Genomic DNA, 52,534 nt, shown 5'->3' with positions numbered 1-52,534 from the left:
ACAGTATTCGTTCCATCAACATCGGTTACGCCTCTTTCCGTGAACAATGATTCTTCTTATGCCAGTTCTGCTCCACCATCTTGAAGTCCCACATGGAATTCACCACTTCCTCCTTCAAGCATGCCTTATTGGTTATCTGTGTTCTTCGCAGTTTACTGAATGCCAAGATGTTGTTCTCTCTAAATTGTTCAGCCCTCCCATTCTTCTCGAGTTCAAATGGTACTATGGCTTCTGCTGACTTCTGATTGTTCAGCTATCCATCACTGGATAGGTTACCAAGTGTACTTGGCATACCAATCAGACCTCCCCAGGTAAGAACGTAGTCTTTCCCTCCACCTATCTGCTTCATTTACTACGTGCAACCTTCGGCAGAAAGGGCTTTGTTTTGCTTTGCAAACTCACCCAATCGTACATAGCCTTATATGAAGTTCGTGTTCCTCAGACCGGAGGTTTGCCGCTCGCTTCCTTCAGATTCCACGTCGCCATGGACACCCTTGCGTTAAGCTAACTGCTACTTCTGCCTTCACAGTTCGGGACTTGCACCCTATAGACTACGCCCATGCTGGGCGCACAAAAGAGACGATTTCATCTATTGGATAGATGAAATCGTCTCTTTAGGTATCTGCATGCGGCACAAACTTGGTAATTCACTGCTATTGTATAATATCACAATGAAAGTCAGAAGAATTGGAAGATCATTGTTTTTCGTATGTTTAGTTAGATCTGTGAATTTCTTGTCTTTGTTTGATGCACAGGTCCAACCTATTTAGTAGTTGTAAAATAGAATTCGCCTAGAATTTCCTGCGTTAGATAACGATCTGATGTAAGCTCTTTATCAATAAAAGAGTTAATCTCTGATTGTTCAAGATCGTACATGACTTCAATTTCTTTGGAAAATAGAAGTTTTTCTTTTTCAAGCAAGCTAGAAAGGGATGGTTGTTGTTTTGGTTGAAGCTCTTCCGTGTTTAGCACTTGTTTTAATCCGTCAACATAGTATTCAAACGGACGTCCACCAACAATTTTCACACCTTTATTGTCCTCATTCATCATGATAATTGTAGGGAATCCTCTGGCACCTAGGCTTCTAACTAGTTCAAAATCTTTGTTTAATAATTGTTGTCCAATTGGTTGTTCGGCTTCATTTACAACGGCTTCTCCATCAAGACCAAGTTTATTTACGATGTCAATCATAACCGATGGATCTGAAATATTTTGATTAAATGCGAAAAGTGCTTCTCTGGCACGGCGTAAATACTCAAATGCTGTAGCATCATTATGATTTTTTTGGATTATTTTAAACACACGAGAAGCCGGGTAAGAAGATTGAACTGGATTATCAATCATTAAAGTACCGTCAATTGGCATTCTTGAATGTTCTCCAACTTCTCTCCAATGACCAGCAACGTCAGCTGGTTTATATATTCCGTTAGCAGGATCGATGGGTCCATCATGCCATTTTTCCAGCAAACCGCCCATAACCGTATGAAAATTAAAATAATCACCATATTGCTCTACAAAACGACGAAGTGTCGGTTCAATTGCCCAACAATGTGAACAAATGGGATCTGTCACATAATAAAGATTAATCTTTTTTTCTGGCTGATTAAAATCGATCATTTCAATTTCCTCTTCTCCAGCTACTCCGCATACACCAGTTTCTAAATCACAAATCATATTATTATTGTTCTTCAATTGATCATCCCTCATTTCTATAATATTACGATTACATACATACAAAACAACATTCCACTCAACATTTAGATATTTTAACTCGGACGTAACGGCTATGTTATATTCCGGGTGACGAAAATAAACCGTTCACGGTTTTTTCATACTAACTCCATTCCGCAATTTTCAAATTCACTCTTGCATCTCTTGTGCTTCCAGTAACAATACCGATTTTAACCAAACAACTCCCTCCTATTATGGATTACAATGCATGGTTATTAAACATCGCTTTGAAAGTTGATTATTTGCTTACAATTGAATCTTATAACATAATGAAAATTATCAACACCAATAGTTCGTTGGAAATGTCGTTTATGCAACACATTGAAGAATTTGTTTAAAAAGTAGGAGGGAGATCAATATTACTCAACCAAAAACGGATCCTCGAATTCAACGTACCCGAAAATTAATCATGGATTCCTTTATGGAACTATCAAGTAAAAATGAATTTAAGGATATTACCGTTAAGGATATTACTGCTGAAGCTATGATCAATCGTGCCACATTCTATTATCATTTTGAAGATATATATGATTTGTTGGAAAAGGTATTATCGGAAGTATTATTAGTTAATTTGGATTTTGACTACTATCAAAAAAACGAACTAAATGAAGAGACGCTGGTTAACATTTTCATAGCAATTACAAATTTTCAAAAGTCATTATCCAGTCGTTGTCATAGAGGATACGAAGATACAATTGCCCGTATCATTAGGGAGCAGCTTGAAATCATTTTTTATAAAATGCTGTTAAATCAAAATAAAACTGAAGAGGATAAAGCTCTAAAAATTACTGCTGTCATATTAAGCTGGGGAATTTATGGAGCTTCTGTAGAGTGGAAAAGATATAGTAAGGAGATACCGCCAGAGGAATTTTTCAAATCAGCCATTCCTTATATAATTTCTGGGATTGACTTAGGAGTTACGAACAAACAGATTTAAATGTTGTTTGTTTCTGTTTATTAGTATCGGAAGTGTTTTTGTCTCGTGGAATAACAGAACTCAATATGCATAGGAGTTCTACTCTGTTTATATATATATATATATATAATAAAGAGCGTAACCGTGGCGGGAGTACGCTCCATTGTTGAAGTCGGCAATGATTCAATTATTTATCTAACGCATCCTTGTTGCTACCAATAACTAGGATTTTTTTATTGCGATATAAAAACACTGGATGAAAAGTTTCTTGTTACTCAATAGAACCCATGATTTTTTCTATATTTCCACTTTCCAGATGTTGCATGTCTGTTTAAATCGATATAATGTTCATTAATATGTTGGTTCGGTTTTTTTTCTAATAATACTTCATCTATTCCATATAGAATAAAACCATTAAACTCTAAACCATTTGAGAGTGTAAAATATCTTGTGTAAATGAATAAATACAAAAAGGAAGACCTTTTCTTGGTAGAATTAAGTCACCACAACCAATCCTAGAAAAGAGGTCTTCCCTTTGACTCAGTTTACAATTGTTCAAGCACTAGTACAAAAACAAGATATTACCGAGGTTTTTCGTTCGCATTTAGAAACAGCGGTCAATACTTTACTGACTACTGAACTGACAGCCTTGCAAATCTTCCTTAAGGATTGACACCTACTGAAAACGGACGAGCTCCGACTGGAATCGTAGCAATCACTGTATTGGTTACTCCGTTAATGACGGAAACAGTATTATCATCCTGATTTGTTACATAAATTAAATTGGTTATGGGATTGACTCCTACTCCATTTGGATTAGTCCCGACTGGAATAGTAGCGATCACAGTGTTCGTTAATCCGCTAATCACTGAAACATTATTACTGTCTCGATTTGGTACGTAAATAGTATTCGTAGAAGTATTAACCCCCACTTCACCTGGAGTAATCCCAACAGGAACAGTAGCAATCACCAAATTGGTTACTCCATCAATCACGGAAACTGTATTACTGGTGAAATTTGATACATAAATACGATTAGTGTCTGGATTGATCCCTAATCTGAATGGATTAACTTGAACTGGAATATTAGTAATCAATGTATTGGTTGCTCCATCTATTACAGAAACGGTATCAAAATTGAAATTGGCAACATATATACGGTTAGTTAATGGATTGGCACCTATCCCAGTTGCTAAATTGAGACCTGGGATTATAATGGTATCAATCACCGTGTTGGTCAATCCGCTAATCACGGTAACATCTTCAGTTAAGTCTAATGAATTGAAATTTGCCGTATAAATGACATTAGTAGCTATATTGACCCCAGCGTCCCCAGATTCATCCCCAACAGGAACGGTAGCAATTACCGTATTGGTTACTCCATCAATTACGGAAACATTATCACTAAGCCTATTTGCTACATAAATTCGGTCGGTTAACGGATTGACATCTACCCCTGCTGGATTGATTCCAACTGGAATGGTAGCAATTACTGCATTGGTTACACCATCAATTACAGAAACAGTATTATCATTAAAATTTGCTACATAAATACGATTTACTGATAATGGAACCGTGGGTACCGTAGCTCTGAATGGTCCTATGTGTACTCTAGGTAGTCTGCAAACTTTACTGCAAGAGCATGATTTAATACATATACAATTAGAACAGTAGTTACAAAAATCCATTTTCTCACCTCCCTATGTATTATTCTATTCGAATAATTGTTGGTGGGACGGGCTATCACCTATTTGACTTATATAATAATTAAGCATGGATTATATAATTAAGCGAGACGCAAAAAAAATTAGACATGGCATGATACACTCAATTTATTACTCAACTTTCGCACCCAATAAAACAGCGTGGATGGGCTACACTAAGTTAGACAATATAAATGAGGTCTTGTAGACTACTACTACTACTACTACTACTACTACTACTACTACTACTACTACCGTTTTTGTCTCGTGGAATAACAGAACTCAATATGCATAGGAGTTCTACTCTTTATTATATATATATAATAAAGAGCGTAACCGTGGCGGGAGTACGCTCCATTGTTGAATTACCGTCGCGATGATTAAATTATTTATCTAACGCATCCTTGTTGCTACCAACAACTAGGAATTTTTTTATTGCGTTTATATCATGCAAATTACCGCTTACCGTAACCTTACCCGCAACGTCACCAATGCTATCACTTTTCTTCTCTACAACATCATCAGCTTTTGTAATATTGGTGCCAGAGCACTCTTCTATAAAAAAACCTAGATTAGCATTAGCTAATCTAGGTAATAATTTTCTTTTTTAATGCTCTAATCATCATTGTGTTAGTTGTTTTCTCACTTTATGTGTTTCTAAATCTGCTAATCTAACAGGAATAGGTAAACGACTCTCTTTATTGATACAGTTCATAACCATTTCGGTGCAGTTTCCACAAGAAACAAAGATGGGTTTAACACTTTTTGTCGTCCTTAAGTGTTCTAAGCTGTATAACCTATAACCCTTGCTCTTCCTCTTCTTCCTCAAGTTGTGCATTAAAATAATCAGCATAGGTCTCCCATTCATCTGGTTTTGAGGTAAAAGATTTTTTTTCTAATTCAGAAATTTCCACTGCATCAAACCAAATAACTGAAGGAGTATTCTTTGTATCCATGACTATAAGACTTTCTGATGGCTCAGCTAGAACGACAAATCTGGTTGGCAAATTTACAGACTCTCTCAATCTAATCGTTTCATCGATGATATTTAAGCTGTTACCTACCCTGGAAAAAGAATAATTACTTATACTACCCAAATATCCCCCACTAAAAAATGTTGATATTTCGCAAAAGTTTTCTGGCAATTCTATTTCTAACATTTTTTCTATTTCTATTAACTCTTCATTGTTAATTCCATCATCAGAATAAAGAGCTTCGTATCTTTTTTTCATTTCTAAATTTTTTTTATTCATAATACAATCCCTCTCTACAATTTATTTGTTTTCTACTCTCAATTTCCAATATTCTCTTGTATCTGCATTGAATTTTTTTCGCTCTATAGGAAAACTAGGATTAGGTTTACTTTTACCAAACTGGCTGTGTAAAATATCTTGACCATATTTTCCAACTCCATGATATCTTGTACTTGCTTCAGCTAACGGACCTCTTGAATCTTGTCCAATATGATGTAAAGTAGCAAATTCTCCATCAGGTAATTGTGGCGCTAGCCCACTACCAGATGCTTCTGCATTTGTTTTACCAATAAATCTCTTGTCTCCAGAAGTTCTTACATGATTCCAGTCTATATCATTTCTCTTAAAAACTTCATATGTTTGTTGAGTTCCTTTCGGCCGAGTAGCCGTCCATTTCGATTTCGAATCAAATACTTTGCTTACATCATCAGCTACACTAGCTCCCTTAGCATCTTTACCCGTACCCTTTGTCTCAATATCCACATTCTTTACTTCAACCTTAACATCGACATCTCCACTTTTTATACTCGTAGGAATATCTGTTTTTGCGAATGGCATATTGAATGTAAGGGCATTTGGCGTACCCAATTGGTTATGAGTGTTAGATAAAAGATCTAGTTGATTTTGAGTTTTGCCTAGTGAACTGTTGACGACATCTTGGTAAATTGGCGAATAGATGGACTCCATCTTCTCTGTACTTACCACTTTACTTACTTGATTTAAATCGTTACCTTTTAAGGCTAATTTTCCACCCGTACTTGCCCATCCAGCAACGGGAAACATCGCTCCAAAAGAAAGAGTTGCATTTAATGCATCCCCTCTCGCCGCATAGATAACACCATTTACGCCATCTGCTGCTTCACCAATAACAGGTACAAGCCCTACAATATCTAATCCAACCTGAAAAAAGTCTAGTAATTTGTTTTCTCTCGGTTTGTCGACTTTAACGGTCTCTTCTTCCTTATATTCAACTTTGGAAACAACTTCATAGAAAACTGTTTGGCCTACAACATACTCTTTAATGAGTAAACCATTTTCATACTCATGATATTTTATATTTTCCTCTACGTTTTCTTCAATAGTAGTTAATTTCTTACCTTCAAGGGTTTGAAAAGTCGCTGCATTAATCATCGTATCGATCAGCTGTTCTTGTTCCTTTACCCACAAGTCAGTGGGATATAAGTACAAAAAGCCCCACACAGGAGATAAATCCTGATGCGAAGCTATTATACACTTAACTCCTGGACCTACATTTAAATTACCAGAGTAGCGAATTGTTTGAGTACCTGGTACCCGACACTTATATAAGCCTTGTAATTCATACAGCTAGTCAGAATTTTAGATATATGGATTTTATCTCTTCCCATTTTTATTATTTACATAATTTCGCACAAACTGTCTGTTTATCTCACTTTGAGGTAACAACCCTAAATGTTGATATTCAAAAACCATTTGTCGCTGCGTTGGAGATATAACCGAATTTATTACGTCTTCATAATCATAATTAATTTTTATCTTTCCAGGATACTTCAATATTAGTGTTAAATTCGTCCAAGGCTCTTGATCATTATCAATAAATATTTGTCTTAAATCATGAAATTTATTTTGTAATTCTAATAACAAGCTATCATAGGTTTTTTCACTTACATTATATTTTGCAGGAATATCATGAGAATATATAAAATCTTCATTCTCGTAAGTATTGAAATAAAAGAACACTTCTCTAGAACCATCCAATATTTCAGCATATAAGTAAATCTCATACCAATTACCATCAGGTATCATACCAAGGATATCCTCTGCTATCACGGGGTACATCTGATTCATCTGTTGTTCCATAAGTTTACTAACCCCCATTCTGATTTTGGACTGTTACCTTTTTTACCCTACCACCATCGATTGAATACTCGACTATAAAATTATCTGGTCGGAACTACCAGTGTATTGAGGTTTTATTTTTACTTTCGCGCTACCTCCTTCTCTACCTAGGGCTGATGCCCACTCTTGTTCCATCTGATGCCATTTCCCACCTGCTTCATTTATTTGGGAATTCATAGGCACCAAATTATCAATATCTCCGGTACCTTTAAATTGACTACCAATTAAATGACCACCATCATCTCTCTCTGGATAATTACCTCGGATTCGGTCTGTTTCCCCCACATTACTTTGAGAGGATACACTTATGAAACAAATGAATTTGGTAGTATTGATGGTGTCGATGCTGAATTACGACTTGGTAAAGGAACGGGAAATCGTTAGTTGTTTTGTACTTTACATTCGTTTCTAATACCTTTCTATTACCAACTTTACCAATGTGCGCTCCATAAGGAACCTCACTTCTACTACCTTTAGCCGCACCTATACTAGAGATCTCTGTTTTTTCTGGTGGCATGTTGAATGTAAGTGCATTTGGCGTACGCAATTGGGAATGAGCGTTATATAGGTTATCTAGTTGATTTTGAGTTTTGCCTAATGGACTGTTGACGCATACCGGCCTGAGTTACTTTTTCTTCCGTCACATAGTCATCTGAAAATGGATGATGTCCCATCCATTCTTCCAGATAAGAATAATTAATGTTGACAGAGTGAAACAGCATTTCCTTCTGATTGGTAAACTCATCGAAAGCACTATTTCAGCTTCGTCTATACCAGGGAAGTTAGATTCAGAACGAAGAGAACCATTTCACTGGTTTGGGTAAAAAGGAATATGGATTAGGTTTCCGTGTCGTTTCCCAGTCATCTCTGCAACATCAATACTACTTACTAATAATTGTTCTTCTTGTTCAATAATCCGAGAGTATAATTCATCATTTACATTAACCACGAATACTGCATCCCATTCTAACCCAAAAAGAACGCATACAGTTGGTAGCTGTACGCGCTCAATAGTTAGTATTAGAAAAATGTCGACATTCATCTAATTTTATTGCATAGGTTTGATACTGTACGCTTCTTTAACGTTCTCACACGATTGGGAAGTTTTTTAATTTGTCTATGTCGTACAGATTGATAAGAAAGCCGAATTCCTCTCATGTATAGCTTAGTAGTGTCGCATGTTGTAATTCATATAATTGGATGGCCACTGCATCTACTTTCTTCTTGCTGTACGCTCCAATTTAGATATCGAAGTCGATTAACTCTGACTTACCTGGTTCCAGTAGCTTTGTAATTTGCATAACTAGCTTGTTCATATGTGTGCCGCCTTTCCTTGCATATAAGTAGCGTCTGCCTGCCGTCTGTTCTGCTATTTGACTGAATGTTAGGAAGCTAAATTACTCGGCTTTATGGTTGTCATAGATTCATTTCTACAATAAATAGCAGTAGATATAAAATCTACTGGCTACTAACAAATATATATCTACTTAAATATTACCTTTTCTCCTGACTCAGTATATACAAAATACTTTGTATTATTTTCATTAAGTAAGGTGATATCTGTCCCTATTGTCATATCAAATATATTCATTATTGCTGGTTCTATCTCAATAATAGTTCCCCAATCACAAATTGACATATTTGATGCATCAGCAAGATATTCGTCTGTATCTATATCCGACAAAAATCTCCACCCATTATCAAGAGCATTTACTGGTTTTTCTTTCATACACCATTTCAATTTTCCTTTATTTTGTAAAATATTATTAGATACAACGCTACCACCTAATCCACTACTCTTTTTCAACTAATCACCTCCATGACTTTTTTCATATCATCAGTTCCACGTTCTTCAATTATATAAACTACGTTTCACTTCTGCCAATAACTCTATTAGCTCAGTTTTCTCTGGATTTTTCTCCACTATTTTTTTACATTTCTGTCCAAATAATTATAAAATGTTTTAAAATCCAAAAAAGCTATTTGTTCAATTTCAACCGCTGGGTAACCTAGTTCTATCAAAACATGTTTTTCATCTAAAGGTCTAGGTAATTGTGCCATATTATATTCATCTAAATCAGACTGGAAAAAGGCAAATACTATCTCTTGTCCATAACCTTCTCTTTCGGCAAAGCTTTTTAATGCTTTTTCTAGATATTTTCCATTTATGAAATTAAAATAAGTTAGCATTAATTTATCAATATCTGCTTTACTTTCCTTTACTTGATATTCTCCACTCATTTTCGTCCTCCAATCACATCATATTTTTAGTTAATCAATAATAGGAATAAGTTTGTTATTTCACCAGCCTCATTCAGATACCCTCTATATTTTAAACCGTTTGAAGCAGTTCCTTCAACAAGTCTCCCATTTACTTTTCCGTTCAGCATTGCTTCTTGTCGCCATTGATAAATTTTGTCATCACTAATCTTAGATGGGTCGTAAACTGTTTTAGGTTCCTTGATATTTTTATATGATACTGGTTCGGGAACATTAGCAGCCATATCTTTTCTAGGTATTTTATACTCTACTTCATAAATTCCTTCAATTGATTGATGTGGTTTTTTAGACACAATTAAATCATCTGGATTGATGAAACCTTGACTTTTCAGTGCTTTATTAAATTCATCAATATTGTGACCACCAACAATACCTTTTTTAGTATTAACATTTTTAGAAGGTTTTTTGCATTTTCAACAAAATTCATTTTATTAGCCCCAACATCCACATTCTTTACTTCAACTTAACATCGACTTCTCCACTTTTTATACTCGTAGGAATATCTGTTTTTGCTGGTGGCATATTGAATGTAAGGGCATTTGGCGTACCAGATTGGTAATTAGTGGCAGATAAAAGATCTAGTTTATTTTGAGTTTTGCCTAGTGAACTGTTGACGACATCTTGGTAAATTGGCGAATAGATGGACGCCATCTTCTCTGTACTTACCACATTTCTTACTTGATTTAAATCGTTTCTTTTGTTGAATTACCGTCGCGATGATTAAATTATTTATCTAAAGTATCCTTGTTGCTACCAACAACTTGGATTCTTTTTATTGAATTTATTTCATGCAAGATAATCCTCCAGCCATAACATTCCTATACCTTCTTAATACTATATTGTTATCTTGGAGTGTTGGTAACTTCATCTACTTCTGTAACGACTTATGTTTAAAAGTTAATAACTACAATATAAAAAAGGGATGAAAGATATAAAAAAACTGGAAGAAAATACATCTTCCAGCTTAGTTTATGAGTTAATCATTGTTCACGTGACTCGTCTTATCTAAAACTGAGTTTCTTGTTATTCAATAGGACCCATGAATTCAGTGGCAATTAATATATGCTCTATTAGTTTCACTGTTTTTAGATTTCCAGCTTTTTCTGTTCCACCTAAACCTAATAAAGGGGTGTATCCAAAACACTCGTCATAGTTAGGGGCACTATATTTACTAGTCGCTTCAGGATAAGGCTGCCACATTAATTCATCGTTCATAAAGTCATCATCTTTCAAATCATCAAAAAAGAATTCAAATCCGGATGAAACAACATTAACATATCCTTTCCTAAAGTTTAATAAATTTACATACTTATCTTTTTCCCATACTATAATATCACCCATTGCGGTTGTAAAAATAGGAATCGCTTGCTCATACCTTAGGTAACTTCTTCTAAAATATCTAAATAATCGTCTGGATTAATAACTTTTAAATAGTCATTTACGAAACTACCAAAACCATATTTTCCCCATGTTTCTATTAACTCTTCAGGAAGTTTATCCTTATACTTCAAAATAACATCTTCATCAACAGTTTCATGGTTAATAAAATCACTAAATATAGTTTCCACTTAAAAAGCCCCTTTATTGTGTTCTTCGCTTAATCATAAAATGTTGCTTTTATTTTCTATTAAATAACTCTTTCCCCTCCCCATAAATTCAGCTTTTTAATATATATCCTTTTCAGAATCTTTATACTCAGTAATAAGAAATCCAACTTTAGATGTTTGATGGTTTCTACCTTTAAAGTCCCTTCCATCAATACCATAGGTTGACCATCCTTCTTTCCCAATGTAAAAAGTCAGTATGTTCTTGTATGCGAACTTTTTAGCTACTTGATCTTCACTGATGAATTTTAACTTGTTTTGAGTTAGAAACTCACAGATTCTCTCTTGTGAATTATCCATTTTTACTCATCCTCTCATTTTTAAATGAAATGTTCTTTTATTGTTTGGCGGGAAAAGAGTAGCGGATTATAGTTTTGTCTGCCTGTTCATCACACAATTCGAATTAATTCTAAATCGTGTCTGAATTGCACAGTGCACGGGCAGCACTCACTATATTAGCCAATTCAACCGCACCTGTATAATTAATATTTGCTGCTAAATAGTGCCATTCATTACATTCATCATTTGAAATTATATTAACCTTTGTATTATTATCCAATATAAGTTATCTATATCAAAATTTCTACTGATTAATGATTTCCCAAGTAAACTAATGCCATTTTATCAATAGAATTTACAACCTCTTCAATACGTTTTCCCTCAATTCTTAGCTTTTCCTAAAATAATTTAATATTTCCAAACTTTATAACAGTCCAGCAATCAGCTTTATTAATATCCATTTATACTATCATCCCCTCATTCTTACTTATGGCTTCGGTTAGTACTAGGTAATTCTCGTCGATAGTTTGCAAGATTTCATTGCCCTAAGACCAGTATATTTCTTACCTTATCACCACGAACTTTTTCATTATCATGTGTAAATGTAAATCGAGTAGTAAATATGATCGTTTTATTTAATTGTCAATGCAACCTTTCTTATACGTCTGCTTATCAAATAGTCTTGATTTTTTAAAAAACCTTGAAAGGCATTTAGCCAATCAAGGTATCACTTTGTCCGTCAGTTAAAAAAAAGGTTTATTAACTTACTTATTCATGTAAAGACTTGAAATGACTAGCAAGTGATACAATTTCATCATCAAGGTTCGGAAACGCAATAATACTATCGAATACATTTATAAAATATTCTTTTCTATCCCCTTGAGAACCATTGATAACTCTATTCAACATCCAAACAGTATGTTGTGTAGGTTGCCTTTTAAGTGACTCAACAAGCTTTTCTTCATATCCATTTTTATAAAAATTTTCAACAAAATGGAGAAGTGGCCCTGGTCTACCAAAATTTATATCTGGATATTTTTCCATCAACTTAAAAATGGGTTGAATAGCTTCAAAAGCATCTTCACTTTCTTCTATTTCTTCAACAATATCGTAAGTAACATCTATAAAATCTTCAGTATTAATTGATTTTTCCAACTTAGTAATTAATTGATTTAATTCATTATGCATAGTATCATTCCTTATTTTAAAGTATTTTTCATATGATTTAACGCTTTATTATTAATATCGTGTAAACGCTAAACTAGAGTTAACAGTTTTCCACAAATAGAAATCAACAGAATTCCACAAATAAGATTAAACAGTTCCCCAAAAAACTAATCATTTTCAATATACTAATAGTAGTCTATTGAAGGTGAGGAATTAGGAGTGAACAGATTTATGAATTATGTGGAAATCCATCGGTTATATAATGAGGGATTCTCAAAAAGTGCTATTGCTAAAAAGTTGAAGGTTTCAAGGAATACTGTTATTCAATACTTGAATATGACAACTGATGAATTTGAAGAATTTCTAAGTTCTTTACGAACTAGGGAGAAAAAATTAGATGTATTTCACGATCAAATACTTGAATGGCTGCGTGAACATCCTGATTTGTCAGGGGCACAAATTTATGATTGGTTGGAGGAGAAATTCAACTTTAAAGAAGTTGCAGAAAATACAGTTCGTAATTACCTGAATGAAATGAGAGATCGTTATCAGATTCCAAAAGTAACAATCCAACGTACATACTCTACTGTCCCAGAGCTTCCAATGGGTAAACAGGCGCAAGTAGACTTTGGTCAAACAATTGTGAAGAACAAAGAAGGTCAAAATAAGCGGCTATACTTCATAGCCTTTATACTTTCAAATTCAAGATTTAAATATGTAGAGTGGTTAGAACGCCCATTTCGGACAGCAGATGTCATACAAATGCATGAGAACGCTTTTCATTATTTTGAGGGAATGCCCGAAGAAATGGTTTATGACCAAGACGCTTTATTAGCGGTAAGTGAGAATGCAGGTGATTTGATTTTGACAGCAGAATTTAATAAGTACCATCAAAAGAGGAAGTTTACTATTTATCTTTGTAGAAAAAGTGACCCAGAATCAAAAGGAAAAATTGAACAGGTTGTTAAATTTGTAAAAAACAACTTCAGTAAAAACCGTGTATTTCATAGCATTGCAGATTGGAATCAATCTTGTATTGCATGGCTAAAAAGAACCGGTAATAATAAAATCCATCATAATACAAAAAAGAGACCTTCAGAAGTGCACGCCCTCGAAAAGCAACACTTAAAGAAAGTCTCTGGTACCTATATTTTCGAGAATATTCTCGTGTCTAGTATAACAAGAAGTATTCAAAAGGACAATGTCATACGTTACAACGGAAATCGTTATAGTGTACCAAAAGGTACATTCAGATCAGACGCACCAAATATAGCATACGTTCAAGAAGAAGAAGGTTGGTTAATCATTCGATTAAAACAAACCGGCTCCGCATTAGCGAAACACAGAATCTCTAGTGAAAGAGGTTTGGTTATCTCTGACCCTGCCCATCGAGAGACAAGTACCTCAAAACGAGAATTATTAATTCAGGAACTTGAGGATGTATTTATGGACAAGGAAAATATTCAGTGGCTAATAGAAGAATTAAAGAAGCGATACCCTCGCCATTTAACTGACCAATTAAAGGTCCTTCTACAAACGATAAAGACTTATCCTAATTATTGTGAACAGGCACTAGAAGAAATGAGAAAGCTTAAAATGACAAGTGCAAATGATTTTCGTGATATTTCACATTCAATATCAATACGAAGTAAAAACGACACCCGGATAGCGATTGAACCAAATCCAAAATACAGGGATATAATCGCTCCAGAACGGTCACAAGATATTTATCTTAAAGTCCTATCTGGAGGGAGAAGTTAATTATGACACAACCATTTGAACTTCTACAAGACAAGTGTCGAGCCTTACGTCTCGCTGAGACGGCCAAAGAATTACCAAGCTTAATGCGGGAAGCAGAAGCTAAGAACTGGACTTACCATGAATTCATACATGAAATATTAAGTTACGAAATGGGTTGTAGAGAGCAGAAGAACAACGAAAGATTGATGAAATGGGCTGAGTTTCCTGAGAAGCTGACATTTGAAGAATATGACTTGAAGGAACAAACTGCAATTGGAGAAAAGCAACTCAATGTTTTGAAAGAATTGAATTGGATCGAGGAATATTTCACATTAATAATGATGGGCCCGACGGGCGCTGGTAAAACGCATCTGTCTATCGCTTTGGGAATGCTTGCGGTAGAAAAAGGATATCAGGTATCCTTCATCTCCATGAGCCAGCTTATGTATATCTTAAAAACGAAAGAGTATATCAGTAAGTCAAAGACAAGATATAAGCGTATCGCCACATCAGATTTAATAATTATAGATGATGTGATGTACATGGCGTATGAGGCGCAAGAAGCAAACTTATTCTTTCAGTTTATCTATGATTTATACGATAAAGCAGCATTTATTTTAACCTCAAATAAGGGGCCAGGAGAGTGGGGAAAGTTTTTGGGAGACCCCACTCTCACAACCGCAATATTAGATCGATTACTGCATCGTAGTGAAATTATCACCTTTGACAAGGAGGCTGATAGTATTCGAATGAAATATAGAAAGGCATTGTTTCAAAATCTAACTGTTGAATCTTAATTGGTGAAAACTGTTGAAACTTATTTGTGGAAAACTGCTTAATTCTACTTGACGGTTACATATCGTTTACAATTTCTTTGGAAATACCAGCATCTCGCAAAATTTTGGAATTACTCATAATATTATCAAATCGTAATTGATTGGCAGCGTCAATACCTCTTTGTGCTTTGTTTATAATCTTGTGTTGTTCACGCATTAATGCTATTACTGGATTGTTCCTTGATGCTTCAGTAGATAGTCTATTAGTGGCAAGATCATTTTCCTTCAAATTTGCATGTTGCCAAACTTCATGGCCTTCTAAATTATCTCCAACAACTGACCTATCAACAAAATTCTTATAGGTAGTTACTTCGTTTTGCTTAATAGCTGCTTTACTCGTCCCTTTAGCCCTAACATCCACATTCTTTACTTCAACCTTAACATCGACATCTCCACTTTTTATACTCGTAGGAATATCTGTTTTGCGGATGGCATCTTGAATGTAAGGGTATTTGGCGTACCCAATTGGTAATGAGTGTTAGATAAAAGATCTAGTTTATTTTGAGTTTTGCCTAGTGAACTGTTGACGACATCTTGGTAAATTGGCGAATAGATGGACTCTATCTTCTCTGTACTCACCACTTTACTTACTTGATTTAAATCGTTACCTTTTAAGGCTAATTTTCCACCCGTACTTGCCCAGCCAGCAAAGGGAATCATCGCTCCAAAAGAAAGAGTCGCATTTAATGTATCCCCTCTCACCGCATAGATAACTCCATTTACGCCATCTGCTGCTTCACCAATAACAGGTACAAGCCCTGCAATATCTAATCCAACCTGAAAAAAATCTAGTAATTTGTTTTCTTTCGGTTTGTCGACTTTAACGATCTCTTCTACTTTATATTCAACTTTGGAAACAACTTCATAGAAAACTGTTTTGCCTACAACATACTCTTTAATGAGTAAACCATTTTCATACTCATGATATTTTATATTTCCCTCTAAGTTTTCTTCGATAGTCGTAACTTTCTTTCCTTCCAGGGTTTGAAAAGTCGCTGCAGTAATCATCATACTGATTAGCTGTTGATGTTCCTTTACCCATACGTCACTTGGATTTAAGTACACTTTTGGGAACAGTTCCGTTCTAATTTCACTTCTAAACGTCAGAACATTCCATTGGCTCGGGACGAAGGTAATGTCCTTTACCCCTGCTTGGAACAGTCCCTCCATATCCGTAAGCCACGTGTTCATCGTCTGCAAATCTTGTTCAATGGGATGTAGTGCGGAAGTCTGCGTTGCATCAAATTCATAAAGTTGTGAGATGGTATCATCACTTTTTCTCTTAGAACGAATGACCCCCTCCTGCACTCCGCTATCACCCAAGTGGGGCAGTCCAACAATATCACTCACCTGATCCATGATACTGTTTGCCTCATCCGTCAAACTAACCTTTCTCATACGTCTAACTTCTATATTAGGCTTGTTTTAAATAAAAAACCTTGAAAGGCATTAAGCCAATCAAGGTTAAGTAACTATTAAGCATTTACTGAAACAAATGCAGTTTCATCACTTGGAAAGTCATCTGGGAAGGCATTGCTTACTAATTCTTTCGTTATAATTTGATATAAAAACTCTACCATTGTAAGTGAATAAATATAATTCTCAGGTGACCTCGACTCATACACTACAATTTTCCACTCGTCAGGCTCTCCATCGGTTAACCAGTATAATTCGTCACCATTATCTGTGTATCCCCAAGGAAGTAAGCCCCCATTTGAAGGATAAACATCATATTTATAATACTGCGGAAAAATTTTCTTAGATTGAATATAAGCATCCGTTATTTCCTTCTGCCTACCAAGATAATTTACATTATCATCATTTACAAATGGAGTTAATATCCACAAAAAATTGTCAATACCACCAGCACTATAAGTATCAATAAATTCCACATAATCTGAAGGCAATTCCGTACCAAGTGTATCAAAAAAATTCCGCCATTGTTCTTTATCTCCAGTTTTTTGTGGAAATTCTGGGGGAGGAAGAATTTTAATTAATTTTTCCAAATGTATAAACTCCTATTTTTTAATTAATATTATTACATCTAAAGAAAAGCCATTTGTTCCCCTTGCTTTTAATGTAACACCTTTTGACATTAAAGTATTGCCTTCATAATTTACATTAATCCTATAAAAAAACTTGAATGAGCTGTAAGCCATTCAAGGTCAATCTTAGCATCAATTACATTTGGTGAGTTATAGTACAATATCTTGATAACCTACTTCTTCTATAATTTAATGATCGTCAAACTTCTTTACCAGTTAAATTATCAACAAATCTAATTTTTCCATTTTCAGAAACTAATTGTAAGTCACTACCCATTGGTAGTTCGTATATTCCCAGAATGGCCGGTTCAATATTTGCTACAGTATTAAAATCACATACTACTAAATTATCAGGATTATTAATGTAATCATCATCATCAATTTCCGAAAAAAATCTCCAACCATTATCCACTGCATCTATAGATTTCTCTCTCAATATCCATTTCAATTTTCCTGTTTCATTTATTATATTTTTTGAAACAATACTGGCCCCAGCTTTTTTAATAAATTCAATAGATTCTTTTTGATTCATACTTTTCCATCCTTTCAATTAAACTTGATCTATATGGGAATTTTCTAGCGTATTCAATAGCTGAAAATCCTGTACTATCTTTAGACGTTAAATCTAAGTTTGGTTGTGAAAACCACAAATTATATAACTTTTCTAATTCTTCATCTGATTTATTCAATCGAATTATATAAATTAATGCAACTTGACTCTTTCCATCTTTCTCATTAATATTAACACCTTTTTCGATAAGTCTTTTACATAATCTATAAGTTTCTTCAATGTCATTTTTTCGTTGCCCTAGTAAAACATGCAACACGGTCTCATCTTCACTATTTTTACATAATACATCAATATTTTTATCTAATAAGAAATTACTGATTTCATAGCGTGAAGGTAAGTCAGTATTTGACAACGAAAAGAAAATCAAACTTTTCCCATCAAATACATTTTTTTCATCACCATCTTTGTATACTTTCATAAATTCACTTGTATTTTTTAATTTTGCAATTAAATCAATTTTTATTGTCAGCACCCTCTTAATTATTCTATTTTATGACTCCTATTAGTACTAGGTAATTCTGGACGATAGTTATCAGGATTATTAAACCAATCACGTAACTCTTTTGGTGTTAACTCTCCATTTAAATATCTCTTATGCATATCAGAATATTTGTGTTCTGGAAGATGCCCCATGTCCCAAACATCTTTTCTAGGTTGACCAGGTTCCCACTCAATTATTTTTTCTGGATAGAGTGGATCTCTCACCAATCCATCTGGACCTTTTGCATTCTCAAAAGTTACTTCTGGTACTCTCTTTCTAAATGATGGTCTATTTTTAGGATCTAAATAAGGTCTATTATCTATAACTTCAGTGATGACTCCTTCACCTTTAATAGTAACAGATCCATCTTTCTTTATGATTTTTTGGGTACCAACTTTATCCGTACCCTTAGCTCCATCTATGACATTATCTGCAGCTTTGCTCGCATTCTGGGCATCCCCTATTGCCTTACTTCCTTTCACGGCAAATTTCCCACCGGTACTAGCCATACCCACAACGGGAATCATCGCAGAAAAAGAAAGGGCCGCATTTAATGTATCCCCTCTCGCCGCATAGATAACACCATTTACGCCATCTGCTGCTTCACCAATAACAGGTACAAGCCCTGCAATATCTAATCCAACCTGAAAATAATCTAGTAATTTGTTTTCTTTCGGTTTGTCGACTTTAACGATTTCTTCTACTTTATATTCAACTTTGGAAACAACTTCATAGAAAACTGTTTGGCCTACAACATACTCTTTAATGAGTAAACCATTTTCATACTCATGATATTTTATATTTTCCTCTAAGTTTTCTTCGATAGTCGTAACTTTCTTTCCTTCCAGGGTTTGAAAAGTCGCTGCAGTAATCATCATACCGATTAGCTGTTGATGTTCCTTTACCCATACGTCACTAGGATTTAAGTACACTTTTGGGAACAGTTCCGTTCTAATTTCACTTCTAAACGTCAGAACATTCCATTGGCTCGGGACGAAGGTAATGTCCTTTACCCCTGCTTGGAACAGTCCCTCCATATCCGTAAGCCACGTGTTCATCGTCTGCAAATCTTGTTCAATGGGATGTAGTGCGGAAGTCTGCGTTGCATCAAATTCATAAAGTTGTGAGATGGTATCATCACTTTTTCTCTTAGAACGAATGACTCCCTCCTGCACTCCGCTATCATCCAAGTGGGGCAGTCCGACAATATCACTCACCTGATCCATGATACTGTTTGCCTCATCCGTCAAACTAGCGGTGAGATGACCAATAAGCGTAAGTCCCTGTTCTAGCTCTCCCTCTAGGAATTGTTCTAATATGTAACCGGTTGAATCAGGTTCGAGTGAATGAAGTGCTGCCTCCATCTGATGAAGCACTTGTTTGAACTGCTCGGTAAACAACTGGAAAAAATGAAGAAATGGTAAATGACACTCCTGGTAAAAGGAACGGATAGCATTACCTCCCGCTCCTTTAAATTGTTCCTCCATCTGAACTAGACCCTTCACTGCATGGTGGATCGCTTCCATTTCACTGCTTAGCCTGTCCAACATAGTAATGTTGCGCTGCAGCCCACCCTGAAATAAATCCACATCTAATATTTTCATAGGCATTGCCTCAGTTTGAAAATAGCCACATCACAATATTTTTTAGTATACAATAATACCCCACAGGTGAACATTCTTCTCCCCCTCTAGTAATCTATGAACAGTTATTATATTCCATTTTTCGCGAGAGTGCAAAGGAAGGAGTTATAATATTACAAAAAAGGAATATGGATTAGTTTTGTCCGCCTGCACACCAGACAATTCTGAATTGTGTCCGTATTGCACCGTACCGCCTCCCCACATATATGAACTTGCTAAAGCCCAATTTATAGGGGTTAAACGGGTGTCACAAAGTGCTATTATCGTTATAAAATGTTGCTTTTATTTTCTATTAAATAACTCTTTCCCCTCCCCATAAATTCATCTTTTTAATATATATCCTTTTCAGAATCTTTATACTCAGTAATAAGAAATCCAACTTTAGATGTTTGATGGTTTCGACCTTTAAAGTCTCTTCCATCAATACCATAGGCTGACCATCCTTCTTTTCCAATGTAAAAAGTCAGTATGTTCTTGTATGCGAACTTTTTAGCTACTTGATCTTCACTGATGAATTTTAACTTATTTTGAGTTAGAAACTTACAGATTCTCTCTTGTGAATTATCCATTTTTACTCATCCTCTCATTTTTAAATGAAATGTTCTTTTATTGTTTGGTGGGAAAAGAGTAGCAGATTATAGTTTTGTCTGCCTGTTCATAACACAATTCGAATTAATTCTGAATCGTGTCTGAATTGCACCGTGCACAGGCAGCACTCACTCACTAGGTACCGCAAAATCCCCTAAACAAAAAACGATCTCATCAAAAGATGAAATCGTCTTCGTTATATTATTGTTGCCATAATGATGCCACACATCGCTTAAACGTTGCTGTGACAACAAATATGGAGACGGTGGGAGTCGAACCCACGTCCAGAGGCTCTAACACTTAAGCATCTACGCGTGTAGATTGTCTATTTGGATTCGCGTGGCATTATGCCGGCAATCAGGGCGTCATGTACGCTATCTTGGAAGTCTCTTCCGGCTGCCTCAAGAGGCAACAGCCGTCGTATCCCACTAAAGGTTGAGCCCTACAAATGCCACATGGGCGATGGAAGTGTAAGGCAGATTCAACAGCTTACGCTGCGAATGCTAGGTTGTTGTTAGTTTTGCCTGTTATTATAAGGTGCCGTTTCTGACGGAGCCGGGCCCTCCGACGCGCAACTCAAGCTCAGACGACCCCTGTCGAATCCGTAACGCCCCCAAAGGGATGTCAGGATGGCCTTTTTCAAGGCTTCTGAACTACTTGAACATTAATCAGTATACCTCATTTTTACATAAACTTCAATACTTTTGTTTATCTCTAAGAGCACGATCTATTTCACGTTTTGCATCTTTTTTCTTGAGATCCTGGCGTTTATCGTAATCTTTCTTCCCTTTACCTACGCCTATTAATACTTTTGCAAAACCGTCTTTTAAATACATCTTAATCGGAACAATTGAAGTTCCCTGTTCTTTCGTTTGTCCAATCAATTTACTAATCTGTTTTTTATGGAGTAACAGTTTCCTCGACCTAACCGGATCATGATTAAACTGGTTCCCGTGGTCGTATGGACTAATATGCATATTGGTAATCCATGCTTCGTTATTGCGGATTCTTACAAAAGCGTCTCTCAGTTGGACTTTACTATTGCGAATTGCTTTGATTTCAGTACCTAGTAGGACAATACCTGCCTCAATCGTTTCTTCTATTGCAAAATCATGATTCGCCTTTTTATTAACAGCGACTACTTTCCCCTGGCCTTTCGCCATTTCTTTCACCCCTTAATCCATTACGCCCCGGCGTAATTGCGTCCCAATTTCGAATTGCGCTTGTGCCTGCAGGACGCAGGTATGTAACCTTTCAAAATTTGTGACATCCCGCCGGAGGCTTAACTTGGGAGCGGCCTAGACCGCCCCAACTTTATTTTTTCTTTCTAGGTTTAGGTTTACTTCCCGCTTTTTTAGCTGCGCCTTCATAAAACTTTTTCTTTTTGCTGTATGTTCCGGTTTTCTTTTTATCTTTTGACTTATCACCGGGTTTACCGTCACCGTCTCTTTTCTTTGCATGGATGACTTTCGGCGATTCCTTACGTGTACGACGGACGTTTTGTTTCATCCCAACGATTTCAAAATCAATTGCCGATTCCTCCGGTTTCACGGAAATCACTTTCACAGTCACTTCATCGCCAAGCCTAAATTGCTTACCAGAGTGTTCCCCGATCATCATCATTTGTCTATCGTCAAATCGGTAATAATCATCCGTCATATGACTGACATGGACAAGTCCTTCGATTGTGTTCTCTAGTTCAACAAACAAACCGAAGTTTGTCACCGACGAGATAACTCCTTCATATTCTTCGCCAATTTTATCGAGCATGAACTGTGCTTTTTTCAATGACTCCGTATCACGTTCTGCTTCGACCGCACGACGTTCCCGTTCAGATGTATGCTCAGCTATATCTGATAATATCGCGCTCCAATGCGCAAGCGTCTGTGCCGAAACATCTTTTTCGATTAGATATGTCCTGATCAAGCGATGAACAATCAAATCTGGGAAGCGACGGATGGGTGCCGTGAAATGGGTATAAAATTCTGTGGATAATCCAAAGTGTCCCAGACTTTGATCTAAATACTTCGCCTGTTGCATTGAACGAAGAAGCATTGTAGAAATAACCGTTTCTTCTGGAAGACCCTCAATCGATTCAACGATTTCCTGCAACGCTTTTGGATGGACCTTATTCCCCGTTCCTTTTACAACAACGCCGAAGTTAGTTAGAAATTCGAAAAAGCGTTGTAATTTCTCAGCCTTTGGATCTTCGTGAATTCGGTAAATGAAAGGTACTTTAAGCCAGTGGAAATGTTCCGCGATCGTTTCGTTCGCAGCAAGCATGAATTCTTCAATAAGGCGTTCTGATACGGTACGCTCCATAATGACAACATCAGTTGGCCATCCTTTTTCATCAACAAGGATTTTCGATTCCTTGAAATTGAAATCAATGGCTCCACGATCTTCTCTTTTCTGTTTCAAAATACCCGCGAGGTCAGCCATATGATTAATCATAGGAACGACATGTGCATACTGAACTGAAAGCTCTTCATCTTTTTCTTCGATGATTTTATAGACTTCTTGATAGGTCATGCGTTCTTTGGAGCGAATCACACTCTCAAATATTTCGTGTTCAACGACTTTCCCATTGCGATCTATCGTCATTGCGCAAGACAAAGTAAGCCTGTCAACGCCCGGGTTCAATGAACAAATTCCGTTCGATAATCTATGCGGCAACATCGGAATAACTCTATCCGTCAAGTAAACGCTTGTTCCACGGTCGTAAGCATCATCGCCCATTGGAGAGTTTTCCGTCACATAATAACTGACATCCGAAATATGAACAGATAATATATAGTTACCATTGTCATTTTTCACAACTGAAATGGCATCATCAAGGTCTTTCGCATCCGCACCATCAATTGTAATCGCGAGTTCTTCACGAAGATCACGACGTTTAAACAAATCTTCTTCCTGAACTTCATCAGGGATTTTATTTGCCTGGTCTAGTACTGCTTGTGGAAAATCAATTTCAATTCCATGCTTATGGATAATGGACAAGATGTCCACGCCAGGATCATTTCTGTGTCCAAGGATTTGTGTCACCATACCTGTTGCTGATTTCCCGTCAACAGGCCAGTCAGTTATTTCAACAACGACTTTGTGGCCGTCAACTGCATCAAGCGAATCGCCTTTACCAATGAAAACGTCCATAGGTAACTTTTTATCATCGGGAACAACGAAACCGAAGCCTTTGTTGTCCTGGTACATGCCTACAACTTTTGTTGTTTTACGTTCCACGACGCGCGTAATTGCCCCTTCACGTCTTCCGTCTGATGTGGCATTAGTGACACGTACGAGAACAGTATCCCCGTTCATAGCGCCATTCACTTCATGTGGCGGGATGAAAACATCGTCCATTCCTTCAGTTTCCGGCGCAAAAAAACCGAAGCCTTTTGCATGTCCGATGAATTTACCACGTAATAGGTTCATGCCTTCTGGCACACCATAACGATTCGATCTCGAGCGAATGATTAGCCCTTTTTGTTCAAGATGCACGAGCATTTTTACAAGTTCTTTGAATTCCACAGCTTGTTCAAATCCCATTACTTCTTGTATTTCCTGCACAGTTAGTGGCTTATAAGTTTCTTCTTTCATTAGAGACAGCAATTTTTCTTGCATGTCTTTTTCTAAACTATCCAATTGCGTCACTCCTTCTAAGTCTATAGCATGGTCATAAGTCTTATTGTTCACACATTCCAGTTTAATGATTCCAGAAATTCAAAAATATCTTCATGTAGTTTCATTTTTTCCGGTCCGAGTGTAATAACATGCCCCGATTTTTCATACCATTTGATTTTTTTTTCATTTGATTCTGTAGTCTTATAAATGACATTTGCGGAATCAGGATCAATCACTTCATCGAGTGTTCCTTGGACGACGAATAGCGGGGAATAGATGTGATCGATATTGTCCCGCACCTCGTAGACAAGCTCGCGAAGATCTTTGAGTGAAGGCATTGTTTCGCCACGTAAGTCCTCAATATCAAGTTCAATTTCTTCTTCGCTTTTTCCTTCATATTTCTTATATTCACGTGCATATTTAATAACACCTTCATACATTACATCCGTCGTTCTCATCGACATTGGCGCGCACATCGTAATAATGCCTTTCACTGGTTTGTTATACCCTAATTTCAGTGAAAATACGCCACCTAGGGATAATCCAGCTACTGCGATTTCATCGTAACCCGCTTCTTGCAATTGACGGTAGCCTGAAAGAACATCTTCCCACCATTCTTCTGGACCAGTATGTATTAACTCTTCTGGCGGTACGCCATGGCCTTTATAATGAGGCGCAAGTGTTGTATATCCTTTTTTTTCAAGAAATCGTCCTAGCATTCGGACATCTGCTGAAGTACCTGTAAATCCGTGAAGAAGTAAGACTGCACGTTTCCCTCTCTCGAAAAAAAATGGTTTAGGTTGTGCAATTCTCATTTCAATCATCCTTTCGAAGAAAAGCCTAAGGTACCGCTTTGGCGCCTGAGGTCTAGACACGACCTCAGTAGCGAAGCTTATACTTTCTTATTTTTTATAAAAAATGCCTGACCAGTCGGAAGGTCAGGCGATAGTGGTCTATTTATAGTTTAACATGCAAAAGATTATACTTTCATAATGACGATTGCCAATACGATAAACAAAACGGCAAGTACAACAGTAACCCTTTGAAGTACAAGGTCAAGTCCACGCGCTTTTTGTTTTCCGAATAGCTGTTCCGCTCCACCAGAGATGGCTCCTGATAGACCTGCGCTTTTCCCAGATTGCAATAATACGACTACGATCAATGATAGTGCTACGATTACGAGCAGTGTCATCAGCAAAGCATGCATTTTGTTCCACCTCCCGATTTGAACTTCACAACAGTTTTATTTTACCAAAGACGGACAGTGGATACAACCTATTGTACTACTTTTAAGTCATAAGTCTATACAACGTAAGGTTTCGTTTGCCACATAATCTTAAATAACTCGTTGCTTTATAGATCCTATTCATTCACATCAACACAAAACCCCGCACGAGGCGGGGCTTTGTGAACACCTATTATTTTTTAAGGTTATAAAACGTCTTCTCACCTAGATAAACAGCAGTGTCATCTAGCTGATCTTCAATACGTAATAACTGGTTGTATTTTGCAACACGGTCCGTACGTGAAGGTGCGCCAGTCTTAATTTGACCTGCGTTTGTCGCAACTGCGATATCAGCGATTGTCGTATCTTCTGATTCACCCGAACGGTGAGAAATGATTGCCGTATAGCCTGCACGCTTCGCCATTTCAATTGCATCGAACGTTTCAGTCAACGTACCGATTTGGTTCACTTTAATAAGGATTGAGTTACCAATACCTTCTTGAATGCCTCGTTCAAGCTTCTCTGTATTCGTTACGAATAAGTCATCTCCGACAAGTTGAACTTCTTTACCTAAGCGTTCAGTCAATAGTTTATGACCCGCCCAGTCGTTTTCATCCAAACCGTCTTCGATAGAGATAATCGGATATTTACTGCAAAGCTCTTCGTACCAGTCCACCATTTCTGCAGACGTTCTAACGACGCCTTCTCCAGCGAGATTATATGTGCCATCGTCTTTGTTGAAGAATTCTGAAGCAGCTACGTCCATCGCAAGAAGTACATCTTCACCCGGCGCGTAGCCAGCTTTTTCGATTGCTTCAAGGATGATTGACAGTGCTTCTTCGTTGGATGATAAGTTCGGAGCAAAGCCGCCTTCATCACCAACAGATGTATTTAACCCTTTATCTTTTAATACAGCTTTCAAGCTATGGAATATTTCAGTACCCATGCGAAGGCCTTCGTGGAATGATTCTGCACCGACTGGCATAACCATGAATTCTTGAATATCGATGTTATTATCGGCATGCTCACCACCGTTAAGAATATTCATCATCGGTACCGGTAATTGTTTAGCATTGATGCCGCCTAGGTACTGGTAAAGTGGAATGTCTAGATAATCTGCAGCTGCATGCGCAACAGCAATGGATACACCTAGAATGGCATTCGCGCCTAACTTCCCTTTATTTTCAGTTCCATCTAGTTCAATAAGTGCATGATCTATCGTTACTTGATCAAGTACCGAGTATGCATCTTCCAATTCCTCTGAAATGACTTCATTCACATGGTCAACTGCTTGCAGGACACCTTTACCTAAGTAACGCCCCTCATCACCATCACGTAATTCCACCGCTTCATACTCGCCTGTAGAAGCGCCAGATGGAACGATGGCACGACCGAATGCACCACTTTGTGTAAATACTTCAACTTCTACTGTTGGATTCCCACGTGAATCAAGTACTTCTCTAGCTTGGATAAGTGTAATGATTGGCATATATTTCTCCCCTTTTAAAATAATGGTGTGCCGGTCATTTCTGCCGGTTGTTCTATTTGTAACAATTTTAGCATTGTTGGAGCCAGGTCTGCGAGTATTCCACCTTCCCGCAAAGAGACTCCTGGTTTTGTAATAATAACTGGAACAGGATTCGTCGTGTGCGCCGTCATCGGTGCTCCGTCCTGCGTAGTCACTTCATCGGCGTTGCCATGGTCAGCCGTGATGATAGCAGAACCACCTTTTGCATGAATTGCGTCGATGACTTTACCTAGGCAGAGGTCAACTGTTTCAATCGCCTTGATGGTAGGTTCCAACATTCCACTATGCCCTACCATATCCGGATTTGCGAAATTAAGAATTATCGCATCGAAACGATCTGCTTCAATTCCTTCAATCAAGGATTCAGTCACTTGAAAAGCACTCATTTCAGGTTGCAAGTCATACGTTGCAACTTTCGGCGAGGCTATCAAAATTCGTTCTTCTCCATCGAACTTATCTTCCCGTCCACCGCTCATGAAAAAGGTAACATGTGGATACTTTTCTGTTTCTGCAATCCGAAGTTGAGTTAAGCTGTTACGAGAAATAACTTCGCCAAGCGTATTTTCTAAGTTTTCACTATTATAGACGACATCTGCTGTGATGTCGTCACTATAATGTGTAAATGTGACAAACTTCAAATTTTTATACATTTTAACTCCTGTTTCAAATTCTCCGAATGTAGGATCCGTTAACGCACGTGATAATTGAATGGCACGATCTGGTCGGAAGTTAAAAAATACAACTGCATCTCCATCTTCTATCGTCGCAACTGGCTGGCCAAGTTCTTCAATAATGAAAGGGACTACGAATTCATCATGAACGCCCCGCTCATATGACGCCAGTACCCCGGCAGTTGGCGTAACTGCTGTCAATGCAGTACCTTCTACAATCGCCTGGTAGACCTTTTCCAACCGCTCCCAGCGCTTATCACGATCCATTGCGTAGTAGCGCCCTGAAATGCTCGCAAATTTACCTATGCCGAGTTCTTGCATAACTGTTTCAGTTTTCTCAATGTAAGAAAGGGCAGATTGTGGACTCACATCTCTGCCGTCAAGGAAAGCATGGACGAAGACTTTTTCAATTCCATTCGTCTTTGCAAGTCGGAGGAGTGCAAACAAATGCTCATAATGGCTATGGACTCCGCCGTCTGATAATAATCCCATCAAGTGAAGTGCAGAGCCATGTTTCTTAGCATGTTCTACAGCCCGTAAAAGTGTCTCATTGTCGAAAAAGTTTGCTTCTCTAATAGATTTATTAATACGTGTTAGATTTTGATAAACAATTCGGCCGGCTCCAATATTTAGATGACCTACTTCAGAATTGCCCATCTGCCCTTCAGGTAGACCTACCGCTTCTCCACTAGCTGTCAGCGTTTCATGTGGGAAGTTGTTCCAGAGAATATCGTAATTCGGCTTATTGGCCAGTGCAACGGCATTGCCTATCTTGTCGTCTCGAAGGCCAAAGCCATCCATTATGATTAAAGCTACCGGACTTTTACGCATTTGCCCCAGCCTCTAAAAGTTTCAAGAATGAATTAGGGTCCAAACTAGCACCGCCGACAAGAGCGCCATCAATATGTTCCATTGCTAAAAGTTCTACAATGTTATCAGGTTTAACACTGCCGCCGTACTGAATACGAATTTGATCTGCAACTTGTTTCGTAAACAAGTTGCAGATTGTCGAGCGAATTACGCCACACACTTCATTCGCATCTAACGCAGTAGCGGTTTTTCCGGTTCCGATAGCCCAGATTGGTTCATAGGCAATAACCGCTGTTGGAGCTAAATCGGAACTGATTCCTTTGAAAGCTTTCTGCACTTGTAAAGCAACGATATCGTTGGTTTTGCCACTTTCACGTTCTTCAAGTGATTCTCCCACGCAGACGATTGGCGTTAGCTTGTACTCGAATGCAGCATGAACTTTTTTGTTTACAGTTTCATTTGTTTCGTTGAAGTACTGACGACGTTCAGAATGGCCAAGGATGGCATAATTTACGCCAATCGCCGAAAGCATCGCAGGGCTTACTTCTCCCGTGTATGCTCCTTCTTTCGTATCGTGCATTGTTTGTGCGCCTATACCGAGCACCGATTCTTTTGTAATCTGTGCAAGTTCAGAAAGATATAAAGCAGGTGGACAGATAACTGCTTCCACTCTTTCTGAAACGGGTATCTTTCCTTTCACTACTTCAACGAAGTCTCTCGCTTCGTCTGCATTCTTATACATTTTCCAGTTCCCTGCAATAATTCGTTTTCGCAAAATGTTTCCCTCCGTTTAGTAATCGTTCAGTGCAGTGACCCCTGGCAAGTCTTTCCCTTCCATAAATTCAAGAGATGCACCCCCGCCAGTGGAAATATGATCCATTTTTTCTGCAACGCCAAACTTTTCGACAGCGGCAGCAGAATCGCCTCCACCAATGACCGTGTAGGCTTTTGTTTCAGCCATCGCTTCAGCAACTTGTTTGGTTCCCCCAGCGAATGGCTCCATTTCAAACACACCCATCGGTCCGTTCCAGATAATTAGACTTGAATCTTTAATAACATCCGAATACAATGCCGCTGTTTCCGATCCGATATCGAGTCCCATCCATCCTTCTGGTATGGCGTCAATTTTCACCGTTTTCGTATTCGCATCTTTCGAAAAAGCATCAGCGATTACAGCGTCAATCGGTAAATATAAGTTAACGCCTTTTTCTTTAGCCTTTTGAATAAATGATTTCGCCAAGTCGACTTTATCTTCTTCAAGCAATGAATTTCCTGTTTCATAGCCTTGTGCTTTCGTAAATGTATACGACAGTCCCCCGCCAATTAACAAGTTATCCACTATATCTAAAAGATGATCGATGACGTCAATTTTGTCCTTCACTTTAGCTCCACCGATAATCGCTGTAAACGGACGCTCAGGCTCCGACAAAGCTTTGCCGAGAATATCCAGTTCTTTTTCAAGTAATAGTCCAGAAACAGCTGGAATATACGCTGCGATTCCGGCCGTAGATGCGTGAGCACGATGTGCAGCACCGAAAGCGTCGTTGACGAAGAAATCAGCTAATCCTGCAAATTCCTTTGCAAGTTTTGCATCATTTTTCTCTTCTCCCGCATGGAACCTGACATTTTCAAGCAGAACGATATCGCCGTTTTTCATTGTTGAAATGGCTTTCTCCACTTCGCTTCCAATGGACGAATCGAGTTTTGTAACCGGCTTACTCATCAGTTCAGCAAGTTTGACCCCTGCAGCGGTAAGCCGCATGTCTTCATTCACTTCGCCTTTTGGACGTCCTAAATGACTTGCAAGAATGACTTTTGCGCCTTGTCCGACCAAATATTCAATCGTTGGGATTGCTGCACGGATTCTCGTATCATCCGTAATCTTCCCATCCTCCATAGGCACATTGAAATCTACCCGGCAAAAAACCCGTTTCCCTTCAAACTGCATATCCTTCATCGTCTTTTTCGACACCATGAAAAACGCCACCTTCAAGTTAAATTTAAAAAGGAGGAACGGGGTAACCCCGTTCCTCTTACCCAACTATATTATAAGCCGTCTACTGATGTATGGCTATATTTAACCTTTTACAAGCCTTTTTGGTACATGTAGAGTGCCAAATCAATACAACGTGCAGAGTAAGCTGTTTCGTTGTCGTACCAAGAAATTACTTTAATCATGTTTTTCTCGAGCACCATTGTTGAGAGACCATCTACAGTCGAAGAGGAAGGATTTCCATTATAGTCTTTTGAAACTAATGGCAGTTCATTGTAGACTAAGAAACCTTTCAATTCATTCTCAGCTGCATGTTTGAATGCAGTGTTCACATCTTCCACCGTCACATCTGTCCCGAGTTCTGCAACGAAATCGACAAGTGAAACGTTCGGCGTCGGTACACGCACAGCCATGCCATCAAGTTTTCCTTTTAATTCAGGAATTACGATTGTCACTGCAGACGCCGCACCAGTTGTCGTTGGAATCATGGATTCGGCAGCTGCACGAGCACGTCTGAAATCCTCATGTGGTAGGTCTAGAATGCGCTGATCATTCGTATAAGAATGAATCGTAGTCATCAAACCGCGTTTTACGCCGAATTGATCATTTAGAACTTTCACGACTGGAGCTAGACAATTTGTCGTACAAGATGCATTTGATACGATATCGTCTAATTCTGGATTGTATGTTTCATGGTTAACACCCATAACGAGTGTTGTTAGTTCACCTTTAGCTGGGGCAGAAAGAATGACTTTTTTCGCTCCTGCTTCTAAGTGTTTGCTCAATTTTTCCTTGTCGCGGAAGACGCCAGTCGAATCAATAACAACATCGACTCCAAGCTCTCCCCACGGCAGTAGTGCTGGGTCTCTCTCTTCGTAGACTCTAACTTTTTTACCGTTTACAACGATCATATTTTCTTCTGAACTGACTTCAGCGTCGAAAACGCCATGCACAGAGTCATATTTCAATAGATGTGCGAGCATTGCCGCGTCAGTCAAATCGTTTACTGCTACAATTTCAATATCTTTTTGTTTCATGGCTTCACGAAATACAATCCGTCCAATTCTTCCAAATCCATTAATTGCAATTTTCAATGTCATAGGATATTCCTCCAGTATATTTAATGTATTCAACTGTTAACTTTAACTACAAAAACCCTGTTTAAACCTGTTCCCTGAATAGAGCCAACTTAGTCATGTACCGGTTTATTTATCAGCAAGTATCTTCAGCATTTCAGTTGCTGCGCCTTCATCTGTAACTAAATTTGTCTGCTTCGGGGCACTGGCCATATAAGCTAGAATGGCTTCTGCTTTACTGCTACCGCCTGCAACCGAAATGAGAAGTGGAACCTTCGTTAGATGTTTAGTCTGAATACCAACAGTCCTTAGTCTATGAACAGCGTTCCCATCCTCGTCGAAATAATAACCGAATGCTTCTCCTTTGGCGCCGAGGTTCAACATTATTTGTTGTTCTTCCTCTGGCGATTTTCGCATGGTTGCCATTGTTTGCGCGTCACCGATTCCATGCATTACACAGTCTGTTGTTTCATAAAGTTCAAGCATTTTCAAAACAGAAGGTTCTTTTCTGAACACTTCATGCGCTTCCTCACTTAACGACTCGGGGTAATAAAACGTACTGTATGTACCCCCAGATGCTGAGGCGAAAGTTGCCGCAATGACATTTGCCTGCATGCCAATGTCATCCCCCACTCCGCCCCGAGCAGCTATAAACAACAAATTAGCGGCATTGTCGAGCTTTTCTATATAAGGAGGGATCGATGCAATCGTACTTCCTCCAGTAACAGCAACTATTTTGCCCTTACCAATCTTTGTGGAAAATTGCTTGGCCGCTTCCATACCGAGTAAATTTTTCGATGAAGTATCTATATCAGAATTACCCGAAACAACTTTGACTGATTGGATGCCCAATGCTTCTACTAGCTTTTTCGCAAGCAAAGCAGATCCCGACCAGTCTTCCATAGACAATTCAAGTGCTTGTAGAATATCTACACCTTCTGTTGTGATTGCCGCGCCGTCTTTCGCAATTACAATTAGATTTTGTCCTCTGAGAATATCCAGCATTGTTCGTATTTCCCGTTCTGATAAACCAACCACTTGTCCGAGAGCTCGTCTGCCAATTGGACCGGCCATCTTCACAAATTTTAATATGCGGTATCTTTCCTGCATTAGCTCCATCATTTCTGGGACGAGCTTTCTTTGCGCTTCCGTAAATAAATCCAATGATCAAACCCCTTCCAACAGCATTGGTCACTATTTGTCCCACGTAGTCATAAAACGTCCCACGATGGGCAAAAAAATACTTCTGTCTGTATTATAGCTTTTTTACTCCGCTACATCAAATATTTCACATTATTTTAGAATAAGTTAATGATATCTACATATCCAATTGAACCGTGTAGAACTGGTACGCCTTCTATTTCGATGACCGGAATCATTAACATATACAATTCATGACTTTCATCGTCTTGTTCAATATCGATGGTCGTCCATGTTAACTGATAATCTTCACTGACAAGCTTCATCATCATTTCAGTTTCATCGCAAAGATGACACCCTGGTTTGGTATAAAACTTCACATGCATCCAAAACACCTCATTACTTCTATATTCAATTCAGTATAAGTGAAAAAGGGCTTCATGCACAAATTGTTGTCTGCGCTTGAAACCCTTCACTCCTATTACCAACTTCGACCTGCTCCTCCGCCACCGCCGGAACCACCGCCGCCGAAGCCTCCAAAACCGCTGCCCGAACCGCCTCCGCCGCCTCCCCCAAATGAACCAGGGAAGAAGATTGGTCCTCCACCTCGACGACCGCCTGAGCCACCTCCACCGCGACCTCCCTTATTCCTCATGATACGAAAAATGATATAAATCATTATGAAAAGCAATATGGGAAAAGGGACACCAAAACCTGAATCACCCGAACCTGCACTTAAAGTTGAAACTTCAGCAACTGCCCCGTCCCATCCATACTCAGCTGCTATTTCATTATAATAGGATTTATAAGCCTCCATGATTGCTAAGTCAGGTTGCTGTTCATTCAAATAGGGAACCGCCACTTCGTCCATGATACGTCCGACTTTCCCATCTGGAAGCGCGCCTTCCAATCCATATCCCACTGATAGGTAAAAATGGCGGTTACCGTCTGAATTTTTTTCAGTTGTAACAACGAGCAAAGCCCCATTATCTTTTTCACTATCGCCTAATTGAAATTCTCTTAGCTTCTCTACTGCATACTCTTCGACAGGTTCATCCCCAATGCTCGGGAGGATTAATACTGCGAGTTCCGCTGTTGTCGCATTATATAATTGGATGCCTAATTGCTCAAGCTCCGCTGCCTGATCAGCAGATAGCACATTCGCTGAATCTTGTATGACCGGAACAGCGGCATCAGCCGATAATGCCGCAAAGTTTAGCGATGTGAATACAATTAGACATGCCGTCGCCAGTAAGCGGACAGCTTTATGAATCATTCCGAGTCATCTCCAAAATCGACTTCAGGTGCTTCATTTGCAGCTGCATCGGCTTTAAAGTATTCTTTTTCATCGTATCCAAAGATGGATGCGACAATTTTTCCGGGGAATCTTTTTACCTGTCTATTGTAATTGGATACTACATCATTGTAATCTTTACGTGCCACGCCAAGTCTGTTTTCAGTTCCCGATAATTCATCCATCAGTTGTCTGAAGTTTTCATTGGCTTTCAAGTCAGGATAGTTTTCCACGACTACCAGAAGACGGCTGATGGCACCGGATAATTCTGTGTCGGCTGCTGCCTGGTCTTCCGGCCCTCGTGCACCTGCAAGTTTTTCACGAGATTCGGCTATATCACTGATAATTTCTTTTTCATGGCTTGCGAATCCTTTAACCGTATTGACCAAGTTCGGAATCAAATCAAGTCTCCGTTGTAATTGGTTATCGACTTGTGCATATGCCGAGTCCACATCTTCTTCAAGATTGACGAATTTGTTGTAACTTGGAACCAGTATCATAGCGAGTATTGCAAGTATAATTCCAATTACCACAATCGGACCTAAAATCTTCTTCATTTTTTCACTCCTATTCGTTATTTACTCTTATTTACCCTGTTCCATAACGTATTGAAACTTTTTCCTACACTCCTATATACTCCATTTCCCTACGAAAGGATTCACATAATATTGAAAAGTCGCAAAAAAAGTATACGTACGCTTTTACTAAGCATACGTATACTTTTTTTGGATATTATAATTGTGTACAGTTTTTATCGACTATGTAAAGGAAACTTCTACATCTCCTCGTTGCATAAAAGAGAGATTAACAAGACCTCTCAATGAGGTTGAAGCCATCTCTCATTTTCAAAAAAAGTTAAATCTACATTACGATTCTGGCCGCGGTTTCGTGGGATCTTCTTTCGGCGGTGGAACACTAGTTAACTCAGCTAATTTCATTAAATAATACGTTTCTTCACGCGCCATATGGTCGGCCATTAAAGGCGTGAGCGTTCCGAGCGTTTCCTTTTTAAGCTCCATCTCTTCTAATTCTTTAAGGAAGTTTTTAAATATCTTCATTTCTAAGTTAACGTCATTATGGAACCTATCTAATGCAGGGAACTTCATCACGTTCGCGCGTAAGAAACCAGCCATTTCAATTGCTTTCAAATAAAAGGCATCCCAGTCTATTTTGAAATTACGACTTTTATTTTTGAGCTGCGCTTCAACCGTGTCCAAATTTGAGTCTAGCGCCCCTGCGTGACCCGCAGCATCCAGTAACCATAAGAGATCGTGATGGAGCGGGTGAACAGCTGGTGGCATCTGTCCTTTTTCAAGACATGTAAACAATCGAATGGCTTCCTCTACTTCATTGACCATATGGTTGATAAAGGATGGAGATAATGAAATTTTTATATTTCCAATTAAATGTTCTTGAATCAAAAACAACTTAAATGTACGAATCTCTTCACTGGCTATCTTTGATTGTATTAAGACTGCTTGTAGTAATCGTACATCTAAAGACTGTCTTGAATTGTTAAGCAGTTCGTCAAATTGTGTAATAAAGTGACTGGCTGTCTTAATTTTCTCGATTTCAGTTGGTGCCAATGAATCGTGAATGAAACGAGCGTGATCTTCCAATATTTGAAGCCAAAAGTGAAGTTCAAACACTGCTTCTTCTTCAATTGTTCTCGGCAAAAAATCCCCTCCATTTATCTCTACTTTCATTTGTATGAGGCAGTAGGTTTTATTATGAAAACCACAAAACTAATTCCAATTCACCATATCGCTCTTGAGATAACCTAAAAGAACCTTATCATTTTGAATAATTTTTCTTTAGTAACACATAATAAAAGTAGGAAATAAAAATAAAGGGAGTGCTTTTGTGGGAATAATGGATGGAAACCCGAAAAATGAGCCGATGCATTATGGAGAAGTAGTTGGAACGTGGGCCTATCTCGGCGCAAATAATGGATTAATTAGTGGTTATGAATTATTTATTAATCACGCAGGTGATAAGGATCTCATTAAGCTTCTACATGAGGCTATTAAAATGATGAAAAATGAAAACGATGATCTGTTAAAGTTATTGAAAGTCAATGGAGTCACCCCACCCCCTTCGTTACCTGAACGTCCTAATGCAAGTGCTGAGGAAATTCCAGTGGGCGCAAAGTTTTCAGATTTAGAAATCAGTGCGGCCGTTTCCATTAATGTTGGACAAGGACTTGTATCATGCAGTGAAGTTATGGGGCAATGCCTTCGAGAAGACATCGCAGTAATGTTTGGCAAATACCATACAGAAAGAGCTTTTTTCGGTGCAAAGATGCTGCGTCTAAATAAGGAAAAGGGTTGGCTTGTCTATCCACCACTTCATAAAAGTAAAGCTGATTAAATGATTTCCATATTCAAAAAGGCGATGGTCATTGGACCATTGCCTTTTTGTTATACATTTACACGTCTGTTGATTAACCATTTTCCTCATAAAACGCTAGTGAAAAGAGTTAGAATTATGCCATTTTCACCAGGCTATCTCCGGCCCGCTTTCGTCGAATTAATCACGACATTTTAACTGAGTGGCTAGCGTGGCTAGAAGTGACTCCGTCACTACTAGCCACGCCCTTTTCAGTCGTCCTGTTGTGATTAATAGCCTGTCGCGTTCTTACAATAGTTAAGTCAAAACTGCAGTTGCTGTGAAAAAGAGAATAGATGAGCTTCTATAAAGAATGTAAGTGCCCGAAGATGCAATTTCGGGCATTCTAGCACGTTGTAAATTGCATTCTCTGCTAACTTTTTTAGAATGTACGATTCCTTATAATGTAAAAAGAGATAAGATAGTAGAAGGTACGAGCGGTCAAAATTGTATCTTTGACCGCCTCTCTCCTATAATAGCGATTTATTCTATCGTCCCGAAATGAGTAAGTAGGGATGCGAAAAAGTCGTATCCCTACTTACTTAGACCTCCCGATAAGCGTATATAAGTTAATTAATGCGATCTAAAAGCAACTATACAAATAGCGCCTAGTGTTTGATCAAATTATTTTCTAGTTATTTGTTTATCAATAGGTAATAAACTTACACGCATTTCTCCGTTTTAAAAAACCTTTTTACGATCGCGTTCATCTTTTAACATTTCAACAGCTTCTCTGAATCGTAATGAGTGAATGTTTTCTCTCTCCCTTAAAAATGCCAATGAATCATTGATGAGTGGATCATCTGAAACGTCAATCAGCCATTGATAGGTTGCTCGAGCTTTTTCTTCCGCTGCAATATCTTCATACAAATCGGCAATCGGATCGCCTTTCGCTTGGATATAGGTCGCAGTAAATGGTACTCCGCCCGCATTTTCGTAGAAGAGATCATGTCCGTGGTTGACAAAATGCGCGCCTAGTCCAGCTTCGACAAGTTGTTCAGGTGTCGCATCTTTCGTTAACTTATAAATCATTGTTGCAAGCATTTCTAGATGTGAAAATTCTTCCGTTGCGATGTCATTCAAAAGCCCTATCACCTTACCCGGAACCGTATAGCGTTGGTTCATATACCGGAGTGCAGCCGCAAGTTCCCCGTCTGCACCTCCGTATTGCTCCATCAAGTATTTCGCAAGGGTAGGATTACATGTACTTACCTCAACCGGATACAACAGTTTTTTCTCATAGACCCACATAGCTAATCTCCCTTCTCATCGTTGCCATGGCCATGGTTCTTGATTCCAGCGCCAGCCGATTTCAATGGCCTGTTTTGATGGTATGGATGTCAGAGATAAGGGTCCGTATTTATTTTCATATTGGCGCCGTACATTAGCAGCTTCTTTAATTGCTTCCCGCCACTGATCTAGCGCTTCAGCGTCATCAGGATGGGTGTCAGTGTACAACGTTAGCTCGACAACTACAAAGTCTGCCTGCTGCACCAACAACATCATACGGCGTTCTTCTTCAAACGCGTTCATGAAATCCCCTCTTCCCGTGAGAACCCATCATCAAACGCAGGCCAAAGCGTTCCGCGACGCAGTGCTTCTGCAGGAGAATACTGAGGAAGCCCAGGCTGTTGAAAATTCGTAAAAATCTGTGGGGGTAAAACAAAAGTCTTTTCCAGTATAGGTGGACATGGATCTAGCGGGGAAACGAACGGTTTAAAACTTCCCCGGAACATCGGACGTTCCAATTTCATCACTCCTCGAAATATTGTATGAAGAGAACGTTATTTTGCTACTATTGCTTTTGTTTAGCTAAAGGTAAAGCCAATGTAAAGATTAGAATAAGTAAGCAGAAAATAACTCCGAACAAAGTGATTATTAGCCAATCCAAATAAACACTCCTTTGTCTCTAGGAAATACGCCCAGTGACACTTAGTATATGTAGGTAAACGAATTTTGTTAAAAAGGAATTGAGGTAACTATGAGAATCTAAAGCTTTGTTCAAAGCAAAAAGTAGTCAAAAATCGCCTTCCTTTTTCTATTTCAAATATGCGCCGCTTGTTCTTTGCTCCAAAAAGATAAGAACTCTATTTGAGATGCATAGTAAGCGCGTTATTGGAGATTCTAAAGTTAATTAATGACTAAATGGTTTCACTTCAAAGCTTGATAACATTTGAAATTACAATAGGAGGTTCTACAATAATGACAAATCAAAACATGAACACGAATGCAAGTGCTGATCAGAAAAAGAAAGATCCAACTACTTTTACAGCCTATGGAGATCCTGTAAAGGCCTCTTCACCTACTATTAATAATGATTTTAAGAAAGCAACTTCCACAATTGCTGAAAGTACTCAGAATGGAAATAGTCGAAAAGATTAAAAACTCCATGACCATCTGTATTTGCAAAATCAGCGATAGCTGATGAATTTGCTTTTATCATAATTTAACTTTTAACGATAAACTTTTCTCGTACGATCTATTTCTTCGTGTTCCAAGTGATCGCACACCGTCTGGGCTTTTAATTTCACAACTGATTACGTTTCCATTATTAGGTACTTTACATTGCAAAGGTGGCAGCAAGTCCTAAAACCTCGAAACACTAGAACGGATTGTAAACGTCATGAAGACGCTCGAACACAACGGTAAGCTGTACGGAATGAACGATATTCTGACGATTGAATAATAAGGATAACCGAAAAGGGCTACGCTTGATGGCGCGGCTCTTTTTATGTCGTGCGATATCCGCATGGCTAAACGAAAAAAGCCTGTACTTGATTGCACTAGGCTTTCCGCTCTTTATATATGAATCCATTTAATGTCGTACCTTATTCTTTCGCTAACTTTTTTGCGTGCGTGTCGTAATACTCTACCACCACATCCACTTCGACTTCCGGCTCTACGTCCGGTGTAAATAGCCATATGACAAATAATACGCCAAACGTGCCACCCCATACCACTACCCAACGCTTGTACCACATTTTCAATAAAATAACCCCCAATGAAATTTTATTTTGGCACTATTCTGATTATACACACTTACAAATATTTCCGCTATAGCGAAAAAACTGTATTTATAGGGGATTTGGGCGGCCGGGTTTTCGACTGCTCGCCCAATCGCTTTATTGACTTCCGCTAATAGCGACGCGTTCACTGTTTTCAGACAACGAAAAAACCCCCATTCAAAATACGTATTTTCTACGTAAATGAAAGGAGGTTAGCGGAGGTCGCGTAGTGCTTGCGACCAATAACGTTGTTGCAACGTCACTTTAAATGCCCTCGGCGAGAATCGAACTCACATCTTAAGCTTCGGAGGCTCACGTGCTATCCGTTGCACCACGAGGGCGTTGCCTTATTATATAATGTTGTGTTGTAATAGACAAGACTAAGTATACTAGTGCGGCAACACGATTGCAATGCTTATTTTAAAGCGTTATATTTGACCTTCGTTGACCATACTATGTATGATAAAGTTACAGTTGAAACGATATCTAGTTTCAATAGACCTACAATCTATCCACCTTGAAGGAGGAAATGGAATGAATCTAATACCTACAGTAATTGAACAGACTAGCCGTGGTGAACGTGCTTACGACATCTATTCCCGTCTATTGAAAGACCGTATTATCATGCTCGGAAGTGGAATCGATGACAACGTTGCGAACTCTATCGTTGCTCAACTTCTATTCCTAGAAGCTGAAGATCCAGATAAGGACATTTCCATTTATATTAACAGTCCTGGAGGAAGCGTTACAGCTGGAATGGCAATCTTTGATACGATGCAATTCATCAAACCTGACATTCAAACAATCTGCATAGGAATGGCTGCATCAATGGGATCGTTCCTACTCGCTGCCGGTACTAAAGGTAAACGCTATGCGCTTCCTAATGCTGAAGTTATGATCCACCAACCACTTGGAGGGGCACAAGGACAAGCAACAGAAATTGAAATTGCTGCTAAGCATATCTTATTCATTCGCGAAAAACTGAACTTGATTCTTTCAGAGCGTACTGGGCAACCGGTCGAAGTTATCGCGAAGGATACGGATCGCGACAACTTCATGACAGCTGAACGTGCAAAAGAATATGGCTTAATTGACCATATTATTACACGCAGTGATATGAAAGACGCACCTAAAACAAAATAATTAGTTAGAAAGCCGATTTTCCATTTTTGGAGAATCGGCTTTTTTATTTACTTAACTGGTGATTTCACGGTGAGACACGAATCTTCTTCCCGATACCAAAGCTTTTTTCTGAAAAGAAAAAAACCGCTTCTACATGTCTTCAGACAGCAGTAACGGCGAGTTATATCAATTTTCGTTTCCAACCAGATTGACAAGTGATTCTAAAGCTTGTTCTTCGTCATTTCCTTCTGCAATTAGTGTTACGCTTGTTCCTCGTGCAATGGCAAGACTCATAATCCCCATTATACTTTTCGCATTCACTTGGCGTTCGTCTTTTTTCAAAAATATATCCGCCATAAAGCGATTTGCCTCTTGAACAAAAAGGGCTGCTTGCCGTGCTTGTAACCCCGTTTTCATCTTCACTTCAACTGTTCTTTCTGCCATGACAGTATCTACTCCTCTCTTGGTCCGACATCGGATTCACCGACTGCCGAGTCCACCACTGCGAAGGTTTTCCGCAATTTCTTCTATTTTTCTTAAACGATGGTTTACACCTGACTTGCTTACCATTCCGCCCGTAACTAATTCTCCGAGCTCTTTTAAAGTGATGTCCTGATTGTCCACCCGAAGTCTTGCGATTTCCTGTAGTCTTTCAGGTAGTTCCGCAAGGCCGATTGTTCTTTCGATGAACTTTATATTTTCAACTTGGCGCTGTGCAGCTCCTATCGTTTTGTTCATATTCGCTGTTTCACAATTCACAAGACGATTCACACTGTTCCGCATATCCCGTATAATCCGTACATCTTCAAACTTCATTAAGGAAACATGCGCACCGACAATACTTAGAAAATCCGATATTTTTTCGGCTTCCTTTAAATAAGCGATATATCCTTTTTTACGTTCAATGGATTTTGCATTCAAATGGTATTTGTTCATCAGATCGACTAGGTCTTCACTGTGTTCTTTATAGATTGAAAAGATTTCAAGATGATAGGAAGACGTTTCCGGATTATTAACGGAACCACCTGCTAGAAAAGCACCTCGTAAATAAGCGCGTTGACAGCATCTCTTTTTCACCAATTCCTTTGCAACCTCATTTTTGAATTGAAACGTACCCGTCAAGATGTAAAGATCTTCAAGAAGATCTTTCGCACCGTTTCGAATTCGACAAATATAAACATTATTCTTTTTCAAACGCATTTTTTTTCGGACGAGCAGTTCCACTTTATATGGATACAACCTTTTCAAATTCGAATAAAGCCGTCTGGCTATAGCGGCATTTTCAGTTTGCACATCTAGACTCAACTGCTTATTGGAAAAGGATAGTGCCCCATTCATCCTGATGAATGCTGCGACTTCTGCTTTTGTACAACAATCATCTGCTTCTATCTGTGTCATTTCTTTCTTTGTTTCTGATGCAAAAGACATGATTCTTCCCCTTTCTCGGCGACAATCAGGTCTGTTCCGTTTTTATCCCATTTTCCATATAATCGATAAGCCATTTAGCAACCTTTTCAGAGTCATGTATTATATTCCCCTCATAGAGTAGGCCGATGTCTTTTACTACAATATTCGGGACAAGTCGTTGCAACGATTCAATGTCATTTTCGACAGGCCAAGGTGGTCCAGTCAATTTCTTGCCTTGTTGCAACGATGGAAGTGCTGTGCCATTTAATAATACTGTATCAATAAATGCTTCGCCTGCATGATCATACAGTGCCTGGACATGCTCTGAGGCTGTATAGCGATAGGTCTCACCTGCTTGCGTTGCCAAGTTACTAATGTATACCTTTTTCGCTTTACACCCCAATACTGCTTTACGTATCGCCTGAACAAGTAATGTCGGTAAGATACTCGTATATAAGCTGCCCGGACCAATAATGATAAGATCAGCCGCTTTAATTGCCTCAATAGTTTCAGGTAACGGTTCAACTTCTTGAGGTGATAGATATACCCTTCGAATTTTCCGTTCGTATACAGGTATTTTCGATTCGCCTGTCACGATTGTACCGTCTTCAAGTTCTGCATGCAATGTGATTCGCTGATTTGCAGCAGGCAATACTTTCCCTTTTATGTTAAGTACCCGACTCATTTGCTCAACAGCACGGGCGAAGTCACCAGTGATATCCGTCATTGCGGCCAACATTAGATTCCCAAGGGAATGGCCTTTTAAATCTTCTGATATTGAGAAGCGATACTCGAACATTTCCTCAATAAGTGGTTCAACATCTGAAAGCGCTGCCATTACTTTCCGGATATCGCCTGGAGGTGGGATATCGTATTCATCCAAAAGCCTGCCCGAACTCCCGCCATCATCAGCGACAGTGACGACCGCCGTTAAATCGACAGGATGATATTTCAATCCGCGTAATAACGTTGACAATCCGGTTCCGCCACCGAAGACCACCACTTTTTTTATATGCTTCGATTTCGGCATAGCGTCAATCCTTTCTTTTTTCAATATCCCTATGCGTAATGAGTGTCCGATACTCCTCTTTGAACCGTGTTCCGAAAAACTCGGCGAGTGTGACAGAACGGTGCTGCCCCCCGGTACAACCGAATGCAATGACAACTTGTGATTTTCCTTCATTTTTATATTGTGGGATCAGAAACTTAAATAAATCTGTCAATTTTTCAATTAGCATCTGTGTATCGTTCCACTTCAGTACATAGTCGTAGACTTCTTTCTCTAGACCGGTTTTCGGTTTTAAGTCCTCGATATAAAAGGGATTTGGTAGGAAACGTACATCAAACACGACATCTGCATCAATCGGCATTCCGTGCTTAAAGCCGAATGACAGGAAATTCAATGTAAAACCTAAATCTTCCTTAGAGGAGAATTCAGACATGATTTTTTCCCGTAATTCTCTAGGCTTTAATCCTGTCGTATTGAATATTGAACGAGCACGTCCTTTCATCTCAGTCAATAGTAGCCGTTCCTTTTTAATACCGGTTAATGGTAATCCACCTTCCGATAGCGGATGCGAGCGTCTTGACTCTTTATAACGTCGGACTAGCGTTTCGTCGTTGGCATCGAGGAATAAGATTCGGGAAGATACGCCTTTCATCTTCAATAAATTATCTAGTGCACCGATGAGCGAATCAAAGAGATCGCCTCCCCGCGTATCCATAACAGCGGCTATCCGTTTCATACGATTCTCCGATTTCATCATCAAATCCAGAAACATAACAAGCAGCTCTGGCGGTAAATTATCGATACAATAGAACCCCAGATCTTCGAAACTCTGCACGGCTACTGTTTTACCGGCACCTGACATTCCCGTTATGATAACTATTTCAACATCGCTGTTTGGCTTCCCAATTTCGGTCATTTCCCATCACCTTCCACAGAATTCTGGATTACTTCTTTTAATAGTTTAAATTCTTCGGTGTAAAAGAACGTCCCGTATTGTATACCCTGCTTGGAAACCGCATATAGCAAATTTGTGCGGTCTCCTTCCGCCATGGGAAGCGTCTGAAGGCTTTCAACAGAATGCCACTCAAGCACGCCTTCAGTGGTTGTTTCAAAAAGTTTACCACTGAAATCAGTTGCAATGAACGTATAAAGCATCCATTCATTTTTCACGTGTTCCCCCGTATCATCAGTAATCACCATCGTATAAACGCCTTTTAAGTATGGGTTAACCGGCTTTGCACCCGTCTCCTCGGTAAATTCCCTGACTGCCGTTTCGTAAATCGACTCACCGGGATCCATCTTTCCTCCTGGGGCCACGTACCAGCCACGGCGCGGTTTTTTCAACAATAATACACGATTGTCTTTAATGACAAGTAAGTTTACTATTCTCTGCATTTGACTATCCCCACTTTTTTAATCTGCATAATACTATTATACAACGTACCATTGGAAAACGACAAAAAAAGAAGGCTAACTACCGGATTGAACCGGCAGACAGCCTAATTTAAGCTTGCTATATCAAAAGGGGGTCAATTGATACTTTTACTATACCCCTTTGATGTTGCATTACTGTTACAGTCAGGTTAAGGTTTCATTAAAAAGTTATGCTTCTGCGCCTAACTTTTCCATTAATTCCTCGACATATTTCTGTACAGCCTGTGCAGCGATACTGCCGTCTCCTGTAGCCGTTACAACCTGCCTCAATAACTTCTCACGCACATCACCTGCAGCATAAATACCTGGTACAGATGTCTCCATGATTTCGTTCGTAGCGATATAACCATTTTCGTCTAGAATTCCAAGTTTAGCAAAAGGAGCTGTTAACGGATCCATTCCGATATAGACAAACATGCCATCCGTTTCAAATTCTCTTTCAGAATTATCGATTGTTGAAACAAGTGTCACGGAACCGACTTTTCCTCCATTACTGTTAACTTCTTTGACAGAAGAATTCCAGATAAATTCAATCTTATCATTTGCAAATGCACGATCTTGAAGGATTTTTTGTGCTCGTAATTCACCGCGTCGGTGAACAATCGTCACTTTATCCGCAAACCGTGTCAAATAGGCTCCTTCTTCCACAGCAGAGTCTCCGCCGCCTACAACAACTAGCTCTTTTTTACGGAAGAAAGCACCGTCACAAACCGCACAATAGCTTACGCCTCGTCCAGTGAGTTCTGTTTCGCCTGGAATTCCCATCTTTTTGTATTCGGCTCCAGTCGTAATTATAATTGCACGCGCTTTATATTCTTTGTCCCCAACGACAATCGTCTTATAACTGTGTCCGTCAATAACATCTGTAACATCACCATAAGCATATTCCGCGCCAAACTTTTTGGCATGTTCAAACATTTTTGTAGAAAGATCGGGACCGAGTATATGTTCGAATCCAGGATAATTCTCAATTTCTTCCGTGTTTGCCATTTGACCACCTGGTATTCCACGTTCAAGCATTAGCGTTGAAAGGTTCCCCCGTGATGTATAAACAGCAGCCGTCATCCCCGCAGGGCCGGCACCAATAATGATGACATCATAAATCTTCTCAGTTGTCATGTGAACTTCCTCCTCCACAACATTTACAACATAAATCGTATAGGATTTTGGCCTTCTATTCAACTTTACTGCTTATGAATGACAGTGTATGGGAAGCGGCGTCACAACATTAAACATCGAATTGCGGAAGATATTCTATCAACTCACCAACGTATTTCGTCAAGGTGGGCACTGAGATACCAAATCCCTTAGCAATTGCTGTCTTGGTCACACCCGGATAACGGGATGATTGAAACATATAATCTGCCGCTGCTGCAAGCGCTCTTGGATTTCGGAAAGAATACGATTGGCTAAGCCCCGTTTCACACAAAGTAAACCACATTTGGAAAAGATGTGTCGCTTGTTTATCCAACGGACAGTATTTGGCATAGAGCAAGTCCGTCGTTTCTAGCGCCCTCATAAATGACTTATCGAACTTACTTTCCGGCATGAACTCATAGTCGAGCCCACTTGCCAGGAAAAGCCGTTCAAAATTACTTAGTTTTTCAATTTCGATATATGACGGATGTGAGATAATTTCCTGCTTATGTCCTGACTTTCCAAGAAGATAAAACCCAAACATCCTTTCACTTCTATAGGGATTTGTAATTTTACTTAAAAGAAATCCCCTATCCTGTTCAAGTGAATCGGATTTTATGATCTCTTGGACATCTTTCCAAGGCTCATATCCAACCTTCGTTGGATCTAAGTCGACTAACTTTGCATATGCATCTCTTGCAACTGTTTCGTGTCCAGAAAAATAAGCAGAATGGGAAAGCCAGAAATAGTAGCCCGTATCTCCTTCAAACCCTCTTATCTGTAAACTTCTGAGCCAGTTATATGCTTCTTTATGTCGGCCAATCAGCGCAAACGTAGCACCTAGTTTATAGCGATTTTCAATTTGATACGGTTTTATCTTCACGAGTAAAGCAAGTAAAGACTCTAAGTCCTCTTCCTTTTTTTCATAATAATAAAAGACCGCAAGATTACAGAGTGCATGGATATTTCCTTTATTGCCCTCTAAAACGACATGGAGTAATTCGCTGGCTCGCTCATTTTGCCCAATGTAAAAGTAGGCAAGTGCTAAATTGTTATACGCCGCCCAAAACTCGGGATAGTCGACTATAATTTGCTCAAGCAATTCTACAGCTGCCGTAAAATCACCTGATTCCATCAATCGACGAGCTTTTTCCTGGAGAAAATATACTTCACCATCCGGCATTTCATCATCATTAAATGATTCTTCTTGTTCTGCAAAATCAATAATCTCCATTGAATCATCAGCAAAAGTACCATCCGGATTAAGTGAAATATACTTTTCGGCATACATTTTTGCATCACGTAACATACCCAGATGTGCATGTACTTCTGCCAAGTAGAAGATAATTTCCTCTTCAGACGGGTCAAGAGTATTCGCCGTCATAAGCAGCTCGTGAGCTTCTTCAAAACGTCCCTCTTCCATAACAAGCACACCGTATTCCATAAGAATCTTTGGATCTTCAGGACTGAGTTCAGTCGCTCTCTTTAAATATCTTTGTGCATCATCAAAACGATCGCGCTGCATTGCTTGAACTGCTTTATTATAATAAAATTCACCGTCCGGATTGAACGAAATGACATTTTTTTCATGCTTCTTACTAAGTTTATCCAATCATATTCCCCCACAAAAATAAGAAGGAACGCAAAGTACGTTCCTTCCCGTATTGTCCCCCATTATATCATAATTAACGCGGACACTAGCTACTTTCAACTATTTTCCTCTACGATTGAGTTTTGTTGTCGAACTTTCATCTGCTCTTCAGTGAAGATAATTTTTACCGGATTTCCACCTGCGAACACGCCTGCCGGAATATCACGGTTAACAAGGGATGCCGCAGATATAACCGCTCCGTCGCCGATTTCGATTCCAGGTAGGATCAATGTATTCGCTCCGATTAAGACATTCTTTCCGATGACAACGTCACCAATACGATACTCGTCTATTAAGTATTCATGGGCAAGAATCGTCGTATTAAAACCGATAATTGAATTATCACCGACCTTTATCCGTTCAGGGAACATAACATCTGGCATCACCATGAGTGCAAATGACGTCTTATGTCCAACTTCCATTTTTAAAAAATTGCGATACAGAAAGTTTTTCATGGGCATGAACGGTGTATACCTTGAAATTTGAATGACAATAAAATTTTTTGCCACTTTGAAAAATGGAACTGTCTTATATATATGCCAGAGCGAATTTGCGCCATCTTTTGCGGGGTACCTTTCAGTACGTCTCACGCCTCTATACCTTTAACCATGTGCAACAGGTCTGAAATATGTTGCAGCATAAAGTCCGGGTTAAATGACTGTAGAAATTCTTCGCCTTTTGCAGACCACGCAACTCCAGCGGTACGTACTCCAGCATTTTGCCCACCCACTATATCGTGATAGTTATCCCCTATCATCAGCGCTTCATCCGCTTTGGCACCCAAGCGATTGAGAGCCAACAGAATGGGTTCTGGATCAGGTTTAGTTTTCACGACATCATCCATTGCGATGACTTCGTCAAATACACCTTCCACGTCAAGAAGTCCCAAACCTCTGATAACCATATCTTTTTTCTTAGTGGAGACAATCGCCATTTTCATGCCCGCCGTTTTCAATAACCTCAATGTTTCTGAAACACCGTCAAATTCACTTGACAGCTCATCATGCATTGATCTATTCCACGCTCTATACTCTTCTATCAGTAATTCTGTTTTTTCAGGGTCAACCGAGTCAAATGTTTCAATCAAAGTTGGCCCAAGAAACGGCAGTATGTCAATTCGCTCATACTTCCCAGGATAATGATTACCTAGGACGTACTGGAATGTTTGGATAATCAATTCATTTGTATCAAGTAACGTTCCGTCAAAGTCGAATAAAAGTGTTGTAATTGGTTTAGCCATCTGAAATCGGAACTCCCTTCTCTTTCTTTTGTTCAGCACGCCTCCAGACAAATGCGACAATAATTGTCAGCACAAAGGCTGTTATAACCCTAATTATCAGTAATGGCAGAATAGGAATGCCTAGCGGAATAAAGATCAAGGTGTCTTCGACGATCGCATGACAAGCTACAAGAAATATGAATGCCAGTGTCGCATCTTTTTTGCTCACGCCATCCTCTTGTACTGCTTGAATCATTATGCCTGCACCATAAGCTAGACCGATGACTAGACCTGCAACAAGTGTCATTGAAGCATTTGGTTGTACACCGATCACTCTTGTGAAGGGTGCCAGTTTCTCTGAAAACTTTTGTAAGTAATTACGGTCTTTCAAAAACTGTACGAGAATCATGAGAGGAATAACAATCAGAGCAAGCTGCAGTACGCCGAATGATGCTTTTTGCACACCTAGCAAAATAATCTCAGGCCACCCACTCGGCAATTCCGAAACTTTCGGAGCCATCCCGTACTGTGCTGTCTCTCCTCCGCCTTTCCACATCAGGTTTATGATAATACCTGACATAAAGGCAAGTCCAAATCGCACTAAGAGCACGATCCATACTTTTACCCCAACCTTTACCGCCACGCCTGTTTCAATGAATATATTATGTGAAAAAGACAACATCACGGCAATGATGAATACTTCCTTCACTGTCAATTCTAACGATAAAACACCTGCGATTCCCGCATATAAATTGAGTGCATTACCAAGAACTAACGGAATTGCAGCTTCACCACTCAAGCCAAATATCCCCATAAACGGTGCGATTAACTTAATTAGCCATGGCAACAAAGGAGTATGCTGTAAAATGACAACAAGCACTGTTATTGGAAAAATGATTTTCCCAAGTGACCATGTTGTACGTAGCCCCGCCTTTAGTCCATTTTGAAGTGTCCCCATTCCCCATTCCCCTTTTTCTAATCTTTATAATTTACATTTACTTTTTGAATATACCTTCTTACGATGAAAACAATGAGTGCTAAGATGATAGTAACAACAGATACAAGCTGTGCGGCCCGTAGTTCACCGATAACATATAAGCTATCCGTTCGCATTCCTTCTATGAAGAAACGTCCTGCTGAATACCATACTAGATAAAAGAGGAACGTTTCACCACGCTTCAAGTTCACTTTGCGCAATAAAAGAATGATGATTAGCCCTACGATATTCCACATGGATTCATATAAAAATGTCGGATGGTACGTAACGCCTTCAATGGTCATCTGATTCATGATCCAATCCGGAATAATCGTCGTTTCGAGGAACTTTTCCGAAACAGGACCTCCGTGCGCTTCCTGATTCATGAAATTACCCCAGCGTCCGATAATTTGACCGATTAAAAGGCCGGCTGCTGCAATATCAACCGTTTTCCAAAATGAAATACCTCTTTTTTTCGTATAAAAATAGGTCGTGATGAAGGCACCAATCAATGCACCATGGATTGCAATGCCTCCCTCCCAGATTTGAATAATTTGGCCGGGATGGTCTTTATAGTAATCCCACGAGAATAGTACATAATAGATTCTTGCGCTTATAATCGCAATTGGAACTGCCCAAATTAACAAATCAGTTAAAAAATCTGGGTGCATCCCACGTTTCACCATTTCTTTTTGAACAACAAAAAATGCGAGAATAATGCCCAGTGCAATTAGAATGCCATACCATCTAACTTCCAATGGTCCAAGCGAGAATGCAATCGGGTTTATTGCCAGTAATTCAAACATCCATCAACCATTCCTTTCTCTCACGAAGCATTAGTTTAGATTTCCATCGATTTGAGCATCCAGTTTTCTCGAAAACTCCTCTGCCGCATTGATGCCAAGCTTTTTCATCCGGTAATCCATCGCTGCAACTTCGATAATAACGGATAAGTTACGTCCAGGACGTACCGGTACAGTAAGTTTCGTCAATTCCGAATCTACAATTTTCATCTTCTCGTCATCGAGACCCAGACGTTCGTATACCTTCTCCGGATCCCAAATCTCAAGATCGATTACAATTAAAATCCGTTTATCACTTTTAACAGCACTTGCCCCAAACAACGTCATCATATCTACAATTCCAACTCCGCGGATTTCCAGCATATGTTCTAGAAGTTTTGGCGCATTTCCAATCAAAACATTTTTGGCGACTTGCCTAATTTCAACGAGATCGTCCGCCACAAGACGATGTCCCCTTTTAACGAGTTCAAGAGCTGTCTCACTTTTACCCACACCACTTTTACCGGTAATGAGGATACCAATTCCATATACATCTACCAACACTCCATGAACTGCAGTCATTGGTGCCAATCTGCCACTAAGATAGTTCGTCAGCATACCAGAAAATCGTGTAGTCGGAATGTCTGTACTCAAAATAGGAATTCCCCTGTTGTTCGCTGCCACTATTAATTCAGTCGGCACATCCATATCATGTGCCACTATGATGGCTGGAGTTTTTTTTGTACAGAGTCTTTTCATTCGATCTATTCGTTCGGACTTCGTCAAATTCGCGAAAAACGATAGTTCCGTTTTACCAAGAAGTTGAACGCGATCTGCCAGATAGTAATTGAAATAGCCAGCCATTTCAAGACCTGGTCTTGAAATATCACTTGTATGTATTTCCCGCTCGATTCCCTGTTCGCCTGCTCTCAGTTCTAGAAAGAGCCTTTCTTGAACATCTTTCACTGTTACATAAGCCATTGATGCGCCCCCCTTTTTATCATATATCCCAAACGTCTAAGCCTCATTTTACCATGCCCACTTTCAAATGAAATGATTATGTGTCAAAAGTGTCCACAAGTAAATACTTTTTCTATATAGAAGGTGAGAAGGGATGTGAAGTGTAGACCACTTGGCGCTTTGGGGGTGCCTTTCGCCATGAGCCTGCGCCTGGGGTGTACATTATCGAGAGTGAATTGTGATTCGAAGTGTGAGTTGTAGATCGCTTGGCGCTCTTGGGATGCCTCTCGCTATGAGCCAGGATTTACGCTTCGCATCCAGTCTCAGGGCTTCGGCTACCCCTTTGCCGCGCCTGCGCTGGTGATTTCATTATCGAGGGAGGAGTTGATTCAGAGTGTGTATCGTAGACCGCTCGGCGCTTTCGGGATACCTCTCGCCCTAAGGCTGGATTAGCGCTACGCATCGAGTTTTACCCCTTCGCTAGAGTGTTCATTATCGAAAGGCTTGCACTTCGGAGTGTGGATTAGATATCGCTTTGGCGCTCTGCTTATACCTATCACTAAATTTTTAAAAAGCTATGTTATAGTTAATGATTAATTTTTTCTACCTTTTTTACTAAAGCACCCGTTAGTGCAACATATTAAATACTAAAGCAATTAGATAAAGTGGGACTCCGACAATTAACATTCCAACAAAAAGATAACAAATACTCGTGAAAATAAACTTAAAGAAATCATAGATAGCTCCTGCTAAATCGTCAGTAAATCTTGCCATTTCTATCCCTCCATAAACTGCCCTGTTAGTTTAATAAGAATAACATTACTGTTGTTCCACTAAGCACCCGTTAGTTGAAGTATAATTCTTCACAAAGTATATATATATATTTAGTCTTGCTAAAAAATGGTAGTAATCTTAACTTTATTTCGCTTAAATAAATCCACTAAACTTATTCCATCTATTTTGAAATTTACTATATCTTTATGACGTTCTCCAAAATACTCACTTATTCTTGTTTGACCTGTCCACATAGCCCTTCCTTGCGAAGAATTAGAAATAAAATATTCTTTTTCCTGATAAACAAATTCAATTTCTCTACCTTGTTCCAAATAAAACAAAAGGTGTTCATAACTAATACTTTCACCAGATGGAACATCATCAAAATTATTAGTATGATTATTGATACCAAGACATCCTTTCTCAATGCCACTTGTTACACTAAACTGCCTCTTTAGTTCAATAAGAAAAAAGGCTTTACTCCGTCTTGAAGTAAAGCACCCGTTAGCCATACATGTAGCGCAAAATCAGCGCTACACCACAGAGGATGAAAATGTATACAGAACGGGTATTGGATACTACGGCTGGGAGAGGAAG

58 protein-coding genes, 1 tRNA gene, 1 other RNA gene and 3 pseudogenes are annotated in these 52,534 nt (G+C 39.0%); 7 read left to right on the top strand and 56 right to left on the bottom strand.

The window, feature by feature from the left end:
- Window positions 1-762 precede the first annotated feature (762 nt).
- On the bottom strand, window positions 763-1,674 hold the full coding sequence (locus AC1TO4_RS16670) for a DsbA family protein (RefSeq protein ID WP_482106245.1): 912 nt from the start codon (window positions 1,672-1,674) through the stop codon (window positions 763-765).
- 415 nt (window positions 1,675-2,089) lie between these two features.
- On the opposite strand from AC1TO4_RS16670, the gene AC1TO4_RS16665 reads away from it, so the two are divergent.
- Together AC1TO4_RS16665 and AC1TO4_RS16660 are read left to right on the top strand one after the other, a co-directional pair.
- On the top strand, window positions 2,090-2,668 hold the full coding sequence (locus AC1TO4_RS16665) for a TetR/AcrR family transcriptional regulator (RefSeq protein WP_482106244.1): 579 nt from the start codon (window positions 2,090-2,092) through the stop codon (window positions 2,666-2,668).
- Between the two features lie 514 nt (window positions 2,669-3,182).
- A complete protein-coding gene (locus AC1TO4_RS16660; RefSeq protein WP_482106246.1) occupies window positions 3,183-3,320 on the top strand; it encodes a hypothetical protein in 138 nt (45 codons plus the stop codon).
- On the opposite strand, the gene AC1TO4_RS16655 is transcribed toward AC1TO4_RS16660, so the two are convergent.
- The 14 genes and pseudogenes from AC1TO4_RS16655 to AC1TO4_RS16590 form a co-directional block, all read right to left on the bottom strand.
- Complete coding sequence (locus tag AC1TO4_RS16655) at window positions 3,310-4,335, bottom strand: beta-propeller fold lactonase family protein (RefSeq protein WP_482106239.1); 1,026 nt, start codon at window positions 4,333-4,335, stop codon at window positions 3,310-3,312. The genes AC1TO4_RS16660 and AC1TO4_RS16655 overlap by 11 nt on opposite strands.
- Before the next feature lie 637 nt (window positions 4,336-4,972).
- Window positions 4,973-5,128: pseudogene (locus AC1TO4_RS16650) on the bottom strand (endonuclease V); the annotation flags it as partial.
- 19 nt (window positions 5,129-5,147) lie between these two features.
- On the bottom strand, window positions 5,148-5,603 hold the full coding sequence (locus tag AC1TO4_RS16645) for an SMI1/KNR4 family protein (RefSeq protein WP_482106238.1): 456 nt from the start codon (window positions 5,601-5,603) through the stop codon (window positions 5,148-5,150).
- A 21-nt stretch (window positions 5,604-5,624) separates the two neighbouring features.
- On the bottom strand, window positions 5,625-6,803 hold the full coding sequence (locus tag AC1TO4_RS16640) for an HNH/ENDO VII family nuclease (protein WP_482106237.1): 1,179 nt from the start codon (window positions 6,801-6,803) through the stop codon (window positions 5,625-5,627).
- Between the two features lie 153 nt (window positions 6,804-6,956).
- Window positions 6,957-7,442: an antitoxin YezG family protein gene (locus AC1TO4_RS16635; RefSeq protein WP_482106236.1), complete on the bottom strand. Its 486-nt coding sequence runs from the start codon at window positions 7,440-7,442 to the stop codon at window positions 6,957-6,959.
- Between the two features lie 72 nt (window positions 7,443-7,514).
- Window positions 7,515-7,766 (bottom strand): DNA/RNA non-specific endonuclease, encoded by a 252-nt coding sequence (locus AC1TO4_RS16630; RefSeq protein ID WP_482106235.1) that lies wholly within the window; start codon window positions 7,764-7,766, stop codon window positions 7,515-7,517.
- A gap of 1,198 nt (window positions 7,767-8,964) precedes the next feature.
- Window positions 8,965-9,288: an immunity protein Imm33 domain-containing protein gene (locus tag AC1TO4_RS16625; RefSeq protein ID WP_482106234.1), complete on the bottom strand. Its 324-nt coding sequence runs from the start codon at window positions 9,286-9,288 to the stop codon at window positions 8,965-8,967.
- Between the two features lie 116 nt (window positions 9,289-9,404).
- The gene (locus tag AC1TO4_RS16620; RefSeq protein WP_482106233.1) at window positions 9,405-9,722 is read right to left on the bottom strand and encodes a hypothetical protein; all 318 of its coding nucleotides are present in this window, start codon (window positions 9,720-9,722) and stop codon (window positions 9,405-9,407) included.
- Between the two features lie 26 nt (window positions 9,723-9,748).
- Entirely contained in the window at window positions 9,749-10,093 is a 345-nt protein-coding gene (locus AC1TO4_RS16615) for a CdiA family toxin C-terminal domain-containing protein (protein WP_482106243.1), read from the bottom strand.
- A gap of 121 nt (window positions 10,094-10,214) precedes the next feature.
- On the bottom strand, window positions 10,215-10,430 hold the full coding sequence (locus AC1TO4_RS16610; protein WP_482106232.1) for a hypothetical protein: 216 nt from the start codon (window positions 10,428-10,430) through the stop codon (window positions 10,215-10,217).
- A gap of 354 nt (window positions 10,431-10,784) precedes the next feature.
- Window positions 10,785-11,329, bottom strand: a pseudogene (locus AC1TO4_RS16605) (T6SS immunity protein Tdi1 domain-containing protein).
- A gap of 96 nt (window positions 11,330-11,425) precedes the next feature.
- Window positions 11,426-11,665 (bottom strand): hypothetical protein, encoded by a 240-nt coding sequence (locus tag AC1TO4_RS16600; protein ID WP_482106231.1) that lies wholly within the window; start codon window positions 11,663-11,665, stop codon window positions 11,426-11,428.
- Window positions 11,666-11,822: 157 nt separating this feature from the next.
- Window positions 11,823-12,105, bottom strand: a pseudogene (locus tag AC1TO4_RS16595) (ankyrin repeat domain-containing protein); the annotation flags it as partial.
- A 307-nt stretch (window positions 12,106-12,412) separates the two neighbouring features.
- Window positions 12,413-12,832: a hypothetical protein gene (locus AC1TO4_RS16590; RefSeq protein WP_482106230.1), complete on the bottom strand. Its 420-nt coding sequence runs from the start codon at window positions 12,830-12,832 to the stop codon at window positions 12,413-12,415.
- A 210-nt stretch (window positions 12,833-13,042) separates the two neighbouring features.
- Between AC1TO4_RS16590 and istA the strand changes: the two genes are divergently transcribed.
- Window positions 13,043-14,572 (top strand): IS21 family transposase, encoded by a 1,530-nt coding sequence (istA, locus tag AC1TO4_RS16585; RefSeq protein WP_482106229.1) that lies wholly within the window; start codon window positions 13,043-13,045, stop codon window positions 14,570-14,572.
- Between the two features lie 2 nt (window positions 14,573-14,574).
- Complete coding sequence (istB, locus tag AC1TO4_RS16580; protein WP_482106228.1) at window positions 14,575-15,348, top strand: IS21-like element helper ATPase IstB; 774 nt, start codon at window positions 14,575-14,577, stop codon at window positions 15,346-15,348.
- A 55-nt stretch (window positions 15,349-15,403) separates the two neighbouring features.
- On the opposite strand, the gene AC1TO4_RS16575 is transcribed toward istB, so the two are convergent.
- From AC1TO4_RS16575 to AC1TO4_RS16470, 22 genes are all read right to left on the bottom strand, one after another.
- Window positions 15,404-15,748: a hypothetical protein gene (locus AC1TO4_RS16575; RefSeq protein ID WP_482106227.1), complete on the bottom strand. Its 345-nt coding sequence runs from the start codon at window positions 15,746-15,748 to the stop codon at window positions 15,404-15,406.
- 38 nt (window positions 15,749-15,786) lie between these two features.
- Entirely contained in the window at window positions 15,787-16,785 is a 999-nt protein-coding gene (locus AC1TO4_RS16570; RefSeq protein ID WP_482106226.1) for a T7SS effector LXG polymorphic toxin, read from the bottom strand.
- Window positions 16,786-16,862: 77 nt separating this feature from the next.
- A complete protein-coding gene (locus AC1TO4_RS16565) occupies window positions 16,863-17,393 on the bottom strand; it encodes an SMI1/KNR4 family protein (protein WP_482106225.1) in 531 nt (176 codons plus the stop codon).
- A 238-nt stretch (window positions 17,394-17,631) separates the two neighbouring features.
- Window positions 17,632-17,964 (bottom strand): DUF2185 domain-containing protein, encoded by a 333-nt coding sequence (locus AC1TO4_RS16560; RefSeq protein ID WP_482106224.1) that lies wholly within the window; start codon window positions 17,962-17,964, stop codon window positions 17,632-17,634.
- Window positions 17,942-18,475 (bottom strand): ankyrin repeat domain-containing protein, encoded by a 534-nt coding sequence (locus AC1TO4_RS16555; RefSeq protein ID WP_482106223.1) that lies wholly within the window; start codon window positions 18,473-18,475, stop codon window positions 17,942-17,944. The genes AC1TO4_RS16560 and AC1TO4_RS16555 overlap by 23 nt, the downstream gene beginning before the upstream one ends.
- Before the next feature lie 8 nt (window positions 18,476-18,483).
- Entirely contained in the window at window positions 18,484-20,088 is a 1,605-nt protein-coding gene (locus AC1TO4_RS16550; RefSeq protein WP_482106222.1) for a T7SS effector LXG polymorphic toxin, read from the bottom strand.
- 368 nt (window positions 20,089-20,456) lie between these two features.
- A complete protein-coding gene (locus tag AC1TO4_RS16545; RefSeq protein WP_482102321.1) occupies window positions 20,457-20,696 on the bottom strand; it encodes a hypothetical protein in 240 nt (79 codons plus the stop codon).
- A 273-nt stretch (window positions 20,697-20,969) separates the two neighbouring features.
- Window positions 20,970-21,330: a transfer-messenger RNA gene (gene ssrA, locus AC1TO4_RS16540) on the bottom strand.
- 80 nt (window positions 21,331-21,410) lie between these two features.
- Window positions 21,411-21,878, bottom strand: a complete 468-nt coding sequence (smpB, locus tag AC1TO4_RS16535; RefSeq protein WP_482102322.1) for an SsrA-binding protein SmpB — start codon at window positions 21,876-21,878, stop codon at window positions 21,411-21,413.
- A gap of 151 nt (window positions 21,879-22,029) precedes the next feature.
- A complete protein-coding gene (rnr, locus tag AC1TO4_RS16530) occupies window positions 22,030-24,336 on the bottom strand; it encodes a ribonuclease R (RefSeq protein ID WP_482106242.1) in 2,307 nt (768 codons plus the stop codon).
- A gap of 68 nt (window positions 24,337-24,404) precedes the next feature.
- Entirely contained in the window at window positions 24,405-25,151 is a 747-nt protein-coding gene (locus tag AC1TO4_RS16525) for an alpha/beta hydrolase (RefSeq protein ID WP_482106221.1), read from the bottom strand.
- A gap of 164 nt (window positions 25,152-25,315) precedes the next feature.
- Window positions 25,316-25,543, bottom strand: coding sequence for a preprotein translocase subunit SecG (secG, locus tag AC1TO4_RS16520; protein ID WP_482102324.1), 228 nt, complete (start codon window positions 25,541-25,543; stop codon window positions 25,316-25,318).
- Window positions 25,544-25,754: 211 nt separating this feature from the next.
- On the bottom strand, window positions 25,755-27,050 hold the full coding sequence (gene eno, locus AC1TO4_RS16515) for a phosphopyruvate hydratase (RefSeq protein WP_482106220.1): 1,296 nt from the start codon (window positions 27,048-27,050) through the stop codon (window positions 25,755-25,757).
- A 14-nt stretch (window positions 27,051-27,064) separates the two neighbouring features.
- Complete coding sequence (gpmI, locus tag AC1TO4_RS16510; protein ID WP_482106219.1) at window positions 27,065-28,591, bottom strand: 2,3-bisphosphoglycerate-independent phosphoglycerate mutase; 1,527 nt, start codon at window positions 28,589-28,591, stop codon at window positions 27,065-27,067.
- On the bottom strand, window positions 28,584-29,345 hold the full coding sequence (tpiA, locus tag AC1TO4_RS16505; RefSeq protein ID WP_482106218.1) for a triose-phosphate isomerase: 762 nt from the start codon (window positions 29,343-29,345) through the stop codon (window positions 28,584-28,586). The genes gpmI and tpiA overlap by 8 nt, the downstream gene beginning before the upstream one ends.
- Before the next feature lie 15 nt (window positions 29,346-29,360).
- Window positions 29,361-30,542, bottom strand: a complete 1,182-nt coding sequence (locus AC1TO4_RS16500) for a phosphoglycerate kinase (RefSeq protein WP_482106241.1) — start codon at window positions 30,540-30,542, stop codon at window positions 29,361-29,363.
- 113 nt (window positions 30,543-30,655) lie between these two features.
- Complete coding sequence (gap, locus tag AC1TO4_RS16495; protein ID WP_482106217.1) at window positions 30,656-31,663, bottom strand: type I glyceraldehyde-3-phosphate dehydrogenase; 1,008 nt, start codon at window positions 31,661-31,663, stop codon at window positions 30,656-30,658.
- A 105-nt stretch (window positions 31,664-31,768) separates the two neighbouring features.
- Window positions 31,769-32,803 carry a sugar-binding transcriptional regulator gene (locus tag AC1TO4_RS16490; protein WP_482106216.1) on the bottom strand — a complete coding sequence of 345 codons (1,035 nt, stop codon included), beginning with the start codon at window positions 32,801-32,803 and terminating at the stop codon, window positions 31,769-31,771.
- Window positions 32,804-32,937: 134 nt separating this feature from the next.
- Window positions 32,938-33,165, bottom strand: coding sequence for a glutaredoxin family protein (locus tag AC1TO4_RS16485; RefSeq protein WP_482106215.1), 228 nt, complete (start codon window positions 33,163-33,165; stop codon window positions 32,938-32,940).
- A gap of 95 nt (window positions 33,166-33,260) precedes the next feature.
- The gene (locus AC1TO4_RS16480) at window positions 33,261-34,055 is read right to left on the bottom strand and encodes a TPM domain-containing protein (RefSeq protein WP_482106214.1); all 795 of its coding nucleotides are present in this window, start codon (window positions 34,053-34,055) and stop codon (window positions 33,261-33,263) included.
- Complete coding sequence (locus AC1TO4_RS16475; RefSeq protein WP_482106213.1) at window positions 34,052-34,630, bottom strand: LemA family protein; 579 nt, start codon at window positions 34,628-34,630, stop codon at window positions 34,052-34,054. The genes AC1TO4_RS16480 and AC1TO4_RS16475 overlap by 4 nt, the downstream gene beginning before the upstream one ends.
- Before the next feature lie 309 nt (window positions 34,631-34,939).
- On the bottom strand, window positions 34,940-35,749 hold the full coding sequence (locus tag AC1TO4_RS16470; protein ID WP_482106212.1) for a DUF2935 domain-containing protein: 810 nt from the start codon (window positions 35,747-35,749) through the stop codon (window positions 34,940-34,942).
- A gap of 187 nt (window positions 35,750-35,936) precedes the next feature.
- On the opposite strand from AC1TO4_RS16470, the gene AC1TO4_RS16465 reads away from it, so the two are divergent.
- Complete coding sequence (locus AC1TO4_RS16465; protein ID WP_482106211.1) at window positions 35,937-36,443, top strand: DUF3231 family protein; 507 nt, start codon at window positions 35,937-35,939, stop codon at window positions 36,441-36,443.
- 699 nt (window positions 36,444-37,142) lie between these two features.
- Here the strand turns inward: AC1TO4_RS16465 and AC1TO4_RS16460 are convergent.
- From AC1TO4_RS16460 to AC1TO4_RS16450, 3 genes are read right to left on the bottom strand one after another with little or no spacing between them, the layout of a single operon-like run.
- Window positions 37,143-37,712 carry a manganese catalase family protein gene (locus AC1TO4_RS16460; protein WP_482106210.1) on the bottom strand — a complete coding sequence of 190 codons (570 nt, stop codon included), beginning with the start codon at window positions 37,710-37,712 and terminating at the stop codon, window positions 37,143-37,145.
- A 15-nt stretch (window positions 37,713-37,727) separates the two neighbouring features.
- The gene (locus tag AC1TO4_RS16455; protein WP_482106209.1) at window positions 37,728-37,967 is read right to left on the bottom strand and encodes a spore coat protein CotJB; all 240 of its coding nucleotides are present in this window, start codon (window positions 37,965-37,967) and stop codon (window positions 37,728-37,730) included.
- A 23-nt stretch (window positions 37,968-37,990) separates the two neighbouring features.
- Complete coding sequence (locus AC1TO4_RS16450; protein ID WP_482106240.1) at window positions 37,991-38,197, bottom strand: spore coat associated protein CotJA; 207 nt, start codon at window positions 38,195-38,197, stop codon at window positions 37,991-37,993.
- Window positions 38,198-38,663: 466 nt separating this feature from the next.
- Between AC1TO4_RS16450 and AC1TO4_RS16445 the strand changes: the two genes are divergently transcribed.
- Entirely contained in the window at window positions 38,664-38,843 is a 180-nt protein-coding gene (locus AC1TO4_RS16445; protein ID WP_482106208.1) for a hypothetical protein, read from the top strand.
- 446 nt (window positions 38,844-39,289) lie between these two features.
- Here AC1TO4_RS16445 and AC1TO4_RS16440 read toward each other — a convergent pair whose 3' ends face one another.
- Together AC1TO4_RS16440 and AC1TO4_RS16435 are read right to left on the bottom strand one after the other, a co-directional pair.
- Window positions 39,290-39,448, bottom strand: a complete 159-nt coding sequence (locus AC1TO4_RS16440; protein ID WP_482106207.1) for a hypothetical protein — start codon at window positions 39,446-39,448, stop codon at window positions 39,290-39,292.
- Window positions 39,449-39,735: 287 nt separating this feature from the next.
- Window positions 39,736-39,807 (bottom strand) — tRNA-Arg (locus AC1TO4_RS16435).
- Window positions 39,808-40,000: 193 nt separating this feature from the next.
- Between AC1TO4_RS16435 and clpP the strand changes: the two genes are divergently transcribed.
- A complete protein-coding gene (gene clpP, locus AC1TO4_RS16430; RefSeq protein WP_482102340.1) occupies window positions 40,001-40,609 on the top strand; it encodes an ATP-dependent Clp endopeptidase proteolytic subunit ClpP in 609 nt (202 codons plus the stop codon).
- Window positions 40,610-40,774: 165 nt separating this feature from the next.
- Here clpP and AC1TO4_RS16425 read toward each other — a convergent pair whose 3' ends face one another.
- The 14 genes from AC1TO4_RS16425 to AC1TO4_RS16360 all read right to left on the bottom strand — a co-directional run bounded on the left by AC1TO4_RS16425 (window position 40,775) and on the right by AC1TO4_RS16360 (window position 52,449).
- Complete coding sequence (locus tag AC1TO4_RS16425; RefSeq protein WP_482102341.1) at window positions 40,775-41,032, bottom strand: HPr family phosphocarrier protein; 258 nt, start codon at window positions 41,030-41,032, stop codon at window positions 40,775-40,777.
- Between the two features lie 36 nt (window positions 41,033-41,068).
- The gene (gene whiA / locus AC1TO4_RS16420; protein ID WP_482102342.1) at window positions 41,069-42,016 is read right to left on the bottom strand and encodes a DNA-binding protein WhiA; all 948 of its coding nucleotides are present in this window, start codon (window positions 42,014-42,016) and stop codon (window positions 41,069-41,071) included.
- Window positions 42,017-42,041: 25 nt separating this feature from the next.
- Window positions 42,042-43,025: a gluconeogenesis factor YvcK family protein gene (locus AC1TO4_RS16415; RefSeq protein WP_482106206.1), complete on the bottom strand. Its 984-nt coding sequence runs from the start codon at window positions 43,023-43,025 to the stop codon at window positions 42,042-42,044.
- Window positions 43,026-43,029: 4 nt separating this feature from the next.
- Window positions 43,030-43,920 (bottom strand): RNase adapter RapZ, encoded by an 891-nt coding sequence (gene rapZ, locus AC1TO4_RS16410; protein WP_482102344.1) that lies wholly within the window; start codon window positions 43,918-43,920, stop codon window positions 43,030-43,032.
- Entirely contained in the window at window positions 43,917-44,399 is a 483-nt protein-coding gene (locus AC1TO4_RS16405; protein ID WP_482106205.1) for an NUDIX hydrolase, read from the bottom strand. Before AC1TO4_RS16405 ends, rapZ begins: the two co-directional genes overlap by 4 nt.
- Before the next feature lie 207 nt (window positions 44,400-44,606).
- A complete protein-coding gene (trxB, locus tag AC1TO4_RS16400; protein WP_482102346.1) occupies window positions 44,607-45,557 on the bottom strand; it encodes a thioredoxin-disulfide reductase in 951 nt (316 codons plus the stop codon).
- Between the two features lie 109 nt (window positions 45,558-45,666).
- Entirely contained in the window at window positions 45,667-47,187 is a 1,521-nt protein-coding gene (locus tag AC1TO4_RS16395; protein WP_482106204.1) for a tetratricopeptide repeat protein, read from the bottom strand.
- Between the two features lie 95 nt (window positions 47,188-47,282).
- Entirely contained in the window at window positions 47,283-47,816 is a 534-nt protein-coding gene (locus AC1TO4_RS16390) for an acyltransferase (protein ID WP_482102348.1), read from the bottom strand.
- The gene (ppaX, locus tag AC1TO4_RS16385) at window positions 47,813-48,466 is read right to left on the bottom strand and encodes a pyrophosphatase PpaX (RefSeq protein WP_482106203.1); all 654 of its coding nucleotides are present in this window, start codon (window positions 48,464-48,466) and stop codon (window positions 47,813-47,815) included. Before ppaX ends, AC1TO4_RS16390 begins: the two co-directional genes overlap by 4 nt.
- Window positions 48,459-49,403 (bottom strand): nucleoside recognition domain-containing protein, encoded by a 945-nt coding sequence (locus AC1TO4_RS16380; protein WP_482106202.1) that lies wholly within the window; start codon window positions 49,401-49,403, stop codon window positions 48,459-48,461. Before AC1TO4_RS16380 ends, ppaX begins: the two co-directional genes overlap by 8 nt.
- Window positions 49,404-49,420: 17 nt before the next feature.
- A complete protein-coding gene (gene lgt, locus AC1TO4_RS16375; RefSeq protein WP_482106201.1) occupies window positions 49,421-50,227 on the bottom strand; it encodes a prolipoprotein diacylglyceryl transferase in 807 nt (268 codons plus the stop codon).
- A 30-nt stretch (window positions 50,228-50,257) separates the two neighbouring features.
- Window positions 50,258-51,184 (bottom strand): HPr(Ser) kinase/phosphatase, encoded by a 927-nt coding sequence (gene hprK / locus AC1TO4_RS16370; RefSeq protein WP_482106200.1) that lies wholly within the window; start codon window positions 51,182-51,184, stop codon window positions 50,258-50,260.
- Between the two features lie 606 nt (window positions 51,185-51,790).
- Window positions 51,791-51,937 (bottom strand): hypothetical protein, encoded by a 147-nt coding sequence (locus AC1TO4_RS16365; RefSeq protein ID WP_482103291.1) that lies wholly within the window; start codon window positions 51,935-51,937, stop codon window positions 51,791-51,793.
- A 119-nt stretch (window positions 51,938-52,056) separates the two neighbouring features.
- Window positions 52,057-52,449 (bottom strand): hypothetical protein, encoded by a 393-nt coding sequence (locus tag AC1TO4_RS16360; RefSeq protein WP_482106199.1) that lies wholly within the window; start codon window positions 52,447-52,449, stop codon window positions 52,057-52,059.
- Window positions 52,450-52,534: the final 85 nt, after the last annotated feature.

This window comes from Sporosarcina sp. Y838, from assembly GCF_056786515.1.
Note: the sequence above shows the minus strand (reverse complement) of the source record. Positions and strands in the feature narration are given on the sequence as shown.

What these genes read in the sequence shown, in the direction of transcription:
- trxB (WP_482102346.1), bottom strand. Translation starts at nt 45,557, where the DNA reads ATGACAACTGAGAAGATTTATGATGTCATCATTATTGGTGCCGGCCCT.
- rnr (WP_482106242.1), bottom strand. Translation starts at nt 24,336, where the DNA reads ATGCAAGAAAAATTGCTGTCTCTAATGAAAGAAGAAACTTATAAGCCA.
- istA (WP_482106229.1), top strand. Translation starts at nt 13,043, where the DNA reads ATGAATTATGTGGAAATCCATCGGTTATATAATGAGGGATTCTCAAAA.
- AC1TO4_RS16670 (WP_482106245.1), bottom strand. Translation starts at nt 1,674, where the DNA reads ATGATTTGTGATTTAGAAACTGGTGTATGCGGAGTAGCTGGAGAAGAG.
- AC1TO4_RS16600 (WP_482106231.1), bottom strand. Translation starts at nt 11,665, where the DNA reads ATGGATAATTCACAAGAGAGAATCTGTGAGTTTCTAACTCAAAACAAG.
- AC1TO4_RS16480 (WP_482106214.1), bottom strand. Translation starts at nt 34,055, where the DNA reads ATGATTCATAAAGCTGTCCGCTTACTGGCGACGGCATGTCTAATTGTA.
- AC1TO4_RS16570 (WP_482106226.1), bottom strand. Translation starts at nt 16,785, where the DNA reads ATGAGAAAGGTTAGTTTGACGGATGAGGCAAACAGTATCATGGATCAG.
- lgt (WP_482106201.1), bottom strand. Translation starts at nt 50,227, where the DNA reads ATGTTTGAATTACTGGCAATAAACCCGATTGCATTCTCGCTTGGACCA.
- istB (WP_482106228.1), top strand. Translation starts at nt 14,575, where the DNA reads ATGACACAACCATTTGAACTTCTACAAGACAAGTGTCGAGCCTTACGT.
- smpB (WP_482102322.1), bottom strand. Translation starts at nt 21,878, where the DNA reads ATGGCGAAAGGCCAGGGGAAAGTAGTCGCTGTTAATAAAAAGGCGAAT.
- hprK (WP_482106200.1), bottom strand. Translation starts at nt 51,184, where the DNA reads ATGGCTTATGTAACAGTGAAAGATGTTCAAGAAAGGCTCTTTCTAGAA.
- AC1TO4_RS16620 (WP_482106233.1), bottom strand. Translation starts at nt 9,722, where the DNA reads ATGAGTGGAGAATATCAAGTAAAGGAAAGTAAAGCAGATATTGATAAA.
- clpP (WP_482102340.1), top strand. Translation starts at nt 40,001, where the DNA reads ATGAATCTAATACCTACAGTAATTGAACAGACTAGCCGTGGTGAACGT.
- AC1TO4_RS16450 (WP_482106240.1), bottom strand. Translation starts at nt 38,197, where the DNA reads ATGTTCCGGGGAAGTTTTAAACCGTTCGTTTCCCCGCTAGATCCATGT.
- ppaX (WP_482106203.1), bottom strand. Translation starts at nt 48,466, where the DNA reads ATGGCTAAACCAATTACAACACTTTTATTCGACTTTGACGGAACGTTA.
- AC1TO4_RS16380 (WP_482106202.1), bottom strand. Translation starts at nt 49,403, where the DNA reads ATGGGGACACTTCAAAATGGACTAAAGGCGGGGCTACGTACAACATGG.
- AC1TO4_RS16545 (WP_482102321.1), bottom strand. Translation starts at nt 20,696, where the DNA reads ATGGATAATTCACAAGAGAGAATCTGTAAGTTTCTAACTCAAAATAAG.
- AC1TO4_RS16635 (WP_482106236.1), bottom strand. Translation starts at nt 7,442, where the DNA reads ATGGAACAACAGATGAATCAGATGTACCCCGTGATAGCAGAGGATATC.
- AC1TO4_RS16560 (WP_482106224.1), bottom strand. Translation starts at nt 17,964, where the DNA reads ATGAATCAAAAAGAATCTATTGAATTTATTAAAAAAGCTGGGGCCAGT.
- eno (WP_482106220.1), bottom strand. Translation starts at nt 27,050, where the DNA reads ATGCCAATCATTACACTTATCCAAGCTAGAGAAGTACTTGATTCACGT.
- rapZ (WP_482102344.1), bottom strand. Translation starts at nt 43,920, where the DNA reads ATGACCGAAATTGGGAAGCCAAACAGCGATGTTGAAATAGTTATCATA.
- AC1TO4_RS16485 (WP_482106215.1), bottom strand. Translation starts at nt 33,165, where the DNA reads ATGCATGTGAAGTTTTATACCAAACCAGGGTGTCATCTTTGCGATGAA.
- AC1TO4_RS16645 (WP_482106238.1), bottom strand. Translation starts at nt 5,603, where the DNA reads ATGAATAAAAAAAATTTAGAAATGAAAAAAAGATACGAAGCTCTTTAT.
- whiA (WP_482102342.1), bottom strand. Translation starts at nt 42,016, where the DNA reads ATGTCTTTTGCATCAGAAACAAAGAAAGAAATGACACAGATAGAAGCA.
- AC1TO4_RS16455 (WP_482106209.1), bottom strand. Translation starts at nt 37,967, where the DNA reads ATGATGTTGTTGGTGCAGCAGGCAGACTTTGTAGTTGTCGAGCTAACG.
- AC1TO4_RS16360 (WP_482106199.1), bottom strand. Translation starts at nt 52,449, where the DNA reads ATGGCTAACGGGTGCTTTACTTCAAGACGGAGTAAAGCCTTTTTTCTT.
- gpmI (WP_482106219.1), bottom strand. Translation starts at nt 28,591, where the DNA reads ATGCGTAAAAGTCCGGTAGCTTTAATCATAATGGATGGCTTTGGCCTT.
- secG (WP_482102324.1), bottom strand. Translation starts at nt 25,543, where the DNA reads ATGCATGCTTTGCTGATGACACTGCTCGTAATCGTAGCACTATCATTG.
- AC1TO4_RS16590 (WP_482106230.1), bottom strand. Translation starts at nt 12,832, where the DNA reads ATGCATAATGAATTAAATCAATTAATTACTAAGTTGGAAAAATCAATT.
- AC1TO4_RS16365 (WP_482103291.1), bottom strand. Translation starts at nt 51,937, where the DNA reads ATGGCAAGATTTACTGACGATTTAGCAGGAGCTATCTATGATTTCTTT.
- AC1TO4_RS16445 (WP_482106208.1), top strand. Translation starts at nt 38,664, where the DNA reads ATGACAAATCAAAACATGAACACGAATGCAAGTGCTGATCAGAAAAAG.
- AC1TO4_RS16425 (WP_482102341.1), bottom strand. Translation starts at nt 41,032, where the DNA reads ATGGCAGAAAGAACAGTTGAAGTGAAGATGAAAACGGGGTTACAAGCA.
- AC1TO4_RS16525 (WP_482106221.1), bottom strand. Translation starts at nt 25,151, where the DNA reads ATGAGAATTGCACAACCTAAACCATTTTTTTTCGAGAGAGGGAAACGT.
- AC1TO4_RS16460 (WP_482106210.1), bottom strand. Translation starts at nt 37,712, where the DNA reads ATGTGGGTCTATGAGAAAAAACTGTTGTATCCGGTTGAGGTAAGTACA.
- AC1TO4_RS16655 (WP_482106239.1), bottom strand. Translation starts at nt 4,335, where the DNA reads ATGGATTTTTGTAACTACTGTTCTAATTGTATATGTATTAAATCATGC.
- AC1TO4_RS16415 (WP_482106206.1), bottom strand. Translation starts at nt 43,025, where the DNA reads ATGCCGAAATCGAAGCATATAAAAAAAGTGGTGGTCTTCGGTGGCGGA.
- AC1TO4_RS16475 (WP_482106213.1), bottom strand. Translation starts at nt 34,630, where the DNA reads ATGAAGAAGATTTTAGGTCCGATTGTGGTAATTGGAATTATACTTGCA.
- AC1TO4_RS16405 (WP_482106205.1), bottom strand. Translation starts at nt 44,399, where the DNA reads ATGCAGAGAATAGTAAACTTACTTGTCATTAAAGACAATCGTGTATTA.
- gap (WP_482106217.1), bottom strand. Translation starts at nt 31,663, where the DNA reads ATGACATTGAAAATTGCAATTAATGGATTTGGAAGAATTGGACGGATT.
- AC1TO4_RS16550 (WP_482106222.1), bottom strand. Translation starts at nt 20,088, where the DNA reads ATGAAAATATTAGATGTGGATTTATTTCAGGGTGGGCTGCAGCGCAAC.